The organism is Pandoraea sp. SD6-2 (assembly GCF_000389825.1).
Lineage (GTDB): Bacteria > Pseudomonadota > Gammaproteobacteria > Burkholderiales > Burkholderiaceae > Pandoraea > Pandoraea communis.
On the sequence record NZ_KB944429.1, the window covers coordinates 57,672 to 115,342 of the forward strand.

Annotated in this window: 48 protein-coding genes, 1 tRNA gene and 2 pseudogenes (2 of these 51 cut by a window edge); 25 read left to right on the forward strand and 26 right to left on the reverse strand. The window is 61.5% G+C overall.

The features are described from left to right. Both C266_RS06900 and C266_RS06905 read right to left on the reverse strand, forming a co-directional pair. Positions 1-789, reverse strand: the 5' portion of a protein-coding gene (locus C266_RS06900) for an LVIVD repeat-containing protein (RefSeq protein WP_010805388.1). Its footprint begins 342 nt before the window's first position; 789 of the gene's 1,131 nt are visible here — the first part of the coding sequence; it begins with the start codon at positions 787-789; its stop codon lies beyond the left edge, outside the window. A gap of 11 nt (positions 790-800) precedes the next feature. After that, positions 801-1,940 carry a cupin domain-containing protein gene (locus tag C266_RS06905; RefSeq protein ID WP_010805389.1) on the reverse strand — a complete coding sequence of 380 codons (1,140 nt, stop codon included), beginning with the start codon at positions 1,938-1,940 and terminating at the stop codon, positions 801-803. Between the two features lie 309 nt (positions 1,941-2,249). On the opposite strand from C266_RS06905, the gene C266_RS06910 reads away from it, so the two are divergent. After that, the gene (locus tag C266_RS06910; protein WP_010805390.1) at positions 2,250-2,882 is read left to right on the forward strand and encodes a FadR/GntR family transcriptional regulator; all 633 of its coding nucleotides are present in this window, start codon (positions 2,250-2,252) and stop codon (positions 2,880-2,882) included. A 147-nt stretch (positions 2,883-3,029) separates the two neighbouring features. Here C266_RS06910 and C266_RS06915 read toward each other — a convergent pair whose 3' ends face one another. The 10 genes from C266_RS06915 to C266_RS06960 all read right to left on the reverse strand — a co-directional run bounded on the left by C266_RS06915 (position 3,030) and on the right by C266_RS06960 (position 14,115). Further along, the gene (locus tag C266_RS06915) at positions 3,030-4,058 is read right to left on the reverse strand and encodes an NAD(P)-dependent sugar dehydrogenase (protein WP_010805391.1); all 1,029 of its coding nucleotides are present in this window, start codon (positions 4,056-4,058) and stop codon (positions 3,030-3,032) included. A 44-nt stretch (positions 4,059-4,102) separates the two neighbouring features. Further along, positions 4,103-4,783: a DUF4286 family protein gene (locus C266_RS26085; protein WP_010805392.1), complete on the reverse strand. Its 681-nt coding sequence runs from the start codon at positions 4,781-4,783 to the stop codon at positions 4,103-4,105. 33 nt (positions 4,784-4,816) lie between these two features. Continuing rightward, positions 4,817-6,214 (reverse strand): MFS transporter, encoded by a 1,398-nt coding sequence (locus C266_RS06925; protein ID WP_051126175.1) that lies wholly within the window; start codon positions 6,212-6,214, stop codon positions 4,817-4,819. A gap of 34 nt (positions 6,215-6,248) precedes the next feature. Next, on the reverse strand, positions 6,249-7,391 hold the full coding sequence (locus C266_RS06930; RefSeq protein WP_010805394.1) for a porin: 1,143 nt from the start codon (positions 7,389-7,391) through the stop codon (positions 6,249-6,251). Positions 7,392-7,649: 258 nt separating this feature from the next. After that, positions 7,650-8,561 (reverse strand): LysR family transcriptional regulator, encoded by a 912-nt coding sequence (locus C266_RS26090; RefSeq protein WP_010805395.1) that lies wholly within the window; start codon positions 8,559-8,561, stop codon positions 7,650-7,652. Between the two features lie 70 nt (positions 8,562-8,631). Next, positions 8,632-9,057: a cupin domain-containing protein gene (locus C266_RS06940; protein WP_010805396.1), complete on the reverse strand. Its 426-nt coding sequence runs from the start codon at positions 9,055-9,057 to the stop codon at positions 8,632-8,634. A gap of 76 nt (positions 9,058-9,133) precedes the next feature. Beyond that, on the reverse strand, positions 9,134-9,961 hold the full coding sequence (locus tag C266_RS06945) for an AraC family transcriptional regulator (RefSeq protein ID WP_010805397.1): 828 nt from the start codon (positions 9,959-9,961) through the stop codon (positions 9,134-9,136). Between the two features lie 48 nt (positions 9,962-10,009). Then, positions 10,010-10,288, reverse strand: coding sequence for a hypothetical protein (locus tag C266_RS06950; protein ID WP_144265737.1), 279 nt, complete (start codon positions 10,286-10,288; stop codon positions 10,010-10,012). Between the two features lie 777 nt (positions 10,289-11,065). Further along, a complete protein-coding gene (locus C266_RS06955; protein WP_010805399.1) occupies positions 11,066-12,445 on the reverse strand; it encodes an FAD-binding oxidoreductase in 1,380 nt (459 codons plus the stop codon). Positions 12,446-12,717: 272 nt separating this feature from the next. Next, positions 12,718-14,115: a GntP family permease gene (locus C266_RS06960; RefSeq protein WP_010805400.1), complete on the reverse strand. Its 1,398-nt coding sequence runs from the start codon at positions 14,113-14,115 to the stop codon at positions 12,718-12,720. A gap of 627 nt (positions 14,116-14,742) precedes the next feature. Between C266_RS06960 and C266_RS06965 the strand changes: the two genes are divergently transcribed. From C266_RS06965 to C266_RS06995, 7 genes are all read left to right on the forward strand, one after another. Beyond that, entirely contained in the window at positions 14,743-16,431 is a 1,689-nt protein-coding gene (locus C266_RS06965) for an acyl-CoA synthetase (RefSeq protein ID WP_010805401.1), read from the forward strand. A gap of 117 nt (positions 16,432-16,548) precedes the next feature. Then, positions 16,549-17,580: an AraC family transcriptional regulator gene (locus C266_RS06970; RefSeq protein ID WP_010805402.1), complete on the forward strand. Its 1,032-nt coding sequence runs from the start codon at positions 16,549-16,551 to the stop codon at positions 17,578-17,580. Between the two features lie 227 nt (positions 17,581-17,807). Continuing rightward, positions 17,808-19,613: an acyl-CoA dehydrogenase gene (locus tag C266_RS06975; RefSeq protein WP_010805403.1), complete on the forward strand. Its 1,806-nt coding sequence runs from the start codon at positions 17,808-17,810 to the stop codon at positions 19,611-19,613. 14 nt (positions 19,614-19,627) lie between these two features. Continuing rightward, a complete protein-coding gene (locus tag C266_RS06980; RefSeq protein ID WP_010805404.1) occupies positions 19,628-21,304 on the forward strand; it encodes an electron transfer flavoprotein-ubiquinone oxidoreductase in 1,677 nt (558 codons plus the stop codon). 62 nt (positions 21,305-21,366) lie between these two features. Further along, positions 21,367-22,554: a beta-ketothiolase BktB gene (bktB, locus tag C266_RS06985; protein WP_010805405.1), complete on the forward strand. Its 1,188-nt coding sequence runs from the start codon at positions 21,367-21,369 to the stop codon at positions 22,552-22,554. A 40-nt stretch (positions 22,555-22,594) separates the two neighbouring features. Then, a complete protein-coding gene (locus C266_RS06990) occupies positions 22,595-23,446 on the forward strand; it encodes a 3-hydroxybutyryl-CoA dehydrogenase (protein ID WP_010805406.1) in 852 nt (283 codons plus the stop codon). A gap of 146 nt (positions 23,447-23,592) precedes the next feature. Next, positions 23,593-25,239 (forward strand): fatty acid--CoA ligase, encoded by a 1,647-nt coding sequence (locus tag C266_RS06995; protein ID WP_036661909.1) that lies wholly within the window; start codon positions 23,593-23,595, stop codon positions 25,237-25,239. Positions 25,240-25,478: 239 nt separating this feature from the next. Here the strand turns inward: C266_RS06995 and C266_RS07000 are convergent, their stop codons facing one another. After that, a complete protein-coding gene (locus C266_RS07000) occupies positions 25,479-26,534 on the reverse strand; it encodes a DUF1254 domain-containing protein (protein ID WP_010805408.1) in 1,056 nt (351 codons plus the stop codon). Further along, positions 26,531-27,958 carry a DUF1254 domain-containing protein gene (locus C266_RS07005; protein WP_036661910.1) on the reverse strand — a complete coding sequence of 476 codons (1,428 nt, stop codon included), beginning with the start codon at positions 27,956-27,958 and terminating at the stop codon, positions 26,531-26,533. The genes C266_RS07000 and C266_RS07005 overlap by 4 nt, the downstream gene beginning before the upstream one ends. Positions 27,959-28,202: 244 nt before the next feature. On the opposite strand from C266_RS07005, the pseudogene C266_RS26705 reads away from it, so the two are divergent. The 12 genes and pseudogenes from C266_RS26705 to C266_RS07060 all read left to right on the forward strand — a co-directional run. Beyond that, positions 28,203-28,349, forward strand: a pseudogene (locus tag C266_RS26705) (integrase core domain-containing protein); the annotation flags it as partial. A gap of 187 nt (positions 28,350-28,536) precedes the next feature. After that, a complete protein-coding gene (locus C266_RS07010) occupies positions 28,537-30,273 on the forward strand; it encodes a fumarate reductase/succinate dehydrogenase flavoprotein subunit (RefSeq protein WP_010805411.1) in 1,737 nt (578 codons plus the stop codon). A 23-nt stretch (positions 30,274-30,296) separates the two neighbouring features. Continuing rightward, a complete protein-coding gene (locus tag C266_RS07015) occupies positions 30,297-30,542 on the forward strand; it encodes a ferredoxin family protein (protein ID WP_010805412.1) in 246 nt (81 codons plus the stop codon). Between the two features lie 95 nt (positions 30,543-30,637). After that, complete coding sequence (locus C266_RS07020; protein ID WP_010805413.1) at positions 30,638-32,056, forward strand: ABC transporter substrate-binding protein; 1,419 nt, start codon at positions 30,638-30,640, stop codon at positions 32,054-32,056. Positions 32,057-32,067: 11 nt separating this feature from the next. After that, positions 32,068-32,892, forward strand: a complete 825-nt coding sequence (locus C266_RS07025) for an ABC transporter permease (RefSeq protein WP_010805414.1) — start codon at positions 32,068-32,070, stop codon at positions 32,890-32,892. Next, positions 32,889-33,770, forward strand: a complete 882-nt coding sequence (locus C266_RS07030; RefSeq protein WP_036661913.1) for an ABC transporter ATP-binding protein — start codon at positions 32,889-32,891, stop codon at positions 33,768-33,770. The genes C266_RS07025 and C266_RS07030 overlap by 4 nt, the downstream gene beginning before the upstream one ends. Then, on the forward strand, positions 33,767-34,765 hold the full coding sequence (locus C266_RS07035; protein WP_010805416.1) for a HEAT repeat domain-containing protein: 999 nt from the start codon (positions 33,767-33,769) through the stop codon (positions 34,763-34,765). Before C266_RS07030 ends, C266_RS07035 begins: the two co-directional genes overlap by 4 nt. Before the next feature lie 69 nt (positions 34,766-34,834). Then, positions 34,835-36,274, forward strand: a complete 1,440-nt coding sequence (locus tag C266_RS07040) for an allophanate hydrolase (RefSeq protein WP_010805417.1) — start codon at positions 34,835-34,837, stop codon at positions 36,272-36,274. Positions 36,275-36,395: 121 nt separating this feature from the next. After that, on the forward strand, positions 36,396-37,889 hold the full coding sequence (locus tag C266_RS07045; protein ID WP_081636200.1) for an amidase: 1,494 nt from the start codon (positions 36,396-36,398) through the stop codon (positions 37,887-37,889). A 117-nt stretch (positions 37,890-38,006) separates the two neighbouring features. After that, positions 38,007-39,074: an ABC transporter substrate-binding protein gene (locus C266_RS07050; protein WP_210400001.1), complete on the forward strand. Its 1,068-nt coding sequence runs from the start codon at positions 38,007-38,009 to the stop codon at positions 39,072-39,074. Next, positions 39,071-39,910 carry an ABC transporter ATP-binding protein gene (locus C266_RS07055; RefSeq protein ID WP_010805420.1) on the forward strand — a complete coding sequence of 280 codons (840 nt, stop codon included), beginning with the start codon at positions 39,071-39,073 and terminating at the stop codon, positions 39,908-39,910. Before C266_RS07050 ends, C266_RS07055 begins: the two co-directional genes overlap by 4 nt. Further along, positions 39,907-40,704, forward strand: coding sequence for an ABC transporter permease (locus tag C266_RS07060; RefSeq protein ID WP_010805421.1), 798 nt, complete (start codon positions 39,907-39,909; stop codon positions 40,702-40,704). Before C266_RS07055 ends, C266_RS07060 begins: the two co-directional genes overlap by 4 nt. Before the next feature lie 24 nt (positions 40,705-40,728). Here the strand turns inward: C266_RS07060 and C266_RS07065 are convergent, their stop codons facing one another. The 7 genes and pseudogenes from C266_RS07065 to C266_RS07095 all read right to left on the reverse strand — a co-directional run bounded on the left by C266_RS07065 (position 40,729) and on the right by C266_RS07095 (position 48,416). Then, positions 40,729-41,493 (reverse strand): GntR family transcriptional regulator, encoded by a 765-nt coding sequence (locus C266_RS07065; protein WP_036661915.1) that lies wholly within the window; start codon positions 41,491-41,493, stop codon positions 40,729-40,731. Between the two features lie 274 nt (positions 41,494-41,767). Beyond that, positions 41,768-42,034 (reverse strand): annotated as a pseudogene (locus C266_RS27305) (transposase); the annotation flags it as partial. A gap of 212 nt (positions 42,035-42,246) precedes the next feature. Continuing rightward, a tRNA-Ser gene (locus tag C266_RS07075) sits at positions 42,247-42,337 on the reverse strand. Positions 42,338-42,439: 102 nt separating this feature from the next. Continuing rightward, complete coding sequence (gene serS, locus C266_RS07080) at positions 42,440-43,744, reverse strand: serine--tRNA ligase (protein WP_010805424.1); 1,305 nt, start codon at positions 43,742-43,744, stop codon at positions 42,440-42,442. A gap of 164 nt (positions 43,745-43,908) precedes the next feature. Further along, positions 43,909-45,315, reverse strand: coding sequence for a replication-associated recombination protein A (locus C266_RS07085; RefSeq protein ID WP_144265740.1), 1,407 nt, complete (start codon positions 45,313-45,315; stop codon positions 43,909-43,911). A 123-nt stretch (positions 45,316-45,438) separates the two neighbouring features. Next, entirely contained in the window at positions 45,439-46,089 is a 651-nt protein-coding gene (gene lolA, locus C266_RS07090) for an outer membrane lipoprotein chaperone LolA (protein WP_010805426.1), read from the reverse strand. Positions 46,090-46,094: 5 nt separating this feature from the next. Further along, positions 46,095-48,416: a DNA translocase FtsK gene (locus tag C266_RS07095; RefSeq protein ID WP_036661918.1), complete on the reverse strand. Its 2,322-nt coding sequence runs from the start codon at positions 48,414-48,416 to the stop codon at positions 46,095-46,097. Between the two features lie 395 nt (positions 48,417-48,811). Between C266_RS07095 and trxB the strand changes: the two genes are divergently transcribed. The 3 genes from trxB (at position 48,812) to C266_RS07110 (ending at position 51,274) form a co-directional block, all read left to right on the forward strand. Further along, complete coding sequence (trxB, locus tag C266_RS07100) at positions 48,812-49,768, forward strand: thioredoxin-disulfide reductase (RefSeq protein ID WP_010805428.1); 957 nt, start codon at positions 48,812-48,814, stop codon at positions 49,766-49,768. Between the two features lie 98 nt (positions 49,769-49,866). Continuing rightward, entirely contained in the window at positions 49,867-50,544 is a 678-nt protein-coding gene (locus tag C266_RS07105; protein WP_010805429.1) for a Smr/MutS family protein, read from the forward strand. A 109-nt stretch (positions 50,545-50,653) separates the two neighbouring features. Continuing rightward, the gene (locus tag C266_RS07110) at positions 50,654-51,274 is read left to right on the forward strand and encodes a trimeric intracellular cation channel family protein (RefSeq protein ID WP_036661994.1); all 621 of its coding nucleotides are present in this window, start codon (positions 50,654-50,656) and stop codon (positions 51,272-51,274) included. 105 nt (positions 51,275-51,379) lie between these two features. Here the strand turns inward: C266_RS07110 and C266_RS07115 are convergent, their stop codons facing one another. From C266_RS07115 to C266_RS07125, 3 genes are all read right to left on the reverse strand, one after another. Further along, positions 51,380-51,718, reverse strand: coding sequence for a P-II family nitrogen regulator (locus tag C266_RS07115; RefSeq protein WP_010805431.1), 339 nt, complete (start codon positions 51,716-51,718; stop codon positions 51,380-51,382). 112 nt (positions 51,719-51,830) lie between these two features. Further along, entirely contained in the window at positions 51,831-53,930 is a 2,100-nt protein-coding gene (locus C266_RS07120; protein WP_010805432.1) for an NAD(+) synthase, read from the reverse strand. Positions 53,931-54,094: 164 nt separating this feature from the next. Next, positions 54,095-55,231: a GNAT family N-acetyltransferase gene (locus C266_RS07125; protein ID WP_010805433.1), complete on the reverse strand. Its 1,137-nt coding sequence runs from the start codon at positions 55,229-55,231 to the stop codon at positions 54,095-54,097. Between the two features lie 176 nt (positions 55,232-55,407). Between C266_RS07125 and C266_RS07130 the strand changes: the two genes are divergently transcribed. Together C266_RS07130 and C266_RS07135 are read left to right on the forward strand one after the other, a co-directional pair. After that, positions 55,408-56,022 (forward strand): NAD(P)H-dependent oxidoreductase, encoded by a 615-nt coding sequence (locus C266_RS07130; RefSeq protein ID WP_010805434.1) that lies wholly within the window; start codon positions 55,408-55,410, stop codon positions 56,020-56,022. A gap of 23 nt (positions 56,023-56,045) precedes the next feature. Then, positions 56,046-56,648, forward strand: a complete 603-nt coding sequence (locus C266_RS07135) for a TetR/AcrR family transcriptional regulator (RefSeq protein WP_036661920.1) — start codon at positions 56,046-56,048, stop codon at positions 56,646-56,648. A 107-nt stretch (positions 56,649-56,755) separates the two neighbouring features. Here C266_RS07135 and C266_RS07140 read toward each other — a convergent pair whose 3' ends face one another. Both C266_RS07140 and C266_RS07145 read right to left on the reverse strand, forming a co-directional pair. Further along, complete coding sequence (locus C266_RS07140; RefSeq protein ID WP_010805436.1) at positions 56,756-57,571, reverse strand: YggS family pyridoxal phosphate-dependent enzyme; 816 nt, start codon at positions 57,569-57,571, stop codon at positions 56,756-56,758. Next, positions 57,571-57,671: the 3' portion of a benzoate/H(+) symporter BenE family transporter gene (locus tag C266_RS07145; RefSeq protein ID WP_010805437.1), read on the reverse strand. The gene runs 1,123 nt beyond the window's last position; only the last 101 of its 1,224 coding nucleotides appear in the window; its start codon lies off the right edge, out of view — the gene reads right to left on this strand; its stop codon occupies positions 57,571-57,573. Before C266_RS07145 ends, C266_RS07140 begins: the two co-directional genes overlap by 1 nt.

The following is a 57,671-nucleotide window of genomic DNA, read 5'->3' on the forward strand; positions in this document are numbered from 1 at the left end:
CCAGGCAAACGACGGCGGCGACGGCCGCAGTTTCGCGACATCTTCGTCGGCCACCACCATGACGCGACGCCCTTTGACAAGGCCGGGGATCGGCAAGGCGGTGTGCGTCGGGTGCGGATGCGCCGGACCGCTGTTGATACCCGAGATCAGCTTCGGCGACGACATGTCCGAGATATCGAGAATGAAAAAGCCGTGGTGCCAATAGGACACGTAAAGACGATCGCCCATGCGCAACGGGTGATGGCATCGCGGGCGGACATAGTCGTCCCACGGGTATTCCTCTCCCGCACCGACGTTCTGCCCGGGAATCCACCAGCGACCGACTTCCTCGGGCCGCTCGGGTTGCGCCAGATCGAGAATCTTGACGATGTTCCCGACGAAACCTTCAGCCGTTGGCGAGATGTACGCGAAGCGGCCGTCGAAGTCATAGCGGTGCACCCCACCGGCCTCGCCCCCGGAATACCAGCGCGAGATCAATCGCGGCTCGGACGGGCGAGTGATGTCGAATATGCCAAGACCGCCGCCAAAGTCCGGCGCGCCCTCACGAAATTTCTCGTAGTTCACCAGCATCACGCCGTCCTGCACGCGAACCTTGTGCGAATGCCAGCCCATCGGCACTTCGAGCGTCGCCAGCAAGCGCGGATGCTTGGGGTCGGAGACGTCGTAAATCGACGTGCCGGCCGGTGGACGCATGTGCGAGACATACAGGATGTTGCGATCGACCCACACCTGTCCGCCGCCGGGGCAGTCGATGTGGCTCACGAGCCGCGTATTCCATGCCTTGGCCATGGAGGCGCCCCTTAGTCGAGAAGCATGACGTCGCCGCCAGCGGTCTTGCCCCAGCGTTGCAGCAATCCGAACGCACGAAGTGCCGGCTCATCGCTCGCAATGAATACGATGGCCGGCTGCGTGGCGCTGGTGTTCTCGTATTCGGCCCACGTCCCGCCAGGTACGGCGAGCGTATCGAATTGCTTCGTCTCGAAGGTTTCGCCATCGAGAACGGCCCGCACCGCGCCCTCCAGCGGCGATACCAGCAGACTTGCCGTCTGCTTCATCGGCAGCGTGCGCTCGCCGGGGCGCAGCATCTGCATGAAGAACGTCATCGTCTTGTAGACCGGGCCGCCTCGCAGCGGATCGACGTACTCGATACGTAGTCCCTCGTACGGGTTTTCAGCCCACTCGCGGTGCTTTTCCAGCAGTTCGCGCACGGCTTCGTAGCGATAGATGAACATCGGCGACGAGCCGTTGGCGCCGCGTCGATGGTCGACAAAACGAGGCATCAGGCCACCTGCCCCGTAAGTGATCGCCGAGTAATCGGCAGGGAAGCGCGCGGATTGCTTGCGCATGACGGCGCCGCCTTCGCTGTAGTCGTGATCGAACGAGAGCGCGTTGAGCGTCTCGACCAGCGGGTAATCGAGCACCGAAAGGTTGATGGCCGGCTCGTTGCCCACATTGCCGTGGTTATGCCAGGTGTCGCGCGGCGTAAGCACCATGTCGCCCGGTCCGAACACGACGTCCTCGCCCTCCACGCCGGTGAAGTTCTGCGAGCCGGTCAAACCGAGCCGGATGGCACTCGCGGTATGACGATGCGGCGGCATGATCTCGTTTGGATCGTTGAGCCGGTACGCCGTATACATGGTGGTCACCGTGGCCCGCCTCGGCTTGAGTCCCGGGTTGGTCAGGATCAGTGAGCGACGATCGGAGTCGGCGGTGGAAATGAGGCGAGCGGACTGCTGCAACAGCGGCTCAAGCACTTCCTTGTAACGCCAGATATAGGGCACTGCGCGCTGGCCCTGCATCAGTTGCTTGATCTCATCGTGCTCGACATCCGAGCTTCTGGCCCAGAACGGGAACAGATGCGCGTTGCCGATCTCCTCATACATCTGCCGAGTCTCTTGTTCGCTGGAGCGAACTGCGGCGTCCTGCGTGGCTTGCATCATGCTGCGCTACCTCCGAGTGGGGTTTCACGAACCGCTGATGCAAATGAGTAGATCAAGACAAATTTTTCATGTCAACCAAAAATGTATTTGGTAGTTATGGTTGATATGTTTTGGTTGATTTTTTGGTTGAACCAAATTACAATTAAGAAAGGCACAGGGGTCTCAAATAATGCTGAATACAAAGCCTAATGAAGAATTAGCAAAGCATCCATCGAGTTAGCCGATGGTTGCAAATTCCGCTATCATGCTGCCTCGATGTGTTTTCGGCACGCAACCAAATACCTTGGTTGCGGCAGGGAGAGAGAAGTTATGGTCGACTTGGTTGAGAGTTTGCGAAGCCGTCTTGCCAACGGCGACGCTTTGCCGGCAGAGCGGCAATTGGCAGACGAACTGGGCGTGAAGCGCCATCAGTTGCGCAATGCATTGAAGGTGCTGCGCGACGAGGGCGAATTGGAGACCCCGCGCGGACGCAGCGAGGGGCAATCCAGGCGCAACGGTGAGATATTGGCCGGGCACACGAATGTGCTGGAGGTGATCGAACTTCGGCTGGCGCTGGAGCCGTTCCTTGCCCGTCTGGCAGCGGTCAGGGCAACACCGGTCGAGATTACGCGCATCGAGCGCGCAGCAACGACGTCGCCCGGTGCCGACCGAGGCTCGACCGACCTCGCCTTTCACCGTGCAGTCGCTGCCGCGTCGGGCAATGCACTTGCCGCCGATATCTATCAGATCATCCGGCGAGTCGGCTCGGACATCCGCTTACACGTGCCGCAACCCGTCCCCCACTGCCCGGAACGCATCCGGCAGCGTGATCAGGAACATCAGGCAATTGCGCAAGCCATCCGGCATCGCGCCCCCGACCTTGCGGAAACGGCGATGCGCGAGCATTTGATTCGTGTGCGAGAACAGATCATGGCGCGGATGGTGCCCGGTAGCCAGAACTGATCGGCAAAGTGCTTGGCCCCGCAAGGCCCGATCGACGCTCGTCTGTCCGAGGAATCGAACCGCGATCCGCCTGCCGCAGTTATCGTGACGTTCCTGAGCGCCGCCGCGACGACCGGTCTGCTGGTCGTCGGCTTCGGTCATGCGCTGTCACGGAACCAGCACGATCTTCGATCCGATCTTGTTGCGTGCCATCTCGAAGCCCTCGATGGCCTGTGCGAGCGGCAACCGGTGCGTGACCATCGGCCCGAGCGCCGCGTGATTCTCCACCAGAAAATCACGCACTTCCTGCCACGTCGCGCGTGTTGCGCGGTAGGTGCCGCGAATCTGGTGCCGCAAGCGCACGAGCTTCGCACCATCGAAACTGATGGGCTTGCCGTGAATGCCGCACACCACGAACACGCCTGAAGGACGCAGCACGTCGAGCCCGGCTTGAACCGCCGCGCCGACGCCCGTCGCTTCAATGACGATGTCGTATTCGTTCTCGCCCAGTAGCGTGCGCATGGCCCCTTCCGGAGCACCGTCGAGATCCAGCGTGGCTTCGATACCCAGTGCGCGCGCCGTCGCGAGACGCTCGGCATCGTCGTGCCCGACCAGCGCCACCCGGGCGCCGCGTGCCTTCGCCAGCACCGCAATGGCCTGACCGATCGTGCCCGGCCCCATCACCAGTACGCGATCTCCTGCGTGCACTTCTGCCGTCTTGACGGCGGACATACCGATGGACAGCGGCTCCGCCAGCGACGCGACACCCGCGTCCATGCCGGGCGGCAACGTCAGGCAATTGCGGGCAGGCACGCGCACACGGCTGGCAAATGCGCCGTCGCGCATCATGCCGATGCCCCGGCGCTCGCGGCACTCATCGACGCGCCCGGAAACGCAGTACTCGCACACACCGCACTCGACCGAGGGGATGACGACGACGGCGTCGCCGCGCTGGAGCGTGCTGACCTCAGCGCCAAGCGTTGCGACACGACCCGCAAATTCGTGGCCCAACGTCACCGGGAACGCCGCTCGCAAGAAGTCGTAGCCGCCCGACCAGTCGTAGATATGCACGTCGCTGCCACAAATGCCGGCGGCAGTCACTTCCACGATCACATCGTGCGCGCCGGGTTGTCCCGGTTCGGGGACATCGCGCCATTCGAGGCCGAAGGCAGCGGTGGTTTTCTGAAGCGCTTTCATCAGGGGGCTCCGGTAATCTTGTGTTGTTGCGTCGGGGTGCGCGGTTATTGTGTGCGGCGCAGCGAGATGTCGACGTCGTCGTGACGGATCGCGAAGATCAGTGAATACACGTCGACACCGGGTGGCGACGAGACCGGCAGGGCATCGACAACGAGCGATGCGATGCGCTCGCTCAGCGCCCCTGCTGCCGCAATGTCCTCCGTCTCGACGAGCAGCACATGCGTGGGCATATCCGATGCCTTCCAGCGCGCAAATGCGCTCGGCTGCGCCTCGAAGACTTCGCCCAAATGGGCAGCGACGGCCCCGTCAAGCGCAGCACACGCTTGAACTAACGGCAATGCCGCAACCGCTGCGGCAGCCGACGCATGGATTCGCACGCACGCGAGTGCACCGCCCGTGCCGCCTCCCGTCGACGCCAGCGTCCGGCACGGGGCGCGCAGCACATGGGTCAACGTCGAGCGCATATTGGCAGACCACGGCGTCGGCGCGTCGATCACGTTCAGATAGGCCAGCGAACGGAACACTTCGGGCGACACCGCGCCGTAAGCCGTGAAATACTCCCGCTGCCCCGGCCGGGCATGCCGATAGCGGCGCCCTTCAATGAAGCCGTCGATGCCGACGCGCTCCGGCACATGTTCGCGCGTATGCCAGCGGTTATATTCCTTCGCATGCTGCGGCGTGACGTCATTCCAGAGCGCGAGAAACGCCGGTCCGGGAAATGCCATGAGTCGTTTATCCAATAGTCGAGAAAGGATCGATCAGCGGGTACCGGGGTTTCCAGGCGTCAACGCCGGTGCCGATGCCACCGCCGATGCCGGTTCGCGCCGGGACGCGGGCATCGCGAACATGCACAAGGCAGCAAGCAACGCGGGCACGCCCACGATCAGAAACAGTACCGGATAGGCCATGCCCGAGCCGAGCAGTACACCACCGAGGCTGGAGCCAAGTATCGAGCCGAAGCGGCCGATGCCGGTCGCCCACGCCACGCCCGTGGCCCGATTCGCCGTGGGGTAGTAGGTCGCCGCCAGACCATTCAGACCGACCTGCGTGCCGCTGATGCATACACCGGCGATGTACACGAGCGGCGCCAGCACAGCGGCGTTGCCGAAGGCGCGGCCAATGCAGATCACAGTCACGAAGGCCACGGCGTATGCCGCGCCCAGCACCCATGCCGGTCGCGCGCTGTCCATCACGCGCCCCAGCAGCAGACCGCCCGTCGTGCCGCCAATGGACCATAGCGCAGTAATGAGTGCGGCGTTGCGCATCGAGCCGCCGGAATTCGTAATGATGGTCGGCAGCCAACTGGCCATCAGGTACAGCACCGAAAGCCCCATGAAGAAGGCCGCCCACAGCAGCAAGGTACCGCGTGCGTAGGGTGCCACCATCAACTCGCGTACGGGCGAGCGGCTTTGCTTCGTCTCACGTGCGACGAACGTGGTCTGCGATGTGACGACATCCGGGGCGATCTGGCGCCCCAGTGCGCGCAGGCGGTTCTGCTCATGAGGACGGCGTAGCGCAAGAAAACGCATCGACTCGGGCAACGCCATCCACAGGACAGGCAACAGCAGCAGTGGCAGCACCCCGCCCACGAGCACCATGGCGTGCCAGCCGTGCCGTTCGATGATCTGCGAGGCGACCACGCCACCGAAGGCGGAGCCCATCGAATTGCCGCACATCATCAGCGTGATGATGGACAGCTTGCGCTTGCCCGACGCGTACTCGGCCGTGAGTGTGACGGACGCCGGCGAAGCGCCGCCGATACCCGCACCGGCGATAAAGCGCAGGATGGAGAGTTCGGTGACGTTGGTCGCGAACAGGGTAGCGAGTGTCGCGAGACCGAACGTGGCAACCGACGCCAGCAACACGAAGCGGCGTCCGCGCCGGTCGGCCAGCGGTCCGAACAGGAGCGAGCCGGCCATCATGCCCAGCAGCGCAGAGACGAAAATCGGCGAGAGTTCCGCGACCGACAGGCCCCACTCGCGGCGTACGGCGGGCGCAATATATGCCGCCAGCCCGATGTCGATGCCGTCAATGGCAACGATCAGAAAGCACAGCACGACGACGCGCCACTGCAGGCCCGACATTCGGCGCCCGTCGAGAAAGGATTGCAGATCCAGCGACGCTGGAGCATTCGGAGATGCGAGGGTGTTTGGCATGCGAGTTCAGATTCCGTCGATGTGTCGATGAGGCTCAGAACACCTTGCGCAAACCCACGCGCACGGCCAACTGGTTGGGGGTAGTGGACGCCGTCAGGCCAAAGATGTCGGCCACGGCCACATTGCCCGTCGAGTCGCGCCCGCTCGCGTGTTGCCAGACGAGAATGCCGTAGAGGTACGTCGTCTTTGAGAAATTGTAGGCAGCCCCGCCTTCGACGGACTGATAGTGTCCGCCCGGCGCGAAGCTGTATTGGTAGCCGACACCCGCCATCGTGCGGGGGGAGAACGAGTATCCGTAGTTGATCTGGTAGTTGTTGAAGACGGCGTTGGGCGGCGCCAGCGGGTTGGCTGCCGTGCGCACGATATCGAGAAAACGCACGTTCTCATACATGGCCGATACCTGCGAGTTGCCCCACGTGTATTTCGCGCCGCCACCGACGACCTGCTGGCTCGTGGCCGTGACGTAGTTCTGGAAGATCGGGTTGGTGACCGGGTTCGAATAGGCTGCCCCCGGCTGCGCTGCGGTTGCTGCGCCGAAGATCGATGTGCCTGGGGTACGCATATTCATGTAGGCGCCGGCGATTTGCAGCCCGCCGCTCGTGTACGAGGCGCCAACGCCGTAAGTCCGGTCTTTCGCGAAGTTGCCTGCGACGTTGCCGAACGAGAACATCGTACTGAACTTCAACCCACCATAGGTCTGGCTCTCGTACTTGATGACGTTGTTGATCTTGTTGTAATTCCACGAACCGTCGATGTCGCCCAACGTCGCGCCGAGTCCCCCCGCAAACATGAACGAGGTCGACAGCGGCACGAAGTAGTCGTTGGTCATCGAATACTGATGGCCAATCGTAAGCGTGCCCAGCCGTTTGTCAGACAGGCCGACGAACGCCTGCCGGCCGAACAGCGTGTTCGCCGGTTGTGCAACGCCGTTCATGATGTTGAAGCCGGCTTCGAGCGTGAAGATCGCGGACACCCCGCCACCGAGATCCTCCACACCGCTAAACCCGAACTTGTCGCCTGCGCGCCCGCCGCTGGCAGCCTGCCAGGCCGACTTTCCGCCGCTGTTGTTCACGTAGGTCATGGCGGCGTCGACGGCGCCGTAGATAGTCACGTTGCTTTGCGCGAACGCGCTCAGCGAGCATGCCGCAAGCGGCAGGCAGGCGATCCAGTGCTTCACGGTTGTCTCCTGTATCTCTCTTGTTTTTTGTTCGTTCGCGCCCGGCGCGTCTGTCCTGTGCATTGACGCGGCGGGCGGTCTCTCCTTGGTGCCGGGCGTCTGGCATACCGCGCATCGGCTGGCGAGAATAATGGGCGAACGCGGCCCAGCGATATAGAGGCGAAGTGGAAGTTCAGAACACGCGATTCGGAAATAATCGCGAATTTTCGGCGCCTAACGTTGGCGACGGTTCGACAATCGAAACCGCCGACGTGCAAGTCACAGGTAAGTGCCCTGCTGTTCGAGTCTGGCGAGTCCGGTAACGAGGAAATCCAGCAGCGCGTGAAACAGCTTGGGGTTGTGATGGTTGGCCGGACGCAGCACCTTGATCCAGTAGTCAGGCAGTCCGAACCCGGGAAGTAGCTGCACGAGGCGTCCTGCCTGCACGCTGTCGTTGGCCCGATAGCGCGGGAGAATCGCCACGCCCATGCCGTCCAGGCAGGCGTTGTGCATGGCGTCGATATCGTTGGTCGCAAAGCCCCCGTCGACGCTCACCTGAATGTCGCCCGCACGGGCATCGGTAAACGTCCATGTGCGCACGGTGCTTTGATACGAATAGAGCAAACACCGATGCCCCGGCAAGTCTGACGGGTGCCCGGGCGTGCCGTGCTGCGCCAGATAGCCGGGTGACGCGTAGACATGGCGCTTGAACGGACACAACGGAAATTCCTCGACACCATCGTAGGTGACGGGCAGGCCGGTGATCACGAAGTCGAAGTTCTCCAGCACCGGGTCGACGGCACGGTTTGTCAGTTGAAGTTCGATGCTGGCCTTGGGATGGGAGAGGAAAAACTCGTTGAGGAGCTTGCCGAGGAAGTGGTTAGTGAACGATGCCGGAGCCTTGACGCGCAAACGGCCGCCGAGCGAGCGGTCATCGACCGCGGCGCGCTCGGCCAGGCGTTCGTAGGCGCTCAGGAAGTCGCGGGCGCTACCCAGCATGTCGCGTCCGGAGGACGTGAGCGTCAGGCTGCGCGTGGTGCGTTGGAAGAGCAGAACATCGAGTTCCTTTTCCAGCGCACTGACCCGCTTTGTCACCACCGGCGCCGAGACGTCGAGCCGGCGCGCCGCCGCCGTAAAGCTGCCCATCTCGACCACGGCGAGGAAGGCTCGCACGTTTTCTACACTATCCATCGCTCCCCACCTCTTTGCGCTGATGGAGGTGAATTGTATCGAGGGCGGCGCTCAGGCAACAAAACCTGCTTTAAATCCACTGGTCGTTCTCGACGGTACGCCCGCCCGTTGGACCGTCTCCCGTGTTCACCACACCTCGCGGTTCGACCAGCAGCAGCTTCGCTTCTGCGTCTGCACAAGTCCTGTGTTCGACATCTTTTGGCACCACCGCCATCTGACCGGCACGCAGCACGATGGAACTGTCGCCCGAAGGCCATGCGCGAAAATCGATGCGCAATTCGCCTTCGAGCACGATGAAGGTTTCGTCGGTGTCGGCGTGCCGGTGCCACAGAAAATCGCCCTCGACCTTCACGACCTTGAACTGATAGTCGTTCATTTCAGCGACAACGCGCGGTTGCCAGTGACCGTCGATCTGCGCAAGCTTGCCGATCAGGTCGATGGTCTGGCCTTGGCCTCGCTCGGCCGGCACGGTGGTGTGGTTCGGGGATTGGGACATCGTTCTCTCCGTTCAGGGGTTGATGCCCCGAACGATACGCATGCAAATTGCGGCCGTATTGAACGATCGTGGGTGTTCAGCGACGCTTGACGCCGCCCGCAATGTGGAGCCAGCGTCCCGGCGTCAGCCCGAATGTCCTCGCGAAATGCCGCGTCATGTGACTCTGATCGGCAAAACCCGCAGCCACAGCGGCATGAGCGAGCGAAGCGCCGCCGAGCAGCATGCGGCGCACCGCATCGAGGCGCCGCATCGTCAGATAACGGTATGGGCTCGTGCCGTAGAACGCGCGAAAATCGTGCGACAGGCTCCAGCGGTCGCGGCCCGTCGCCATTTCGAGTTCGTCGAGCGTGACGACGCGCGCGCAGTTCGTGTGCAGATAGTCGCGTGCGCGCCGCGCCGCAAGGAAGTCGCCTTTCGGGCGTCGTGCGGGCATGCCGGCAATAGCGACAAGCGCGTGCGCCAGTTCGGCGAGCGCATCGCTCTGTTCGAGCGGCTCGAGCGTAAAGCCGACGTGCTGCAGCAACGTTGCCGTCGCCGCCGCAAGGCGCGGATCGGTTGTCACGCCGCCCTCGACGAACGGCAGCGCACGTCCACCGAGCACGTCCTGAAAGAGCGCGGGTTCAACGTAGATCATCCGGTACCGGAACCCTTCGTCGGTGCCCGCCTGGCCATCGTGAGCCTCGTCGGGGTGCAATACCATCGTGTTGCCGGGCAAGCTGTTTCGCCCGCTGCGCCGGTAGCTGAAACTCTGGACACCCGCGAGCGTGCGGCCAATCGCATAGGTGTCATGGCGATGCATGGCGTACGCCTTGCCATGAAACCACGCCTCGATCCGCTCGACGCCTTCTATCGGCTCGGCACGCCTCACCCAGTCGGAGGATGAGCGCTGCGCTTGTCGGTTCATGATGTATTTCCCTGGTTGGCCGGAAATGTCGCGTTGCGGCACGCCCGCTCAGTCGCGGTCGCAATTCGTGATGATGATACCGCGCGTCACATCGTTGCCGATAGGGCGGATAGCGACTCGCTCGATACCGGCGTCGACGAGGGCGGCGAACGCGACGGCGAGCAGCTGCGCGACGATGAGTGGTACGCCTGCCGCAATGAGGCCGGCGGCGGCGAGCATCGCCGTCTCGCCTTGCGCGAAGTTGAATATGTGGGTCGCGTTGTAGACGGCGGTAAATCCAATCGCGACGAGGCCGTAGATGCAGCCCACGGCGAGGCCGGAAATCAGGTATTGGCCAGTTCCGTCATTCCAGGCCTGCCTGCGCGTGGTGTTCGCGCAAGGCCACGCGACCTATTGTGGGGAGCATGCGTATGGCCTGTCTTTGGAGTTTTTGATGTCGTCTCGGTAGCGCAGCGTTGGCGCATCCCGGTAAACCGACTGTAGAAGTCTAAAAATCCAGGAACAATTCAGAAGAGAATTCGGTTACTTCCGCTTTTCGGAAGCAACACGAAAGGGGTGCGCCCAGGCACCAGCGTGGACGAAATCGGCCTGACGATGCGCCGATATCGCTCGAAGCGATGTGTTTCGCGGCGTGGGGAAAGACGCGCATAGGTAGGGAACCGAACACCAAGTCCGACGTTTGTCGATACAGCGTCGATCTTCTCGGTCTCTGTAACGCGCTCCCGACTTCCGAATTTCTTGCTTGTCCGCCACCTATGCGCCAGGTGCGTATTTCGCGACGCCAGTGCCAATCCCCATCCCTGCACGTCCTTCGTACGCCACGCTATGTCGGTGTCGGTGTCGGTGTCGAAGATGATGTAAATGGCGTCGGAGGCAATATGGCGTACGTCACGAAATCGCTTGACTAAACCTCGTTGGGTGCACGAGGCAAAGCCAGCGGTTCGTGCTTGATCATTACGCCATGGCGCAGGCGACGCCGCCGCGCCGTCAGCCCGGTCTCCCGACGCTCACGACAAACGCGCTTGTGATCGCGCCCCCCCGATGTTCGAGCTGAAGCTGCCCAACCCACCGGCACAAGACGGACTCGCCCCCTGCTGAGTTCCTTTAGAGAATGCGCCCTGCATTGAGGACTTGCGCGGGGTCAAGCGTCGCTTTCAGTTTCGCCATTAACTCTCGTTCGATGCCGCTTCGACTAATGTGGAGAAAGGGCTTCTTTATGCGGCCGATGCCGTGCTCCGCAGAAATGCTGCCGCCCACCTCCTCGACAAGCCGGTACACGATCTCATCCGCCCGCAACTGATCAGCTTCGCTCACATGCGGTCCGGTCACGATATGCAGGTTGCCGTCGCCCAGATGACCGAAGAATAGATGGGAGGCTGCGGGAAAGGCCGTCTCTAACAGATTGCGTACACGCTCCACATACTCACCCGTCACCCGTAGAGGAATACCGACATCGAAGGACACGAATGGGGAGAGCGACTTGAGCAACTCTCCGATTCCGTCACGGATCTCCCACAGTGCATTGGACTGTGCCTGACTCTGTGCCACGATGACATCGGAAACAACGCTTTCCTCGATCATTTCACCAAAGAACCCCTCGAAGAGTTCCTGCATCTGAGGTGCCGTGCCACCTTCCGCCTCGACGAGCACGTAGACGTTGTGATCATCCGCGAACGGCATCGAGCGCCCAAGCTCCCGCGTTGAAGCCCGCAAAAAGTCGTCCCACATGACTTCGAAGGATGACAGCCCCGGCAAGCGTCCTCGCGCAGCCTTTAGAAGCGCCGTAACCTGCACAAATGACGATAGCGCACATAAGGCGCTGCGCCGCACCTCCGGCTTAGGGAAGAGGCGCAGAACCGCTCTAGTGACAATGCCAAACGTGCCTTCGGTGCCAATGAACAAGTGCTTCAGATCCGGCCCCGTATTGTTCTTAAGCAGACGGTTCATCATCGAAACAACCCTGCCGTCGGCCAACACAACCTCGACGCCGAGAACGAGGTCGCGCATCGGACCGTAGCGAAGCACACGATTGCCGCCCGCATTGGTCGCGATGTTGCCGCCGATCTGGCAGCTTCCCCTGGCGCCAATATCGAGCGGGAAGTACCAGTCCTGCGCCTCGACTGTCTCCGCGAGACGCGAGAGGACAACGCCAGCCTGAACCGTAACCGTACCGCCGATGGCGTCGAACTCCTCGATCTGATCCAAGCGCTCCATAGAGATGACGATATCCCCGTCGTCGGGCACAGCGCCCCCGGCCAGACCAGTAAGCCCGCCCTGAATCGTGATGCGCTGCAAGTCACCACTGTGGTGTTGCACGATACGCGCGACATCCAGACTGCTGCGCGGCCGGTACACGATTGCAGGGCGGCCGCCGCGCAGACCACTCCAGTCGGTGCAGTACTTTTCAATCTCGGCGGCATCGCTCAGCGTTCCCGGCAGATCGACCGGCGCAACACTTCCTGACTGATTTTCCAGTTTGTTCAAAATTTCCTCCTAAGTTTTGGCACGGCTAGCCACGCCCCCCAAGTTAAAACCGACTCCCATGTCGGCTGTGTTGGGTCGCATTCAAACGGGCTTATGGGCTCAAAGCAGGATAGGAATCGCGGTTCCCGTGGGCGAAGTGACGGCGAAAAGCAAGACGGGCCCGGGAACTGAAAAAGCTCCTGGGCGCCGCGTCGGCCCAAGCCTCACGAGACCCGGGCCAGCGAAGGCCTCCACTCAGGCGAACGTGAGAGCCCTCCACCAGGCTCACACGATCACACGAGCCCTGTCGTGTAGAAGATCAGAATCGCCGCGCAAGCTGCCATCGTCTTAATCAGAGTAATGGCAAAGATGTCCCGATACGACTGGCGATGCGAGAGTCCGCACACAGTGAGCAGCGTGATAACGGCACCGTTGTGCGGTAACGTATCCATTCCCCCGCTCGCCATGGATGCGATCCGATGGAACACTTCCAATGGAATCCCCGATGAGTGTGCCAACTGCACGAACGTATCCGCCATCGCGCCAAGCGCGATACTTAAGCCCGCGATAGCCGACCCGGTAAGCGCTGCGAGTACGGTCACCGAGATGCCCAGGTTAAAAAGCGGGCTGGGGATCGTCTGAAGTGCCTTCGCGGCAACAACGAAACCGGGTAACGCCGCCATGATTGCGCCGAAGCCGAACTCCGACGCACTGTTCATCGCGGCAAGCAGCGCCCCATTGATGGCCTGCTGCGAGCGCACCATGAACTGAGGAACAATCTTGCGCCAGCCAGTGGCTAGTACGGTGAGAATACCCACGACCAGAGCGCCCTCGACGGCCCACAGTGCGGACTCGGCACGCACGTCAATCGGAAGCGCCTGGGGCAGCCCGGCGAGGCTGAGCGAATAGTGCCCATCCGAGTACGCCAACGGAATCAGCTTCGAGAATGCGAAATTGAGGGTGCACACCAGCACAAGCGGCAATAACGCCAACCAGACGTTCGGCAGTTCTTCCCCGGTCTGGGTCGGTTCAGGCTCATTGATATGTCCAGCGCCATACCCTTCCCCGGCTTTGGCCGCCGCGCGTCGACGGTACTCGAGATAGAGCATGCCGGTGATGAAGATCAACACGCCGCCAAGCGTTCCCAGGCGCGGAGCGGCCCAAGTGGTCGTATGAAAAAACGAAATGGGAATGATGTTCTGCACCTGCGGACTACCAGGCAGGGAGTCCATCGTGAACGTAAATGCCCCCAACGCGATCGTGCCCGGCATCAGGCGCTTCGGGATTCCCCCTTGACGGAAAAGCTCGGCGGCGAATGGGTAAACAGCGAACACCACTACGTTCAGGGATACGCCGCCGTAAGTTAGGAGCGCGCAAACAAGAACGATCACGAGCATCGCCCGATGGCCACCCACGAGACGCACAATCGAGGCGCTGATGGCACGGGCGTTCCCCGAAAGCTCAATGACTTTGCCAAACAGGGCGCCTAGCAGGAATACAGGGAAAAATAGCTTGATGAATGTGGACACTTTCGCCAGAAATATGCCGGAGAAAGCCGGCCCAACCGCCTGGGGTTCTGTCAGCAAAACAGCGATGAGCGCCGCGATCGGCGCAAAAATAATGACGCTATGTCCACGGTAGGCCATGAAAACAAGAAAGGCCAGAACGGCGACAATGACAAGTACTGCCATTTGAATTGACTCCTGATTTTTTTGTATGAGCGCGCACAGAGTCTCTGAGCCAGGTTCGCCAGAATGCGTAGGCCACACAAAGGGAGACGGCGCGCTCAATTAATTCGGATTCCGTAGCGATTACCATAACCGCCGCCACATCCGATTTCTTTCTATTGTGTGCATCCTTGATCGTCGAGTCCGTACCGATGCTCTTTAACTCGACTGCCTAGGCACTGAACAACCTTGTTCCGCAACGTCTGCGCTCGCGGTCACAATTTTTCAGTGGACGCATAATAGAAGCCGCAAGGCGAAAATGTCAATATATGACTATATATCCCACATATTGGGATTGATGTTGGCAGGGAAACGAATGGCGATAGCCACGTTGGAAGACTGCTTGTTTCGAGGGTTGAGATGATCGCCGCACCGCAGACGGCTCCAAGTATCTCCAGCACTCGCTCCCCTCGTAACCAGCACATCTAGCCGTCGCCCAGGCAGAAATCGGGCAATCCCGAAAATCGCCAATCCATCGCGTGGCAACCCATATGTCTCATGTGCTACGCTCAAGCCCAGCGAATCCAGCACAAGAAAACGCAACGATCACGCCTGCCTAGCGGGCACTGATACCAGTGGAGAAGACACCGAATGGAAACGATGTACGACGCGGGCCTTGAGCGCCGGGAAGCAAACTACGTCCCCCTGACTCCGATTGATTTCATCGCCAGAGCCGCTGACGTGTACGGTGACAGGCTCGCCGTGGTGTATGGCGACACTCGTCGCACGTGGGCCGAAACGTATGCACGGACGCGACGCCTCGCCAGTGCACTGCGGCGCGCAGGGATCGGAACCGGCGATACGGTGGCGGTTCTCCTCCCCAATATTCCCGAGATGGTCGAAGCCCATTTCGGCGTGCCGATGGCAGGAGCGGTGCTGAATACGCTGAACACCCGGCTGGATGTGCAAACCATCCTGTTCATGTTGCGACACGGCGAGGCGAAGGTTCTGATCGTCGACACCGAATACTCGCAAGTCGCACGGGCCGCCGCAGCAGAGTTTCCGGCGCTGCGCATCGTCAGCGTTGCAGATGCCATGCCGGCGGACCCCTCGGCGTTCGCCTCTGCCGTCGACTACCCGACTTTCCTGGACGGGGGCGACCCGGATTTTGCCTGGTCTCCGCCTGCACACGAGTGGGACGCGATTGCGCTCAACTACACGTCCGGAACCACCGGAGATCCCAAAGGCGTCGTGTACCACCATCGCGGCGCGTATCTGAATGCCGTTTCGAACATCCTCGAATGGGATCTCCCGAAGCACGCTGTCTATCTGTGGACGCTGCCGATGTTCCACTGCAACGGCTGGTGCTTTCCCTGGACGGTCGCTGCACGTGCAGGTGTCAACGTTTGCTTGAGAAGATTTGATGCAAATCAGGTTTTCGAGTTGATACGTCGCGAGAAGGTGACCCACTATTGCGGTGCGCCGATCGTTCAGAGTTCGCTCGCAAACGCGCCGGCGGAACTTCGGCACGGTATCGGCCATCGCGTAGCGACGATGGTTGCCGGCGCGCCGCCGTCACCCGCGGTGATAGCAAAGCTGAACGACATCGGGGTCGATGTGACCCATGTCTACGGACTGACCGAGGTCTATGGTCCGGCGTCGGTATGCGCGAAGCAAGCGTCGTGGTCGGCACTGGATGACGATGCCCAAGCCGCGCTCAATGCCCGGCAAGGCGTACGGTATCACCTGCAGGCCGCGGTTACGGTACGCGACCCCGCTACGTTGGAAGCCGTCCCTCCGGACGGCGAGACCATTGGCGAAATCATGTTTCGCGGCAACATCTGTATGAAAGGGTATCTGAAGAACCCGAAAGCCACCGACGAAGCCTTTTTCGGCGGATGGTTTCATACAGGGGACCTCGGCGTCATGTCTCCGGATGGCTATATACGCATTAGAGACCGAAGCAAAGACATCATCATTTCCGGCGGGGAAAACATTTCCAGCATAGAAGTGGAGGACGTGCTTTACCGCCACCCTTCCGTTTCCGTTGCGGCAGTCGTTGCAATGCCCGATGCAAAGTGGGGCGAAGTTCCTTGCGCATTCGTCGAACTCAAAGCCGGCGCAACGGCGACTACCGAGGACATCATCAAGCACTGCAGAGAGCATCTCGCAGCGTTCAAGGTGCCGAAACGGGTGGAGTTTGGCGAACTGCCGAAAACGTCGACAGGGAAGATCCAGAAGTACGAATTGCGTGCACGCGTGCAATCTGCATCCGCGATCGATCTTGCCGGAGATAGTGCCGCCGGAATGCCGCGCACCTCCCCTGAGCGCAAGGTTTGACGCATCGGAGCTTCACAGCAAGAAAACCGGCCTGAGCCCCAGAAGACTCAGGCCGGCGTCCTTTGCGCCCGATTCAGGCGAGCGTCGCACGCACGCGACATCAACCCCATCACGGCAATGCATTCACTGAGCGCCACCGTACCCATCTCACTCGTTCGGGGTTTCCTCGACGGCGTCGGCGCGCCGCCGGATGTCGTCAGGCAATACCTCGAAGCGGCAGGTATCTCCGACGCCCTGCTGACCGAGCCCGGGGCGCGTGTCACGGAATCGCAATTCTCAACGCTTTACCGCGCACTTGCGATCGAGTTCGACGATGAAATGCCGGGTATCTTCGCGCGGCCTCTGCGTAATGGCACCCTGAAGTATCTGTGCCTCAGCCTGCTCGATGCGCCCAACCTCGAAACGGCAATGCACCGCTTCGGCCAGTTCATGCATCTGATTCTCGACGACTTTCGATTTGCGTCGTCTCGCGTCGGCCCCGTGGCCGAAATTGCGTTGCGCGCAGGGCCCGCCGGCGTCAGCGCCCTGGGCCAGCAGTTGATGCTGAAGCTCGCGCATGGTGTGGGTTCGTGGCTCATCGGTCAAAAGATCCCGCTTCTGCAGGTGGAATTCGCGTTTGAGCGGCCTCCTCACGCCGTCGATTACCTTTATCTCTTCCCGGGACCGGCGCAGTTCGACTGCAAGCAGACACGCATGCGCTTCAGCGCTTCCTATTTCGATATGCGCGTGCGTCAGCGCAAGGCCGACCTGCGCAAGTTTCTCGCGCGAGCGCCAGAGGATTGGATATTCGTGGCCTTCGACGAGCAACTCACGAGCCATCGGGTCAGGGATTGTCTTGCCTCGCGACTTCCCGATATGCCGTCCATCGATGACGTTGCCCAAGTCCTCAACTGCTCGGTGCGCACGCTTTGCCGGCGGCTGTCCGCCGAAGGCTCGGCGTTCCAGACGCTCAAGAACGAGTTGCGACGGGATATTGCAATCCGGCGTCTCACCGAAACCCAGGATGCGATTGCGGCGATCGCCGCCGATGTCGGCTTTGACGACCCCACTGCGTTCCATCGCGCGTTCCGCCAGTGGACCGGCAGCACGCCGGGCGAGTATCGGCACGCTGCACACAGGCCCGTTGCGGCCCGCCCGCCCAGGGCCTGATCGACGGCCACTGCCGGCGAGACGGCTGGCTACACCCCGTATTCCGGTCCTGCCGGGGAGCCCTCCCCGGTCGACTCGTGGCCGAAATTGTCAATAGATGGTCCGGTTTGGTTATCGGGATTCTCGACGATCGCCGCTACGATCTGCTCGATAGTTGCCGTGCAGGATCTCAGCGTTCCGGTGTCATGGCAGGCCTCTTCACTACCGTCCACTGGAAAAGCACCAGAATGAGCTATATCGCACCCGTCAAGGAAATGCTCTTTGCCATGCAGGAACTGGCCGATCTCGAGCGCGTAGCGGCGCTTCCCGGCTTCGAGGACGCCGGGCCAGATTGCGCCCAGGCCGTGCTCGACGAGGCGGCCCGCTTCAACGCCAACGTCATCGCGCCGCTGAACGTCGAGGGTGATATCAACCCCAGTCGTTTCAAGGACGGCGTTGTCACCGCGACGCCCGGCTTCAAGGAAGCCTTTTCTCAGTTCGTGAACGGCGGCTGGCAGGGCGTTGTCCACCCGGCCGAGTACGGCGGTCAGGGACTGCCCAAACTGATCGCGACCGCCTGCGTTGAAATGCTCAATGCCGCGAACCTGTCGCTGGCGTTGTGCCCGGTGCTGACCGACGGGGCCATCGAGGCGTTGCTCATTGCCGGCAGCCAGGCGCAGAAGGAACGCTACGTGCCGAAGCTGATTTCGGGCGAATGGACCGGCACGATGAACCTGACGGAGCCGCAGGCGGGTTCGGACCTCGCGCTGGTGCGCACGCGTGCCGAACCGATCGGCGACGGCAACTACCATATCTTCGGCACGAAGATCTTCATCTCGTGGGGCGAGCACGACATGGCCAGCAACATCGTGCATCTCGTACTCGCTCGCCTGCCCGGCGCCCCCGAGGGCGTAAAAGGCCTGTCGCTTTTCATCGTGCCGAAATTCGTCGTCAACGAAGACGGCTCGCTGGGTGCCCGTAACGACGTGCATTGCGTGTCCATCGAGCATAAGCTGGGCATCAAGGCGAGTCCGACGGCGGTGCTCCAGTTCGGCGATCACGGTGGGGCCCTCGGCTATCTGGTCGGGGAAGCCAACCGCGGCCTCGAATACATGTTCATCATGATGAATGCGGCACGTTTCGGTGTCGGCGTGCAAGGCATTGCCGTGGCCGACCGCGCATATCAGCGGGCCGTGGCCTATGCGAAAGACCGCGTGCAAGGGCGTGCCGTAGACGGCTCGTCGAAAGCGCCGCTGAGCATCATCAAACACCCTGACGTGCGCCGGATGCTCGCTACCATGCGTGCGCTCACGGAAGGTGCCCGGGCGCTCGCCTACGTCGCGGCAGCGCACAGCGACATCGGTCACCGTCATACCGATGCGTCGGTGCAGGCCGACCATCAGGCAATCTACGAATACCTCGTGCCCGTGGTGAAGGGATGGAGCACCGAGTTGGCAAACGAGGTCGCCAGCCTTGGTGTGCAAGTGCATGGCGGCATGGGCTATATCGAGGAAACGGGCGCCGCGCAGCATCTTCGCGACGCGCGAATCCTCGCCATTTATGAAGGCACAACGGCGATTCAGGCCAATGACCTCGTCGGCCGGAAGACGTTGCGTGACGGCGGTGCTGTCGTCAAGGTGCTGCTCGCAAAAATCGACGAGACCCTCGCGGCATTGTGGGAGCACAAGTCGTACGAATCGAGCGCGGCGTTCCAGACGCTCCACAAGCGGCTTGGGGCCGGGCGCGAATCGCTCGCAAACGTTGTCGACTACGTACTCACGCACGCCAAGGACGATCCCAACGCCGTATTTGCCGGCAGCGTGGCGTATCTGAAGCTGGCCGGCATCGTGCTGTCCGGATGGCAGTTTGCCCGGGCGTTGCTCGTCGCCACGGACAAGCGCAACGACGATCCCTCGTTCTATGACGCCAAGGCGGCAACCGCCCATTGCTTCGCGACGCAGATCCTGCCGCTCGCCACTGCACTGGAAGCCGCCATCGTTGGCGCCCACGACGGCAACGAAGGTGCGTTGGCGTTGACCGACGACCAGTTCTGACGCAGGGGTTGGACATGCTCAGCACAGCAAGCGCGATCGAACAGGCTGGCGCACGCGAGTCGATGGATTATGACGTCGTGATTGTCGGCGGTGGGCCGGCCGGACTATCCGCGGCGATCCGCCTCAAGCAGTTGTCTGCCGAGAACGGCGTCGAGTTGTCCGTGTGCGTTCTGGAGAAGGGCTCGGAGATCGGGGCTCACATCCTGTCTGGCGCCGTCATGGACCCACGCGCCATGACCGAACTCATCCCCGACTGGAAGGAGAAAGGGGCGCCGCTATCGGTGGAGGTCACCGAGGACAAGTTCCTGTTTCTCACCGAAGCCGGTTCGACGGGGGTGCCCGCCTGGGCACTTCCGGACAACTTCAGGAATCACGGCAACTATGTCGTTTCGTTGGCCAATGTGACGCGGTGGCTGGGGCAACAGGCCGAAGGGCTCGGTGTCGAGATCTTCGCCGGCTTTGCGGCCGCCGAAGTGCTGTTCGATGACGACGGGGCAGTCAAAGGCGTTGCGACCGGCAATCTGGGCATCGGCAAGGACGGCAAGCCGACGGAGAACTTCCAGCTCGGCATGGAGTTACACGCGAAATACACCCTCTTCTGTGAGGGCGCACGCGGGCAGTTGGGCCGTCAACTGAACGAGAAATTCAAGCTGAGCGATAACGCAGATCCTCAGGTCTATGGCATCGGCATCAAGGAAGTGTGGGAGATCGAACCGTCGAAGCATACGCCGGGCCTGGTCATGCACACGGCCGGCTGGCCACTCGAGAACGACACGTACGGCGGCTCGTTTCTCTACCACATGAACGATTGTCAGGTGGTAGTCGGCTTCGTCGTGGGCCTGGGGTATTCGAATCCGTATCTGTCGCCATTCGAGGAGTTCCAGCGGTACAAGACGCATCCGGAAATCCGCAAGGTGCTCGAAGGCGGTAAACGTCTGTCTTACGGCGCGCGCGCGATGACTGCGGGCGGCCTGATGTCCTTGCCGAAGCTGGTGTTCTCCGGGGGCGCACTCGTCGGTGACGACGCGGGCTTCCTGAACGCATCGCGTATCAAGGGATCACATGCAGCGATCAAGTCGGGCATGTTGGCTGCCGACGCGGCATTTGAGGCATTACAGGCAGGGCGTAAAGGCGATGAGCTTACGGCCTATCCCGAGGCGTTCAGGAATTCCTGGCTGTACGCCGAGCTGCACCGCGCCCGAAATTTCAAGCAATGGATGAGCAAAGGTCTGTACCTGGGCACGCTGATGGTCGGTATCGAGCAAAAGGTGTTGCGCGGCAACGTCCCGTGGACGCTGCACCACCAGCATTCGGATCACGAGACGCTGAAACCGGCCTCGCAGTGCAAGCCGATCGAATACCCGAAACCTGACGGCAAGCTCACCTTCGACAGATTGTCCTCGGTGTTCATCTCCAACACCAATCACGAAGAAAATCAGCCGGCGCATCTGACGCTTAAGGATCCGGCGGTGGCGCTGAACGTGAATTGGCGGACTTATGCGGGGCCCGAATCGCGCTACTGCCCTGCTGGCGTCTACGAGTATGTGAAGCAGGACAGCGGTGGCGAGCAACTCGTCATCAACGCGCAGAACTGCCTCCACTGCAAAACATGCGACATCAAGGATCCAAGCCAGAACATCGTTTGGGTCGCACCTGAGGGGGGCGGCGGCCCCAACTATTCCAACATGTAATTGAACCCCGAGCGTGCTTCATAGCGTGAGGCACGTCCGGCGTCCATTGGGAGACACAAGAAATGCAAAGAGAAGTCGTTGTCGTCGGTGGTGTTCGCACGGCTATCGGTAAGTTCGGCGGTAGTCTGAAAGACCTCCCACCGACCGAACTGGGTGCGATCGTGGTGCGCGAGGTACTCGCGCGATCGAAAGTGGCGGGCGCCGACGTCGGCCACGTCGTGTTCGGCAACGTTGTCGCCACCGAGCCGAGAGACCTGTATCTGGCGCGCGTCGCGGCACTCGATGGCGGCATCTCGGAAGCAACGCCTGCTTTCAATGTCAACCGCCTCTGCGGGTCCGGGCTGCAGGCAGTCGTCTGCGCTGCGCAGTCCATTCTGCTGGGTGACGCCGACATTGCAATCGGTGGCGGCGCCGAGAACATGAGCCGGGCGCCGTACATTACGCCCGACACTCGCTTCGGCGCGCGCATGGGCAACGTGCAACTGATCGACATGATGTTGGGCGCGTTGCACGACCCGTTCCAACGGGTGCATATGGGAGTCACCGCGGAGAACGTCGCGCGACAGTACAGCATCACGCGAGAGCAACAGGATGCCCTCGCGATCGAATCGCACCGCCGCGCCTCGCGTGCCATCGCCGAGGGCCGCTTCAAGGAGCAGATTGTTCCGGTGACCCGACGCGTGCGAGGCAAGGAAGTCGTATTCGATACCGATGAACATGTGCGCCAGGACGTCGAACAGACCGAGCTTGCGGAGCTGCGCCCGATATTCCAGAAGGAAAACGGGACAGTGACGGCTGGCAACGCCTCCGGCATCAACGACGCCGCTGCCGCCGTCCTGTTGATGGAGCGCAAGACGGCGGAGGCGCGAGGTCTGAAGCCGCTGGCGCGCCTGGTGTCCTACGCGCATGCCGGCGTCGACCCGCTCTACATGGGCATCGGCCCCGTACCCGCGACGCGCATCGCGCTCGAGCGTGCAGGACTCACCGTAGGCGATCTCGACGTGATCGAAGCCAACGAGGCCTTTGCAGCACAGGCCTGCGCGGTGGCGCAGGAGCTTGGGTTCGACCCGGCGAAAGTGAATCCGAACGGCTCGGGCATCTCGCTGGGCCATCCGATCGGCGCGACGGGCGCGCTGATTACTGTCAAGGCACTGCATGAACTCAGGCGCGTGAGCGGACGCTACGCACTCGTCACGATGTGTATTGGCGGAGGCCAGGGTATCGCCGCAATCTTTGAGAATCTTCAATAAGTTGCGCACGAAACCGCAACGCCAGCCACTGAGAGCGATTATGGAAATTGGGACGATAGGAATTGTCGGTGCGGGTACGATGGGCAATGGCATCGCGCAGACTGCCGCTACCGCCGGATGGAATGTCATCGTGATCGATGTCGCCGAGGCGGCCTTGACGAACGGGCTCGCACTGCTGAAAAGCAATCTCGATCGGCTCGTCTCGAAAGACAAACTCGACTCGGAAGCCCGGAGCGCTGCGCTCGCGCGAGTCAGGTTCTCGACGGACTATCAGCAACTGTCGGATGCCGATCTCGTCATCGAAGCCGCAACGGAAAATGTCGCCCTGAAGCACCGAATTCTGGGGCAGATCGAATCGGTGGCGCGTCCCGGCGCCATCATTGCGACGAATACCTCGTCGATCTCGGTCACGGCGTTGGCGGCGAGTCTGAGCGACGCTTCGCGTTTCATCGGAATGCACTTCTTCAACCCGGCGCCGCTGATGCCGCTCGTCGAGATCATTCGCGGGCTGCAGACGAGCGACGCCACTGCCGACGCGATTAGCGAGTTGACAAAGCGTCTCGGAAAGACGCCGATTGTCGTCAGGAATTCACCCGGGTTCGTGGTGAACCGTATCCTGGTGCCGATGATCAATGAGGCCTTCTTCGTACTTGCCGAAGGCATTGCGAGCGCCGATGAAATCGACGCGGGAATGAAGCTTGGCGCGAATCAGCCGATCGGCCCGCTCGCGCTCGCGGATCTGGTCGGACTCGACGTCTGCCTGTCCGTCATGGAAGTGTTTCTGAACGACTTCGGAGACCCGAAGTATCGGCCGGCGCCGCTGCTGCGCGAGTTCGTGGCGGCGGGACGGCTCGGGCGCAAGACAGGTCAGGGTGTCTATCGTTACGACTGAATATCGAGCGGGCATCAGGAGGGTGCCCGCTCGATGGCAGGTCTGACGCCTTTGCCAAATGGGCAGCCAGGCGCGAATCGATCATCGCTGGCTTGGTAGACTGGGACGAGATGGGATAAAACCAACATCAGATTCAGGAGACAATGATGCAGGACGAGTTGACGAACGGCACCCCCTCGGCATACGCCTATCCCTTGCTGATCAAGCAGCTTTTGCGTACGCCGCTGGCTCACGCCCCGGAGCAGGAGATTGTTTACCGGGGCCAACAGCGAATGACGTACCGGACGATGAACGAGCGCATCTCCAGACTCGCTAACGCCCTTGCCGAGCTAGGCGTCCGGCATGGCAGTACCGTCGGCGTAATGGACTGGGATAGCCATCGCTATCTGGAATGTTATTTTGCTATCCCGATGATGGGAGCGGTACTGCAGACGGTCAATGTACGACTGTCCAACGCGGAAATCGCGTTCACGATCAATCACGCCGGCGCCGAAGTGCTTCTGGTCCATACCGATTTCCTGCCGGTGATCGATGCGATCAAAGATCAACTGAAATCCGTCCACACCTTCGTTCTCATCGACGAAGACGACGACGCTCTCACGACACACACGATTCCGTTCACGACGGAGTACGAGCGCATGCTCGCGGCGAGCGATACGCATTATTCGTTCCCGGATTTCGACGAAAACACGCGCGCCACCACGTTTTACACGACCGGAACCACGGGGCAACCCAAGGGGGTGCATTTTTCTCATCGGCAACTGGTACTTCACACGATCAGCGTGATGGCCGGGTTGGCAAGTCCGGCCTCCGGTCAACGGCTTCATCGTGGTGATGTCTACATGCCGATCACCCCCATGTTCCATGTTCATGCGTGGGGCATGCCCTACGTCGCAACGGTCTTGGGGCTGAAGCAGATCTACCCGGGGCGCTATGCGCCCGACCGGCTTGTGGGGCTCATCCGTGACGAGGGCGTGACTTTTTCGCACTGCGTCGGCACGATCCTGCACATGCTGCTGAACTGCCCCGAAGCGAAGACAGTCGACTTCAGCCGGTGGAAAGTCATCGTTGGCGGAAGTGCATTGACACAGGGCCTGGCGAGGGCCGCGTTCGAGCGTGGCATCGATGTTTTTACGGGCTACGGCATGTCGGAAACCGGCCCGATCCTCACGCTGGCGCAGATCAAGCCCGACCTTGGCCCACTCGATGAGGACGAGGAGATTCGTCTGCGCTGCAAAACCGGCCTTCCCGTTCCTCTGGTCGATCTGCGGATTGTCGATGACGCGATGGCAGACCTCCCGCACGATGGCAAGGCCTTCGGCGAAGTGGTGGTGCGCGCGCCATGGCTCACGCAAAGTTACCTTCACAATCCGGAAGCATCGGAGCAGCTATGGGAGGGCGGGTATCTGCATACTCAGGATATCGCCAGCATCGACCCGGCTGGCTACGTGCAGATTACCGATCGACTCAAGGACGTAATCAAGTCGGGCGGTGAATGGGTGTCGTCGCTCGAAATCGAAAACCTGATCTCTCGGCACCCTGCGGTCTCCGAGGTGGCGGTGTTCGGCATCAAGGACGAGAAGTGGGGTGAGCGGCCGGTCGCGCTGGTCGTATTGAAGAAGGACGCGGGCCCCGTCGACGATGAAGAGATCAGGCGGCACCTGCTTGCGATTGTCGCGACTGGAGAAATCTCAAAATACGCGGTGCCGCAATTCATCAGGTTCGTCGACTCGCTGCAAAGGACCAGTGTCGGCAAGTTGAACAAGAAGGCGATGCGCGAACAGTTCGTCTGACCGATCAGTGTGAGGCCGACGACAGTCACAAAACGAAAAAGCCCTTGAATTTCAAGGGCTTTTTTCTTACTTGCTCAGTCACGACCGATAAGGATGAGCGTTACATCTACACTGTTTTACTCAGAACGATCATATCGCGGTTGCCATTCTGTGAAGCGAGCTCTTCCCAATGCGGCAAACACAAGAGCACAGTGAAGCGCCACGCTTCCGTACACAGGTGATATGCCTACCGGCTCAATTCACTGCGGCGAGGCTTCGGGAAACGTCCAAGCGCCGTTGAGGATCGCCGCGCGCGGCCGATAGAGGCGGACCATGTAGTTCCACCCCTTCATGATCGGAAGGCAGTTGGCGATCTTGCCGTTGCAACCACCGAATTGAATCGCGACGGTGCCGTCGCCGCCTTTCTTCGCCGTGATGCTGTTCAGTGAATAAGCATTGAGGTCGTTGGGCTCATAGTAGCCTTGCGCGTTGTAGACGCTGACCGACCAGAAACCGTCGACCGGCACGTCCCTGACATTGAGCTTGTAGATCGTGGTGCCATCGTTCTTGGATGGGGTGATGTTGAGATAGAGCGCCTCACTCGGCGGATTAGCGCCCCAGCCCATCGCAGTGCCGATGAGATAACGAACCGGATCGACCTCGTTCTTGCTGCCATACATGCGTTTTGTATCAGTCAGCGTCGTCGCAAGAACCAACAGTGCGTCGCGCACCTTTTTCTGGCTGGCCTGGTCCCAGTTAGGAATCTCGAACTGTCCCTGAGCCTTTTGCTCAACTTTGATCGCGTCCTGAAGCGCATGAACCTGTTTGACATCCTCAGGGTTGGAAGGGTCGACCAGAGTGCGCACCGCTACCGCCACGTAGCGTGTGCCGATCGCTTTTCTCGTCAGCGTGTATGAGCCGGCCTTGTAGTGGACGCCGTGGGTATATTGGTCTTCGTCAAACACCTGCATCGACATGAATCGATCACCGGCTTTGGGCAGCGTGACCGTCACTGGACCGGCGTCGAGATCGAACACGGCGGAAGAATAGAGCGTATCGCGATTGAGGCGGATGACAGTCTGCTTGTCGATCGGCGCTGGCTCACGCGTATGATCGAACTTGCCGAAACCACCGCTCTTGACGATGCCGGCGAAGTACAGATCCGATTCCGCACGAATGAAGTTGTCCGGCGAAACCTGAATGGCCCCTGAAGGCGATGATGGCCCAGTATCAGCCATGGCCGGGAAGCTAGCCGCGAGAGTCAGCATCAGCATCAACAAAGATTTTGTCATCATGAGTTCCTTGGTGTTTATCATTTCGCGAGTTCGAGCACAGGGGATTTCCACCGCCCGTCTAACGCCTCGGGCTTGGGCCAGTAGATGCGCATGACAGTCCAGAACGGCCCCTTCGGCGCGGGCAGCCAGTTCGCTTCCTTGTCCTTGCCGGGCGTTTCATGCTGCAAGTAAAGGGTTATGCCGCCGTCAGCATCTTTCTTGAGCTGAGGAAGCATCGGCGAGTTGATGAGATACCGGTTGAGAGGATTGGCGCTGAGCAGGCTCGACGGCAGCTCGTACATCGTCACCGACCAGAATGCGTTCGCGGGCGGCAACTCGCCCGGCGCCAGGCGCAGCGTATAGCGCTGACGAGTCGCATCGAGCAGTTGTCCATTGACGTCTGTGAAGTAGGCAGGATAGAGCGCCTCCTCTTTACTGTTTCCATAGATGCCGAGAACGGCTCCGGACATGCGGACCATGTAGTCGTTCTTCAAAAACTCACGAGTGCCGAAAGCGTCGCTGCTCGGTCTCTTGCCCGTGTCGATCTCGTTCTTCTTGAACTCGGCAAAGTCCCTCCAGGCATCGGCCATTCCCTCCAGGACAGCCTGACGGATGTCGGGGGAAAGCGCCTGCAAGTCAAACCTCTTGCCGCCGCCGATGCCGAGCTTGGCAAAACGGGCCATCAGATCGATTTCGCTCGCATGCGTCGGACAGAATTGAAGAACGAAGTTCAGAAGGTTGAAGAACTCGGGCGATGTGCGCTGCTCCTCGGCGGTGAGCGGCTTCAGGAAGGCAACGTCTGGGACAGTTTTGGATGGCTTGCCGAGGAACTGTGACAAGGTCTGCACTTTGTAGCCTGCCTGAACGGCTTTCACGGCCTCAACGTCGGCAGCGTTTTTGAGCTGCGTTCGATAGAGCACAAAATCGAAGTCGGTCTCGGAGCGGATCACCCCCTTGAGCCCCTTGGGAGCATCGCCCTTCCACCGTGGACCGGCGAGCAGAAAGCTTCCCGCCTCGTTTCCGGTCGCTCGACTGCCAACATAGGCAAAATTGTGCGTATACATGTCGATGAACTGCAGGGAGTAATAGCGGTCCTTCTCGACGGCGGGGACAGTGATAACGAGGGGCTCGGCCCTGAGATCGGCGCCAAGAAATGAATACGGTGTATCCGAGTTGGGCGTCTGGATCGCCTTGTCGTCGGGCGTAAAGACGCGCGCCACATTATTCAGCGTATTCCAAGGCGCCTTGTACTCTGGATTGCCGCGATCGACGAAGTACGAGTACTGGATGCGGTAGCTGTCGACGAGCGGGAAGCCGTAGATCGTCGCTTCCCTGGCAATTGCTCGCGCTTCATCGTGCGATAGGCTGCTAGCGGCATGTGCGCTACCCATCGCCTCCAATCCCAGAAAAGATATCCCTGCCAGAACGGCAAGCGCGGACAACGTGTGCCGGAGTCTATTGCTCATCGTGAATCTCCCTTTTCTTCAACACAATCATGGCGGCGGCTTTTCTTATGCTTTGAGTAAGGAACGGCGAAGAACGCCAGAAAAACGCCGATATTGAGACCGCAGGACCGGGCTGCAAGCTCAGTGGTGTGTTCTTCTGGCAGGTACATAGGAGATCATAACTTGCGATGCTGGTGTACCGCCTGCTTCTCCAATTCCGAGTCCCAGGCGGGTGAGCGGCAAGTTCCAGGGTAATGCCCCCACCTTCATGCCGAAGCCGGATGCGGCGACTGCCGCAAGCGACCTGACCATCGCGTTCGAGCATTACAACGAGAAGCATCCTCATAGCGCGCTGATGTATCGCTCACCACGCGAGTTCCGGCGCAGGACCGATTCATCAACCTTGGTGTGAGATTGTGTCTGGAGGGACAGGAGCAAATCCAGTCACCCCCACCGCCCACTTATCTCCTTCCCGCACAAGCAAATCGAAAACAATTCATTCCCTCGCGCAGTCCTGTTTCCTACAATCTAGTCCTTACTTGTTATAACAAGTTGGTGAGCTTACCGACAATCACGGTGCCGCCACGCCCCAGAGATCCATGCAAACTCACGAACTCGAATACGACATCGTCGTGATCGGCGGTGGCACTGCCGGCCCGATGGCCGCAGTGAAGGCAAAGCAGCGCGACCCGAATCTGCGCGTGTTATTGCTTGACAAGGCGCACGTCAAGCGCAGCGGTGCGATTTCCATGGGCATGGACGGTTTGAACAATGCCGTCATTCCGGGGCATGCCACACCGGAGCAATACACCAAGGAGATCACCGTTGCCAACGACGGCATCGTCAACCAGGCGACGGTTTATGCATACGCGAAGCACAGCTTCAGAACAATCGAGGAGTTGGATCGTTGGGGGGTGAAATTCGAAAAGGACGAAACCGGTGACTATGCCGTACGTAAAGTCCATCACATGGGCGCTTACGTATTGCCGATGCCCGAAGGGCACGATGTGAAGAAGGTTCTCTATCGTCAGCTCAAACGTGCCCGCGTGTCGATCACCAACCGTGTTGTCGCCACCCGCTTGTTGACGGGGCCGTCGGGTGAGATCGCCGGCGTCATGGGTTTCGACTGCCGCACGGCTGACTTTTACGTAATTCGCGCCAAGGCCGTGATCCTGTGCTGCGGAGCGGCTGGCCGACTCGGTCTGCCCTCCTCGGGTTATCTGATGGGCACCTACGAGAATCCCACAAACGCCGGCGATGGCTACGCGATGGCGTATCACGCCGGTGCGGAGCTTGCGAACCTGGAGTGCTTTCAGATCAATCCGCTCATCAAGGATTACAACGGCCCGGCCTGTGCGTACGTCACGGGACCACTTGGCGGGTACACCGCTAACGGGCAGGGCGAGCGTTTCATCGAATGTGATTACTGGAGCGGCCAGATGATGTGGGAGTTCTATCAGGAACTCCAGAGCGGCAACGGCCCTGTCTTCCTGAAGCTCGACCACCTCGCGGAAGAAACGATCCAAACCATCGAGACCATTCTGCACACCAACGAGCGACCGAGCCGTGGGCGTTTCCACGAGCGCCGCGGCAACGATTATCGTACGCGCATGATCGAGATGCACATCTCCGAAATCGGCTTTTGCAGCGGCCACAGCGCCTCTGGTGTCTGGGTCGACGACCACGCAGCGACGTCCGTGCGCGGTCTGTACTCGGCCGGTGACATGGCGGCTGTCCCTCACAACTACATGCTTGGCGCATTCACTTACGGATGGTTCGCCGGCGAGAGTGCCGCGCAATACTCTCAGGCCGCCAGACTGGCGGACATCAATGCGGCGCAGGTCGAGGCGGAACGCGCACGGGTCTTCGCTCCGCTCAACCGCTCACACGGCCTGCCGCCGTCGCAGGTCGAGTACAAGTTGCGACGCTTCGTCAACGACTATCTGCAACCGCCCAAAGTCACGCGGCGCATGGAAATCGGTCTGCAACGCTTCGAAGAGATTCGCGAGGATCTGTCTCAATTGCGAGCGACCAGCCCACACGAACTGATGCGTGCGGTCGAGGTAATGGCGATCCGCGATTGCGCCGAAATGGCCGCACGCGCCTCGTTATTCCGTAAGGAAAGTCGCTGGGGGCTATATCACCATCGCATCGATTTTCCCGAGCGCAACGATGCCGATTGGTTCTGCCATACGCATCTCAAGAAAGATGCCCATGGTGAGATGACGTCATTTACCAAGCCCGTCGAGCCCTATGTCGTGCCGATCGACGAGAGCGAGCGCGGCGCGTACTCACGTCTGCGCGTGGCCCGCACCGAACAACCCGAAGCTGCCTAAGAAAAATTAAGAGAGATAACACAATGGCATTGGTTCCCCGCGAGGCGCATCTGCGCACAAGCGCCCCTGTCACGATCGATGAAGACAAATGCATCGCCGACAAGGGCTGCACCGTTTGCATCGACGTTTGTCCGATGGACCTACTCGCCATCGATCCCGAGACCGGCAAAGCCTTTATGAAATTCGACGAATGCTGGTACTGCATGCCGTGTGAGAAGGATTGCCCGACCGGCGCAGTGCACGTCGCCATTCCATATTTGTTGCGATGATGAATAGCTTCGGCCTGGCTGCCATACGGCTGCGCACCTTTCGCCCCCCATTTGTTTGCGTTCTCCCCCACACAACCCAGACCGAGGAAAGCGTCATGAAACGCACGTTTCGCTTCGCCGCAGCTTTGACCGCCATCACCGCTCTGCTCTCCGGCAGCGCTTACGCCGAGACCATTCGTATCGCCATTGGCACGCAGGACACCACGATAAATACTGCAACCGGCGGCGCCTTGATCCGGGAACTGAAGTTGCTCGACAGGTACTTGCCACATGACGGCAGGTATAAGGATGCGGTCTACGACATCCAGTGGAAGAACTTCACTAGCGGAGCGCCGATCACCAACGAAATGATCGCAGGCAAGCTCGATTTCGGATCCATGGCCGATTTTCCCGGTGTGCTAAACGGTGTCGCCAACCAGAAAGCCGGCCGTGGGAGCATTTTCATCAACGTGCTTTCGGGTAGCGTGCAAGGCAGTGGTAACGGGATTGTGGTGCCGGCAGACTCCGTAGTGCAGTCCATTGCTGACCTTAAGGGCAAGACGATCTCGGTGCCCTTCGCTTCTACCGCACACGGGATGTTGCTGCGTGCTGTCGCCGCACAAGGATGGAGTCCCGATCGCGACGTCAATATCATTACCCAGGCACCTGAGGTCGCTGGCCCGGCGTTGCAAAGTCGCAAGATCGATGCGCATGCCGATTTCGTGCCTTTCGCCGAATTGTTCCCTTATCGCGGTTTTGCGCGCAAGATCTACGACGGTTCACAAGGCGGTTCGGCCACGTTCCACGGAACGCTGGTCGAGACAGCATATGCGCAGAAGTATCCCGAGATCGTCGTTGCCTATCTGCGAGCCGTGATCGAGGCGAATCGCCTCATCGCTGCGGAGCCAGAGAAGTACAGTGAACTGATTGCCAAGGTTACAGGCATCGAACCGGAGGTCGACTATCTTTTCCATGGCCCGCTAGGTCTGCAAACACGCGATCTCACCTGGAAGCCCGAATACCGCAAGGCCCTGCAGACCTCGTTTGATACGCTTAAGCTCCTGGGGCGCACCGATGGTGATCTTGACGTCGCCCATTTCATCGATGATCGCTATCTTCGCGCGGCGTTCAAAGCCGACAAGCTCGACTACGATGCAGCACTGAAGAACTACGCGCAAACGCCGCTCAAGGCCAATGACGCGATCACGGGCAAGCCGATCGTCAAGTTCGAGCGCGTAGCCCAGATCTGGGTGCGAGGCGAGCCGACGCTGCGCAGCTATGCCGCCCCCGAAGAGGCGCTTAGCGAACTCGTGAAGCTGCGCGAGCAAGGCAAGGAGATCCGTGTCTTCTATGCTCAGGATCGCGAAACGGGCATCAAGCTCCTCGGCAATCAGGCCTGGTTCGCCCGCGAACCCGATGGCCGGCTGAGCGCGTTTCTGCTCAAGCAGCGTGCACAGACGTGGGCACAGGCACATGGCGCCAAGGTCTTCGACTTTGCCAACGCCCTCCAACCCGCTGCGCTGGCGACTCGCTGAGGTCGACGACGATGGCGACGGTAAGCACAAGCGGCGGGCGGGCCACGCCCCTGCAAGCACGAGGCGTCCGATCGGGACTGCAATGGGCGTCGCTCGCGCTATGTGTGCTGCTATGGCACATCGCATCGACGCATCGACTTAATCTTGGCCTGATTTCATTCGAAAACTTGCCCACGCCTGCTCAGACGCTCACTGCGGGCTGGGATCTGCTGCAATCGCCCAAGCTCGTGAGTCACCTCACAAGTAGCATAAGACGGGTAGCGAGCGGTTACCTGAGTGCGGTGGCGAGTGGCGTGTTGATCGGTCTGGCGATCGGGCGCTCGCAATGGGCACGGTTTGGCCTGCTCACGCCGCTTGAAGTGCTGCGTCCGATCCCAGCGGTCTCGTGGATTCCACTGGCGATCCTGATGTTCCCATCGTCCGAACTCTCGATGATCTTCATCACATACATCGGCGCTTTCTTTCCGATTTTGCTTGGCACGATACACGGCGCGGAGAGTGTCGATCCACGGCTAGTGGCATCAGCACGCAGTCTCGGCGCCGGTCCGGGTGCGATCCTGCGCGAAGTGATTCTGCCCGGCGCCGCGCCGGGTATCGTGACCGGAATGACCATCGGGATGGGAACGTCGTGGTTCTGCCTCGTCACGGCCGAAATGATCTCAGGCCAGTTCGGCATCGGATATTACGCGTGGGAGTCCTATACCGTGCAGCGGTATCCCGACATTGTCGTGGGCATGTTGCTCATTGGTGCGCTGGGCATGGGCTGCAGCGGCCTCGTGCGAATGACCGGGCGTCGCCTGACGCCGTGGCTCGCCGCCATTGGGGGCCGGCAATGAGTGCTCGCGAACCTGTCGCCGCCCCGGCGACCAACACGGGGCGAGTCATGCTGGAGCAGTTGGGCATCACACTCGGTCGGGGCGAGCAGCGCATCGACGCAGTACGCACGGTCGATGTCGTCATCGAGCCGGGCGAATTTGTCTGCATTATCGGTCCATCGGGTTGCGGCAAATCGACTTTGCTCGGAGTGCTTGCCGGCCATATTGCACCCAGTGCCGGCCGGGCGACGCTCGACGGCGAGCATATCGACGGGCCGCATCCGGATCGGGGCATTGTGTTTCAGCACCACACACTACTGCCGTGGCGCACAACACTCGATAACGTTGCATTCGGCCTGAAGATGAAAGGTGTGAGCAAGCGCGAGCGCCACCGTCGTGCCCGCTTGCTGCTCGAACGCGTCGGTCTGGCCGGGGTTGCCGACCGGTATCCCGCACAATTGTCTGGCGGCATGCAGCAGCGTGCGGAAATTGCTCGTGCCATGATCAATCGTCCGCGCATCCTGCTTATGGACGAACCATTCGGTGCGCTCGACGCGCAAACACGAGGCATGATGCAGGCGCTGCTGCTCGATGTCTGGAGCGAGCATCGTCAGAGTGTCGTGTTCGTGACGCACGACATCGACGAGGCACTGTTTCTCGCCGACCGAATTCTTGTGATGAGTGCCGGGCCGGGCACAATCATCGAAGACATTCGTGTGCCGTTCGCCCGTCCGCGCGAGCGCGACGAAGCGCATGACCTTGTGACCGAGCCCGCGTTCGTCGCCTTGAAAAAGCACTGCCTGACACTGTTGCGCCACAACGCACCGATTCATCCCGTTGCCCGGCTCAACCCGCTGGGCGATATCAGAATCCCCACTTCCGCAGGTTCCGCATTATGACGTTTGCCCTTCCCCCCAAAGACGCTGTGCTGTTCGACACCCGGGACGACGAAGGCCTGCGCGAACGATTCCTGGCCTCGGACGCCGTGGTTCGGCGCCTGGCAGTTATCGATGCCGCTGACCTCGAAGACGAGGTCTATCTCCCGTTGCTCGTAGCGGTGCTGCAAGGCGATGTGGATGCCGACGTGCGGCGCACCGCTGCGGAACGCCTCAGCGCCTGGGAGACGCCGGAGGCGGTCGATGCCTTGTGCGCCGCGCTTCGCGACAGCGACGTCGGCACACGTGACGCTGCCGCCGAAAGTCTTTCGGCGCTCAAAGTTGCCGAAGTGGGATTGCGCCTGCTGGCTCACCTAGCTGACGCGGATGCATTTGGGCGCGCGGCCTTGCTGCGTGCGTTGCGCGAGCTGCGTCTGCCCCAATCCGCCGAGCCTGCGCGCACGGCGTTGGCCGACACCTCCGCACTGGTTCGCCGCGAAGCGGTGGGTGTCCTCGGCTGGCTGCGCCACGCACCGGCGATAGACGAGATTGCTGCACTGGCACGCAGCGACGACTCTCCCGATGTGCGACGGGCCGCGACCGGGGCACTGGGTTTTACGACCGGCGAGCACGTGCTGCCGACATTGACAGTAGCGCTTCGTGACAACGAATGGCAGGTTCGCGAGGAAGCCGCGTCCACATTGGGCAAGCTGCGCCTGACCAACGCGCGTGCTTCGTTGGAGGCCGCACTCGATGACTCGTATTGGCAAGTCGCGTTGCAAGCGGCCCGCGCGCTTGGGCGCCTGCAACAATCGGACAGTACGCACCCGCTTTGCGCGCTGCTTGCCTATCCCGTGAGCAACGTGCGCAAGGAGGCCGCACTGGCGCTTGGCGAAATCGGAGACCGCAGTGCCCTCGGCGTGCTTGACGTCGCGCTAAACGACGGCGATCCGGAAGTGCGTAAGGCCGCACGTATTGCCATCGCCCAGATCGGCACCCATCACGGCACTCGCTCGTGAGGCATACCGCCCGCCAGTGACTTCGTCGCCAACGTCCTCGCCTTACAGGCGACTATCGCATCTGTTTCCATGCCACGCCCTAACCTGCCTTCGCTCAGTCTCGACTTCGCCTCGCTTCGGCTTGCCTATTCGCGCGATGACGTCACCCCCCTACAAGTCGTTGACGAAGTCTATCGGCGGATTGCCGCCGACGATGACCCCTTCATCTGGCTGCACGTCGTGCCGCGAGAGACAGCCTATGCGCGCGCACGTAAGCTCATCGAGCGGCGGGCCGCGGGCGAAAGACTTCCGCTTTTCGGCGTGCCCTACGGCATCAAGGACAATATCGACGTAGCTGGCGTGCCAACCACTGCGGGCTGTGACGCGTTCGCCTATGTTCCCGAGCAGAGCGCCACGGTCATCGAACGGCTCGACGCGGCCGGTGCGCTGTTCATCGGCAAGCAGAATATGGATCAGTTCGCGACAGGACTGGTCGGCACGCGTAACCTCACCGGCCATTGCCGCAATGCTTTTAGTCGCGCCCATATTCCTGGCGGCTCGAGTTCTGGCTCAGCGGTGGCCGTGGCAAAAGGGCATGTCGCGTTTTCGATCGGCTCGGATACCGGCGGTTCGGGGCGAGTGCCGGCAGCCTGTAACAACATTGTCGGATTAAAGCCGACGCCGGGGCTGATCGGTATGGCCGGGTTTGTCTATTGCAATCGTACGTTTGACGTGGCCCCTGTATTCGCGTTGACGGTGGACGATGCCTATGCTGTGTTCGATATTCTGGTTGGCCACGACCTTCGCGACCCGTTCTCGAGTCGCGAAGCTGTGCTGGCTCCGGCGCAAGCCCTTCCCGATCGCTTCCGCTTCGGGGTTGTGGCCGACAATCAACTTGAGTTCTTTGGTGACAGACATGCGGAGCGTCAATACGCACGCGCCCTGGATACCCTCATTGCTGCGGGCGGCGAGCCTGTTGGCGTCGACTTTTCGCCGTATCTGGCTGCGGGCGATCTCGTTTTCAACAGCGCGTTGGTCGCCGAGCGTGGCATTGCTTACGGCCAATGCGCAGCGCAGCATCCGGAGCAGATTCATCCGATGGTACTCGACGCATTGTGCTCAGCTTCGCGTTACTCCGCTGCCGATGTGTTCGATGCGATATATCGTTTGCGCGAGTATCGCGCCGCCGTCGACGCGACCTTCGCGACGCTGCCACTGCTGGTCGTGCCGACATGCGGCACGCTACCAACCTGTGAGGCCGTCGCTGCCGACCCGATCGTTGCGAATGCGCGTATGGGGCGTTATACCTACTTCGCAAATCCGCTCCGGTTGTGCGCCATTAGCGTGCCTTCAGGCATGCGCGACGATGGGCTGCCTTTCGGGCTAAGTCTGATCGGCCCCGCTCTGTCCGACCGCCGACTGGCTTCGCTGGCCAATCTGCTACATGCACGGACTTCGACGCGTCTGGGTGCAACGGCGAACGGGCTGCCACAGTACATCACCGGCCACCATGCTGTGACAGATCGGTAATCTTCGCCGCCGATATTCAAATCGCGATTGATTGGTTGGATGACATCGAGTCAGACGCGACAATGCCATTAACTTGTTATGACATGGCAGATCACTCGCTTTCCATCATCCGGAGCCTTGCATGAGTTCATTCGCGACAACGTCCGCAGCCCCCCCTCACGCTGCCGAGTCAGGCGCATCGGTGCCATCAGCCCCGTCTACCGATGCACACGGCCGGCTTGCCCTGCTTACGGCAGCGCAGATGGTTGCGGGATACGCGAGCGGCGCATTCTCGCCAGTGGATGTCGTCACCGACGTCCTCGCTCATATCGAAGCTAACGAACCACTCATCAACGCTTTCGCGTGGCTTGACGGCGAGCAAGCCCTGGCGGCGGCGCGCGCGTCTGAGACGCGGTGGCGTGACGGGCATGCGATTGGCGGAGCGCATGGCGTCGATGGTGTGCCAGTCACTATCAAGGATCTGCTTCTCGTCAGGGGATGGCCGACGCTGCGCGGAAGTCGCCTGGTTGATCCAGATCAGGACTGGAACGAAGACTCGCCTGCGGCTGCGCGGCTGCATGAAGCGGGGGCGGTAATTCTTGGCAAAACCACGACGGCGGAGTATGGCTGGAAGGCCCTCGCGGACAGTCCTCTTACAGGCATCACGCGTAACCCTTGGCATTTGGATCACACTCCGGGCGGGAGTAGCGGCGGTGCGGCAGCCGCAGCCGCGATCGGCTACGGTCCGCTGCATGTTGCGACCGACGGCGGCGGATCGACCCGGTTACCCGCAGCGCACTCGGGTGTATTCGGCTTCAAGCCCAGTTTCGGGCGCGCCCCCGGATACCCCGCAGCGCACACCGGTACGCTGTTCCACATAGCTCCGATGACGCGCACGGTGGCCGATGCCGCACGTCTGCTGCGCGTCATTGCGCGTCCAGACGCACGTGACTGGTACGCACCGCCTTACGTCGAGCGCGATTGGTTGATTGGTCTGGACGACGGCATACAAGGGCTACGCATTGCGTTCAGTCCGACGTTGGGCTTCGCTCGCGTGGATCCCGAGGTTGCCGACCGCGTCGATAAGGCTGCGGCCTTGTTTCAGACGCTTGGGGCGAGAGTGCAACGCGCCGACCCCGATATCGGCGACCCGCTGACGTTCCTTCGCGTTCTGGTTGACGCTGGCGTGGCGCGTCTGTTCGAGTCGATTCCTGCCGAGCGGCACGCGCTGGCCGAAACGGGCTTCAGAGCTGCGGCGGAGCGTGGTATGGGCATCACAGCGGTGCAATATCTTGCTGCCGTGCAGACGCGCGAGCATCTGGCGCAGCGTCTCACGGCGTTTGTCGGCAACGAATGGGATCTGTTGATTACACCGACCACCACCACGGTAGCGCCGGTAGCAGACCCTGCCGCCGAGGGGTATGCCACAGGCGCGGCCATTTCACCGTTCACATATCCGTTCAATCTGTCCCAACAACCTGCTGCCTCCGTGCCAATCGGGCTGAGTGCACATGGCTTGCCAATTGGGTTGCAGATTGTTGGCCCTCGGCATCGTGACGATCTCGTGTTGCGCGCGGCTCGCGCTTTCGAACGGATTTCTCCGTTCCCTGTGCTTTCAAGAATTCGGGACGTCTGACCTGAGGTCGTACGCCATGCCGCTTCACCGCCTCCCCATTGCCGAACAAGGCTTTCGATTCGACGCGCCTCATAGCGCTCCCGGTCACCTCTGACGATGCTCTCGGACCTTACCCACATGCGCCGCTCTGCGTTCCTGAATTTCCCGCTGCCCCGTTTGCTTTCCCGCACGCTGCCTGGCCCGGATCGTGGCTTGCGCCCTCGCCGGCGCATGCGACTTGCAGGATTACCCGGCATAGCGGCCGCGGCGGCCTTTTCCATTCTTGCAACGGTAGATACACCCTCGGCAGCGGCACCGGCCGTGACCATTGGCGAAGGGCTTTCGCTTGGCTGGGCTCAATTCTTCGTGGCGGACGCCGACAAGCTTTGGCAAAAGGAAGGGCTGTCTCCGAACTCAATCACTTTTGCAAGCGGCCGCCTCGTGCTCGACGCCGTTGCTGGCGATCGCGTGCTAATTGGCACCGCCGCGGAAACGCCTGTCGTATTCGCTGCGCTCAACGGTGTGCCAGTGCGGATCGTCGCCACCACGAACAACGGCAACGGAGCCCCCTACGAGCCGTTCGAGTTGGTCGCGAATCAGTCGATCAGGACGGCCGCCGATATCAAAGGTAAGCGCATCGGTTATTCACAGGGCACCAATGCCCATTATTACCTTTCGAAATTGCTCGAAAAGCAGGGTCTGAAGTGGTCTGACATCACGGCTGTCAGCCTCTCCCCGGGGGATTTCGTCAGCAGTCTGGTGAACGGGTCGCTCGATGCATTCGTCTGGACCGAGCCGGCAATATCCCAGGCGGTGACACAGGGCCGGGGCAAGTTCCATACGATTGCGGCACCGGGCCTGTATCACGCCATCTCGGCGGTCATCACGTTGCAGTCGACCATCGACAAACACCCGGATCTGCTGCGACGGGCGCTACTCGCGGTTCGTGCTGCTGACGCGGCTAATGCGGCGGATCCCTCGCGCGCGTCCGCTCTCGTCGCGCAACGCGTGAACTTCGATCCCGCGCTGGCCGCCCGGTACTGGCCGAAGCTCAATCTCGGCCTAGGGATCGACAAGGCCTCCGTTGTGCGTGAGCTCGAGAGTCAGGCGCGTTGGGCAATCGACAATAAGCTGGTACGGCCCGGCGCCCGTATTCCCGACTTCAATCAGGTCGTGGTGACCGGCATTCTGGACAGCATTCGATGAATGCCAGTGTACCCGTACATGTAAGTGCCGCGTTCGCGGAGGTCGCGTCGTTCGCGCCAGATGAGGCGCGGGCAACGGCCCTGATCGAATGCGTTGGCCTGGGACACCAATATGAGGCACGCGACGGGACGATCAGCATGGCGTTGGCCAATGTCGATCTGCGCATCGAGGCTGGCGAATTCCTCTGCCTGCTCGGCCCCAGCGGTTGCGGAAAGACGACGTTGCTCAACATGATCGCCGGTTTCGTTCGCCCTACCCAGGGATATCTGCGTGTGGCAGGCTTGCCAGTGAGGGGTCCGTCGCCAGAGCGTGGCGTCGTTTTCCAGGAGTATTCGTTGTTCCCCTGGCTTACGCTTGCCGGCAATGTTGCGTTTGGGCTAAGGATGGCCGGGGTTCGAGCAGCGGAGCGCCAGACGCGGGTCGAGAAGCATCTGGCCGCCGTTGGGCTGAACGAGGCAGCACGCCGCTATCCATTCGAATTGTCCGGCGGCATGAAGCAACGCGCGGCGATTGCCCGGGCGCTCGCGACCGACCCTAGCATCCTCCTGATGGACGAACCCTTTGCCGCACTCGACGCCATGACGCGTCGCGACCTTCAGGTGCAATTGCTTGAGATCCACCGGAACACACGTAAGACAGTCGTCTTCGTCACGCATAACATTGCCGAGGCCGTCTACCTAGCATCTCGCGTCATCGTGATGTCGCCCCACCCCGGGCGCATCGTGGACGATATCTCGTTAGCGGATTTCGAACACCCACGCCGTCGCACGTCTGCGCGCTTCAACTCACTCTATGAGCGACTTTCGCGTGCCATCGGAGCCGAGGTGTCGGAATGAGCCGTATCCCCGTTTCGGTGCGCCGCGCGCGCGTTCGCGACACATGGCTCGGAGCGCTTGGGCTGATCCTGTTTTTCGGCATCTGGGAATGGGTTAGCGATAGCGCCCTGGTAGACCCAGTGATGGTGCCGGCACCGTCGGCGGTTTTACGTGCAATGTGGCAACTGGCGGGCACCGGCGAACTGCAACGTCACGTGCTGGACAGTCTGTGGCGCGCCGGCGTCGGATTTCTGATCGGCGGCAGCGCGGGCGTTGTGCTCGGCGTGGCAATGGCCCGTACGCCTTGGTTCAATGCCCTTATCAATCCGCTCGTGCAAATGCTGCGTGCAATCCCATCGCTTGCGTTCGTGCCCCTAGCTATCTTCTGGTTCGGTATCGGCGAAGGCTCGAAGGTCTTTCTCATAGCTTGGGGCGTGTTCTTCCCGATCTGGGTCAACACTTATCTCGGCGTGAGCAACGCCAATCCGCTGCTCGAGCGAGCGGCTGCCAGTCTCGGCGCATCGCACTGGCGAATGCTGATCTTTCTTATCCTGCCGGCGGCGTTGCCGTTCATCATCGCCGGCGTGCGAGTGAGTCTTTCTCTCTCGCTAGTGGTGCTTGTCGCAGCCGAGTTGACGGGAGCCAATTACGGTATTGGGTATCTCATCCAGATGTCGCAACAGATATTTCGCGTCGACAACATGTTCGTCGGACTGACGTTGCTTGGAATAATGGGGTTCGCCGCCGATCACCTGTTCGATTTGGGAGTTCGGCGCTTACTCCCTTGGTACGGCGAGCAGAGGCGCGCGAAATGACGACGCGAAAATGAAGTAACGCTATCACTTCCGTGCGGACGGAAGTTCTCGGTCAACGCGCAAACGGTACTGGAAGGTGTCGCCCCGGAAGAACAGGTATTCGAAATCGATCGGGCGTGCTTCCTTATCGTGTGTGAGCCGCACAATCCGGAGCAATGGAGCGCCGTCCTGGATGTCCAACGCTTGCGCGATGGGCGCATCGGCCGCAACGGCATCGATGCTCAGGTCGGCGGCGCCAAGCGGCACCGCACAATCGTTCTCGAGGATCAGAAAGATGTCTCGGGTGACCAGATCGGCGCGCTGGAGTTGCCGGCCGAGCGATTCGGGCAGATAAGTGATTTCGTAGGAAACGGGGGCTCGGTTGAGAAAACGTACCCGGCGGATCTCAGTGACCGTCGAATGTTCTGCGAGACCGAGGCGCTCGGCGACCTCCGATGGCGCCGGTACGAAGCGAAAGTGCACGACACGATTGACGATCTCGTGTCCCAGACGCGACATGGCCTCGGCGAACCCCTGGAGTGACGTGACGTTCTGGAAGGCTTTTGGTTGGGATACGAACGCCCCCTTGCCGTGTACCTTGAATATCAGGCCTTCCTTTTGCAGATCACCGAGTGCCTGACGGATGGTAATGCGGCTGACGTCGAACATCGCCTGCAACTCGCTCTCCGAGGGCATCCGGCTGTGAGGTGCGTATGTGCCGTCAAGAACGCCTGTGCGCAGCATGTCCTTGATTTGGATGTAGAGGGGAACAGGAGAGCCGTGCGCGAGTTTGAGGCGACGAGTGGGCATCAATGAGCAGACCGATGGAAAGGGGACTGGCGATCTGCCAGCCCTGATCGAGCAATGCGATGCGCCCTATTATAGCGACGTTCGGCGAATCTCCCGTCCGCCATCGTCGTGCTTTCTCCCTACCCAGTAGTCAAGGGAGGGTCAGAATTTCCGTATTCGAGGCGGGTTGAGCGTCACGGGGACGGTCGAACGAATCGATCCGCGTAAAGGATTGCGAATTGGTTCATTGCTGTCTTCCAGTCCTTGGCTGCGCGGCCCCAATCAGCCGTGATGTATTACGCCAGGCTGCCATCAAAAACTTGGCGCCTTCGGCGTTTTCAATCCTCAGTCCAAGAATGTCGCGCGTACCGTCGGGCAGAATGCCCTGCGCCAGATATACCGCCTTGTTGCGTACAACAGCATCCTCGCGAATCTTCACACGCAGCGCGTCGAAGAACACGACCGGATACATCGGTTCGAGTGGCCGGGACTGCTAGGCGGGGACTTCACTCATCACCTCATCGGTGACCGAGCTGATGAACTCGGTCGAGACGTCCGTGCCGCTGCTCAAGCAGCTCGGCGGGGATCGTCGGCAGCTCCGCCGGTGGGGTTTTCGGTTTGCGAGGCATAGTCACTCCTTGGCGACATGTTATGCCTCAAACACGAAATTAATGACAGGCCCGAAAATATTAGACGAATGTCTAATATTCGAAGCGTACAGACGAAAAAAATGCCCGCTACGTTAGCGGGCACTTCTTTGCAAAGCTAGATGCTTGGCGGAGAGGGTGGGATTCGAACCCACGATACGGTATAACCGTATACCGGATTTCGAGTCCGGCGCATTCGACCACTCTGCCACCTCTCCAAGCGTTCTTTCTGCTTTGGTTCGCTGCCTGAGTGGCCTCAAGCAGCGAGAAAGAGATTATAGCCGAATTTCTTCCGCTGCCAACCCCTTTTTCCAGATTTTTTACGCAGCAGGTTTGAGGCACTCGATGCCGCCCATGTACGGACGCAGCACGTCAGGAATCGTCACCGAACCATCGGCGTTCTGATAATTTTCCAGCACCGCAACAAGGGTGCGCCCCACGGCCAGTCCCGAGCCGTTGAGCGTGTGCACCAGTTCCGGCTTGCCCTGCGCATTACGGAAACGTGCCTGCATCCGGCGCGCCTGGAAGTTCTCCATGTTCGAACACGACGAAATCTCGCGATACGTGTTCTGCGCCGGAATCCACACTTCCATGTCATACGTCTTCGCACTCCCGAAGCCCATGTCCCCCGTGCACAGCACAATCGTGCGGTACGGCAGATTCAGCTTCTGCAGAATCGCTTCCGCATGCCCCACCAACATCTCCAGCGTGGCGTACGACTCCTCCGGACGTACCACATGCACCAACTCGACCTTATCGAACTGATGCTGACGAATCATGCCGCGCGTGTCCTTGCCATAGCTGCCCGCCTCCGAACGGAAGCACGGCGTATGCGCCACCATGTGCATCGGCACCGCGTCAGCCGCCAGCAACTCGTCACGCACGATGTTCGTGAGCGACACCTCGGCCGTCGGGATCAGATAGAAGTTCTCGATGCGCTCGCCCTCTTCACCGCCCACCTTGCGCGGCACCTTGAACAAATCGTCCTCGAACTTCGGAAGCTGGCCCGTACCCCGCATCGACGCCGCATTCACGATATACGGCACGTACATTTCCGTATAGCCATGCTCCGACGTGTGCGTGTCGATCATGAACTGCGCCAACGCACGATGCAGTCGTGCAATGCCACCCTTCATCACCGAGAAACGCGCCCCCGCGAGCTTCGTGGCTGCATCGAAGTCCAACCCCAACGCCGCACCGAGATCAACGTGGTCACGCACCGCGAAGTCGAATTCACGCGGCGTGCCCCAACGGCGCACTTCCACGTTCTGCGTTTCGTCCGAACCGACCGGCACACTCTCATGCGGCAAATTCGGCACACCCAGCAACAGATCCGACAGGCGCGCCTGCACCTCCTCCAGTCGCACCTCCGACGCCTTGAGCGAGTCAGCAATGCCGCCAACCTCGGCGATCTCGGCAGAGGCGTCCTCCCCCTTGCCCTTCTTCATGCCGACCTGCTTCGAGAGCGCATTGCGGCGTGCCTGAAGCTCCTCGGTTTGCGTCTGGATCTGCTTGCGCTCCGCCTCGAGTGCAGCAAACGTCGCTACATCCAGCGTGTAGCCGCGCGCCTTGAGTCGCGCCGCAACGCCATCGAGATCCTTGCGAAGAAGTTGAATGTCGAGCATGGTGGGATGTCTATCGTTAGTGGCCCATTGTCGTGGACCATGGAATTCGTTCTGGCCGCCCCGCGCCCTCATGGCGCCGGATACAGCATCAAACCGTGGATTTTACCAAACGCGCACCGCGATTTCGCCATTTGACGCGTTTGTGATGTCGGCAACGTCCGCGCTCAGGCAGTCTCGTCGTCGGAAGGCTCAGCCGGCGGATTCTCCCCGGAGGACGTCGCGCCGCCCCCGGACGGCTTCGCCAGCGCATCGGACTTACGCCCCTTCGCATTCGCGCGCCGCCACTCGGCATCGAGCGACTTCAGCCAGTTCAGCTTTTCCCCAATCTTGCCTTCCAGGCCGCGCGGCACAGGACGATACCAGCTCTGGGCCCGCATATCGTCGGGGAAATACGTCTCGCCCGCCGCGTAAGCATCGGGCTCGTCATGCGCATAGCGATACGCGTGCCCGTAGCCGAGTTCCTTCATCAGCTTGGTCGGCGCATTGCGCAGATGAATCGGCACCGCCCTAGACTTGTCCTTGCCAATAAACGCGCGCGCCTGGTTGTAAGCGTTGTAACCCGCGTTCGACTTGGGCGCCGCCGCGAGATACAGAATGGCCTGCGCCAGTGCAAGTTCGCCTTCCGGGGTGCCCAGCCGCTCGTACGTCTCCGCCGCATCAAGTGCGATGCGCGCCGCACGCGGGTCGGCCAGGCCGATATCCTCCCACGCCATCCGGACAATCCGGCGCGCGAGATATCGCGGATCGGCACCGCCGTCGAGCATGCGACAGAACCAATAAAGCGCACCGTCCGGCGAACTGCCGCGTACCGACTTGTGAAGCGCACTGATCTGGTCGTAGAACGCATCGCCCCCCTTGTCGAAACGACGCAGGTTCTCGGCAAGCACACTGGCAAGCAACGCGCCGTCAATCGTGTCGAGATCTTGCGACATGGCCGCCTGCGCGACGATCTCCACGTTATTGAGCAACTTACGCCCGTCGCCATCGGCCGAGTCGATGAGGCCCTGTCGCGCCTCGTCGGTGAATGCAATATCGCCCAGCTCGCGCGACGCGCGCGTGATCATCTCGCCGAGTTCTTCGTCGTTCAGGCTCTTGAGCACGTAGACAGCCGCGCGCGAAAGCAATGCGCCGTTCACCTCGAACGACGGATTTTCCGTCGTCGCCCCCACGAAAATGAAAAGCCCCGACTCGACGTGCGGCAGAAATGCATCCTGCTGTGCCTTGTTGAAACGATGCACCTCGTCGACGAACACGAGCGTCTGCTTGCCCTGCGCTCGCTGAATCTGCGCAGCCTCGACGGCATCGCGAATATCCTTCACGCCCGAGAGCACCGCCGACAGGGAGATGAAGTACGCCTTGAATGCATCCGCCATCAGGCGCGCCAGCGTCGTCTTGCCCACCCCCGGCGGCCCCCACAGGATCATCGAGTGCGGACGTCCCGCCTCAAACGCCACGCGCAAAGGTTTCCCCTTGCCCAGCAAGTGGCGCTGGCCAATCACGTCATCGATGGTATGGGGGCGCAGGCGCTCGGCTAAAGGCACCGAAGCCGACAGAGGGGCGTCGTCTGGCATGTTCTCAAGCAGCGCGGCCGGGGAATCCCCGGCCGCATTCGGATAATCAGATGTCCCCATTATGCCAGCCCGACGGCCGGCTCGTCCGCAACGCACATGCGCAGCAACGGGGACAAGTCGCGCTCAACCCTTGATCAGGTCTGCCCCCTTGGGCATCGTGAACTTGAAATGGTCCGCCGGCATGGGCGGATTCTTCTGGATCTTGTCGAACGTCAGCAATGTGACATTGCCGAACGCGTCGTACAACTCCATCGCCGCCAGATTGCCATCGCGAAAGCCGATGCCCACGCGTTGGAACTGTGTGTCCTGCGACTTCGGCTTCAACTCCACCCAGTCGATACCGTTCTTCACCCCGGCATCCTTGAGCGTGAAATTCTTCTCGATATCGTTGCTGCCGAACAGGATCGCCGCCGGACTCGCGCCCAGCGAGGTGCCCAGCTTGCGCTCAGTCACCTGATTCAGGTCCTTGTCGTAGATATACAGCGTCTCGCCATCCGCCTGCAGCAACTGGTCGTAAGGCTTGACGTAGCGCCAGATAAAGCGGCCTGGACGCGAAAACTCGAACGTGCCCGATGCCGAGTTCGTCACCTTCATCCCGCCGTCCTGCTGCCCCTTGACCTGCTTCTGCTCAAACTCGCCGCGCGCCGACTTCACCTGCGCCGCGAAAGCCTTGAGCTGCGCCGTGCCACTTGCGTAAGCAGGTGCGGCCAGCGCCGCCAGCGTCACGCCGACGGCACCCGCGATAAGCGGCAAGCCGCGCTTGAATCCCAGCATGTTCCTTATTCTCCTTCGCGATTCGGCACCAGAATTTCCCGGTTACCGTTGCTCGCCATCGCCGACACTACGCCGGATTGTTCCATCTGCTCAAGCAGGCGCGCCGCCCGGTTGTAGCCGATGCGCAAATGCCGCTGCACAAGCGAGATCGACGCGCGGCGCTGCTTGAGCACCACAGCCACCGCCTGATCGTACAGAGGATCGGACTCTGCGCCGCCCTCGCCAGTTCCACCGGCCGCACCGTCGACGCCACCGTCTTCACCTTCAGTCACACCGTCCAGAATCCCTTCGACATAATTCGCCTCGCCCTGCTCTCTGAGCCGCTCGACCACGCGATGCACTTCGTCATCGGCCACGAACGCCCCGTGAACACGCAGCGGCAACCCGGTGCCCGGCGGCATATAAAGCATGTCGCCCATGCCCAGCAGCGTTTCGGCACCTTGCTGGTCGAGAATGGTGCGCGAATCGATCTTCGACGACACCTGGAACGCCACACGCGTCGGCACGTTCGCCTTGATAAGCCCGGTGATGACGTCGACCGACGGGCGCTGCGTCGCCAGAATCAGGTGAATGCCCGCCGCGCGCGCCTTCTGCGCAATACGGGCGATCAACTCTTCAACCTTCTTGCCGACCACCATCATCAGGTCGGCCAACTCGTCGATCACCACCACGATGTACGGCAGACGCTGCAACGGCTCCGGTTCCTCGGGCGTCAGCGAGAACGGATTCGGGATGTGCTCTTCGCGCTTCGCGGCGTCGTCGATCTTGTTGTTGTAGCCGGCGAGATTACGCACACCGAGCTTGCTCATCAGCTTGTAGCGGCGCTCCATCTCGGCCACCACCCAGTTCAGCGCATGGCCCGCCTGACGCATGTCCGTCACCACCGGGCACAGCAGATGCTGGATGCCTTCGTACATGCTCATTTCGAGCATCTTCGGATCGATCAGGATCAGCCGGACCTGCTCGGCCGTCGCCTTGTAGAGCAACGACAGGATCATCGCGTTGATCCCGACCGACTTACCGGAGCCGGTCGTACCGGCCACCAGCAAGTGGGGCATCTTCGCCAGATCGGCCACGACCGGCTTGCCGCCAATGTCCTTACCCAGCGCCAACGTCAGCAACGACGACGAGTCGTTGTAGATCTCAGAGCCCAGAATCTCCGTCAGGCGCACGGTCTGACGGCGCGGATTCGGTAGCTCCAGCCCCATGAAATTCTTGCCGGGAATGGTCTCGACCACACGGATCGACACGAGCGAGAGCGACCGCGCCAGATCCTTCGCCAGATTGACGATCTGGCTACCCTTCACGCCCGTCGCCGGTTCGATTTCATAACGGGTAATGACCGGCCCCGGATAGGCGGCCACGACATTCACTTCGACGCCGAAGTCCTTGAGCTTCTTTTCGATGAGGCGCGACGTGAACTCGAGCGTTTCGCCCGAGACCGTCTCCACTACCGCCGGCGCAGGATCGAGCAGCGCCAGCGGCGGAAGGATGGAATCCGGCAGATCGGCAAAGAGCGGCGCCTGCTTTTCCTTCTCCACACGCTCGCTCTTGGGCACCACCTTGACCGGCGGCACGATCTGCACCGGCTCGTGAACCTCCGTGCGCACGCGGTTCTGCACTACCGCACCTTCGCGCGCGATGGCCGCCTCCTCGCCCAGCCGGCGGTCCTGACGCGCCTCACGGCGGCGGCGGATCACGGTGCCGGTATCCAGAATCAATGTGCCAAGCTTTTCGGCGGCGGACAGCCACGAGAAATGGAACAGCAGCGACAGCCCGAAGGCAAAGATGAGCAACAACGCCAACGTGCCGCCCGTAAAGCCGAGCGCGTGCTGGAAGAAACCGCCGACGGTCTCGCCGATCACGCCGCCCGAAGCACGCGGCAATTGGGTTTTGAAGCGGTAAAGACGCAGGGATTCGATGCCGGCGCTCGAGAGCAGCACCATCAGGGACGAGACGATCTCCACCCATCCGCCGCTCGCGAGCCGTTCGCGCAGCGGGGGCGCTTCACGCCTGGCCGAGATCCGGCGGTAACCCGAAATCACGCGCCGGCCGATGAAGACCACCAGCCAGTAGGCGGACACGCCGAGCATGAGCAGCAACATATCGGCAACCCACGCGCCGACACGCCCCGCCCAGTTGGCGATGCGCTCCACGTGCGCCGCATGTGTCCAGCTGGGGTCCAGACGGCTGTAGGAGAACAACGCCATCAACAGGAACACCATCAGCGCAACCTGCGCCATCCAGCGGATTTCATGGAAAAGGTGCGTCACCCGGTTGGGCAACGACGATCCGGCACCTGCAGAGTAGGAAGATTTCGTCGTCATCAAGCCATACGGTTGGGCGGGCAGGCGGGCGGCCTGCCGCGCAGCAAGGCTCCATTGTAAACAACTATTACATTGCTCAATGCACGAAAAGGTGACAAGCAGTAACGCCGGGCCTCCCCGCCTCGCTCAGGCACGTTTGGCGACGCTGCGCGGCCAGCATGCCCACCTTGCATCCGGCGCGTGCGCCTCCGGATTTAGGAGACGTCCCGGCGTCGCTGTCAGCGGCCTGCCCGGCAGGGCCGCACGGCCCACAGACTATCGCGCCGATTGCGAGGCTCGATCAACGAAACGACGTCGGCCCCTTATAATGTCGGTTTGCGCCATGCGCCCCCTGCTGCGTTCTCGCGGTGCGGGCCCCGGCGCCAGCCCCCATCCCCTTTCCGGTGAGTCCGTCCATGTCCGTTGCCAAGCATGCCAAAGTCCTGATTCTCGGTTCCGGCCCCGCCGGCTATAGCGCCGCCGTCTATGCCGCGCGCGCCAACCTCAAGCCCGTGCTGATCACGGGCATCGCCCAAGGCGGTCAGTTGATGACCACCACGGACGTCGAGAACTGGCCTGGCGACCCCACCGGCGTGCAAGGCCCCGAGTTGATGGCCCGTATGCAAGCCCACGCCGAGCACTTCAATACCGAGATCGTCTTCGATCATATTCATACGGTGCGTCTGAACGAGCGCCCGCTGCGCCTGATCGGCGACTCCGGCGAATACACGGCCGACGCCCTGATCATTGCCACCGGCGCCTCGGCCCAGTACCTCGGCCTGCCGACCGAAGAAGCGTTCTCCGGGCGCGGCGTGTCCGCCTGCGCCACCTGCGATGGCTTCTTCTACAAGGGCAAGGAAGTCTGCGTGGTCGGCGGCGGTAACACTGCCGTCGAAGAAGCGCTGTACCTCGCCAACATCGCCAGCAAGGTCACGGTGATCCACCGTCGCGACAAGTTCCGCGCCGAGCCGATCCTGATCGACCGTCTGTTGGAGAAGGCCAAGCAAGGCGTAGTCGAACTCAAGTACGACAGCGTGCTCGACGAAGTGACCGGCGACAACTCGGGCGTAACCGGCGTGCGCATCAAGAATGTGAAGAGCGGCGCGCACGAAGACATCGCGTTGCATGGCGTGTTCATCGCCATCGGCCACAAGCCGAACACCGATATCTTCGACGGTCAGCTCGAAATGAAGAACGGCTACATCGTCACGCACAGCGGCCTGAACGGCAACGCCACCGCCACCAGCGTGCCGGGCGTGTTCGCTGCGGGCGACGTGCAGGATCATGTCTACCGTCAGGCCATTACCAGCGCCGGCACGGGCTGCATGGCCGCGCTCGATGCTCAGCGTTACCTCGAAAATCTCGATCAGTAATCGCTGAGCCCCCTGCCGCGGCGCCCTCGCTGTGTGAGCTTTCATACAGCCAGGGCGCCGCTGTCGTCTGCCCCTCCACCGTCCTTGTTCGCACGACCATGAGCAAGAAGCCCCCCAAACTCAGCCTCGGCGATCTCGCCAGCCTGCGAGATTCGCTCGCCAAGGAAACCGCTGCGCGCGAAGCCGAACGCGCGGCCGCCGCCAAACGCGCCGCGCAAGCCAAGCGCGATGCGAACGTATTCCGCGACAGCATCGGCGACATCGCCCCGCTATCCAGCAAGAGCGCGGTCAATCGCGTCGAGCATCCGCGCCAGCCCCCCGAGCCTGTCGCACGTCAAACGCAGGAAGACGAAGCCGCCGTACTCTTCGAATCGCTCTCCGACGAATTCGACCCCGAGGCGTTGCTCGACACCGACGATCGCCTGTCCTATCGCCGCCCCGGCATCAGTCACGACGCCGTGCTCAAGCTGCAACGCGGCGAATGGGTGGTTCAGGCGCAGATCGACCTGCACGGCATGCGCCGCGACGAAGCCCGCGAAGCGCTCTCCGCCTTCTTGCACGACGCCGTGAAGCGCGGCCTGCGCTGCGTGCGGGTGATTCATGGCAAGGGTCTTGGCTCGGTGAATCGCGAACCCGTGCTCAAGGACAAGGTGCGGGGCTGGCTGGCACAGAAGAACGAAGTGCTGGCATGGGCCCAGGCACAAGGGCGCGACGGCGGGGGTGGCGCGCTGGTAGTATTGCTCCAAGCGGCGCAAACGAGAGCGCCGCGCGGATAATCGACACCTGCATCAGGGGCGCCATCGCGTCGACGAGCGCACCCTCACATCGCCAATTTCGCCACAGATCACGACGTTTCACTGACAGGATTCGCCGATGATTCACGAGATGAGCGCCCAACTGCATACGATACTGGCCGTCATGGAGGCCATCGCCGTATTGTCGTGCGCCATCTCCGGTTTCGCCGAAGCCCGCAAGCAACACCTCGACCCGGTCGGCGCGTTCGTGCTGGCCTTCGCAACCGCCTTCGGCGGCGGCACGCTGCGTGATGTGCTGCTCGACCATCGCCCGTTCTATTGGGTGCAGCACCAGTGGTACACGGTCATCATTCTCGTGCTCTCGCTATCGACGTCCGGCGTGCTGCGGCTCGTCTCGCGCGTGGCCACCGAGCGCGTGTTGCTCATTACGGATGCGATCGGTTTGGGGTTCTTCAGCGCGTCGGGTACATCGCTGGCGTTGCAAACCGAGATGTCGGCGTTCATGTCCGTGATGATGGGCGTAATCACCGGCGTGGGCGGCGGCGTGATGCGCGACATCCTCTGCAATGAGGTGCCGTTGGTGTTGCGAGACACGCGTCCCTATGCGGTGTGCGCCTTCATCGGGGGGTGGATCTACATCGCGCTCACCTACGCCGACCTCGATCCCGTCTATACATTGTCGATCAGCGCGTTATCCGTCATTTTCGTACGCCTGATCACCGTCGCGTTCGACGTCCGGCTCAAAACCTGACGCCCCGGTAAACGCCGAAGGGCGACGCCGCTTGCGCAGCCGTCGCCCCCCTCGATCCTGCCTCCCGTTCGTCGCGCCACCTTCGCAGCGACGCCCGAACCGGCCTCAGACCGCCTGCTCGCCTTCTTCGCCCGTGCGAATACGGATCACGCGCTCAACGTCGGTCACGAAAATTTTGCCGTCGCCGATCTTGCCGGTGCGCGCCGCACCCAGCACCGCGTCGATGACCTGCTCGGCCTGCGCCGCGCTCACCACGACTTCGATCTTGATCTTCGGCAGGAAGTCGACAACATACTCCGCGCCGCGGTACAGCTCGGTGTGCCCCTTCTGACGGCCGAAGCCCTTCACTTCCGTGACGGTCAGGCCGGTCACGCCGACTTCGGCCAGCGCTTCGCGGACTTCGTCGAGCTTGAAGGGTTTGATGATGGCAGTTACGCGTTTCATTGTCGCCTCGATATCTTGGTTGGTTTGTTCTGAAAATTCGCCGAGCTATTGTACCGGGCCGGGGGTCGGCACGCCGATGACAACGTGCCTCCCCCTCCTTGCCCCGATGCGCTCAGGCGCGCGGGTCGTCGGGCACCTTGTCCAGATCCGCGAGCCACACCACCGACTCCGAATCGCTTGGCGCACGCCAGTCGCCACGCGGTGAGAGCGAGCCGCCCGTGCCGACCTTCGGGGCATTCGGAATACACGACCGCTTGAACTGGCTCGTGCGGAAGAACCGGTCCAGGAAAATCCGCAGGTTGCGTTTGATCGCGACCAGATCGTAAGCGTTGCGGGCGAGTTGCCCTTCGTCGGGCCAGCGTCCTGCCGAGGCATCGTGCCACGCGCTCCACGAAAGGAATGCCACCTTGCGCGGGGCATAGCCGAAGCGCAGCGTGTAATAGAGGTTGAAGTCCTGCAACTCGTACGGTCCGATGAAATGCTCGGTCCGCTGCTCGGGCGCACCGTTGGCCTTGCCCGGCACCAACTCGGGGCTGATTTCCGTCTCGAGAATATCGATGAGGACGTTGCGACGCGACCCGGCCTCTTTGCCCGTTCTGACGGCTTTCGACGACGCCGCGCCTCCCAACTGTCCCGTCTCCGCCACCCATCGCACGAGGTGCATGATGAGTGTCTTGGGCACACTGGCGTTCACGTTGTAGTGAGACATGTGGTCGCCCACGCCGTAGGTGCACCAGCCCAGCGCCAGTTCGCTCAGGTCACCTGTGCCGATCACGATCGCGCCCAGATGATTCGCCAGACGGAACAGATGATTGGTGCGCTCGCCCGCCTGCACGTTCTCGAATGTGACGTCGTAGACTGCCTCGCCCTTCGCGAACGGGTGATCGAGGTCCTTCAACATCTGCATGCAACTCGGGCGAATGTCGATCTCACGCGCCGTACATCCGACCGCCTCCATCAACTCACGCGCCTGACGCAGCGTGCGCTCGCTCGTGGCGAAGCCCGGCATCGTGTACGCCAGGATATTGGTGCGCGGCAGACCGAGCCGGTCCATGACTTTCGCACACACGAGCAACGCATGTGTCGAATCGAGACCGCCAGACACGCCGATCACGACCTTCTGAATCTTCGACGACGCCAGACGCTGCATCAGCGCCTGCACCTGAATGTTGTAGACCTCGTGGCAGCGCTCGTCGCGCCGGCGCGGGTCGGACGGCACATACGGGAAGCGCTCGATGGCGCGCGCAAGCGGCAGCTCGGCATCGCGCGGTACGGCGACATCGACCTTGATCGTGCGAAACCGAGCGGCCTCGCCGGCATGGCGGCGCGCCGAGACGCCGAACGTCGTCTGATGCATGCGCTCGCGCGTGAGCCGCTCGAGATCGACGTCCGCATAAATCAGATGCGACTCGCTGGCGAAGCGTGCCGACTCGGCCAGCATGTCGCCGTTCTCATAGATGAGCGCCTGCCCATCCCAGGCGAGGTCGGTGGTCGACTCCCCTTGCCCCGCCGACGTGTACAGATATGCCGCGAGGCATCGCGCCGACTGCTGCCCGACCAGTTGATGCCGATAGGCCGACTTGCCGACCACCACGTTCGATGCCGACAGGTTGACCAGCACCGTCGCCCCGGCCAGCGCCGCAAACGACGATGGCGGCACGGGCACCCAGACGTCTTCGCAAATCTCGCAATGAAAGCGCAGTAACGGCTGATCGGCCGCTTCGAAGATGAGCGAGCCGAACGGCACGTCCTCGCCGAGCAACGTCACGGTATCGACGCCTGCGTCATCGGCGGCGTTGAACTGACGGGCTTCGTAGAACTCGCTGTAGTTCGGCAGGTACGTCTTGGGAACAACACCATGAATGCGTCCGCGGGCGACGACCACGGCACAATTGAACAGACGCTGTTGCACACGCACCGGCATGCCGACGATCAGCGCGGCGCCCAGTTCGCGGCTCGCGGCCACAACGTCGGCCAGCGCCATGTCGCAGGCGTCGAGCAGGGCGCGCTGCTGGAACAGGTCTTCGCAGCTATAGGCGGGGATGCCCAGTTCGGGGAAGGCAACGAGTACCGCGCCCGCCGCATCGGCCTGCTTCGCGAGGGCGATAGTCTGCGCGGCGTTGTAGACGGGATCGGCCACGCGGCATTGCGGCACCCCGACGGCTACACGCGCGAAATCGTGATTGTAGAGATTGAGAAATCGGTTGGTCATGTCGGCGGCTACCATGCATCGCCCTTGTGCCGTTACGCCGGCAGGCGAAGCAGCCGTTGGCTGGTGCCCGCCCGGCGCGAGCGGCGGACGTTAGATTCGCCAGTATATTACGCACGGCCCCGCCGTGCCGGGGCCGTGCGTGAAGGTGCACATCTGCCGCAACGTCAGGACGCCGGGCGTTTGAACGGGGTATGCGCTTCCAGCTCGCCAATGTGCTCATCCATCGCCGAGGCCTCCGAATCGAGAAACTCGGCAATGGCGTCGGCAAAACGCTGGTCCGCAATCCAGTGAGCGGACCACGTCGGGGTAGGCAACAGACCGCGCGACATCTTGTGCACGCCCTGCGCCCCGCCCTCGAAGCTGCGCAGCCCATGCGCGATGCAATACTCGATGCCCTGCGCGTAGCAGGTCTCGAAGTGCATGCCGGAGACGAAATCCGTGGTGCCCCAATACCGGCCATACATCGTGTCGCCACTCACCACGTTCAGCGCGCACGCCAACGGCGCTCCATCGCGCTCGGCCATGACGAGCACCAACGCGTCAGGCATTGACGCGTGCACCTGCCCGAAGAAGGCTCGGCTCAGGTACGGCGCATTCCAGTGCTCGCGGTAGGTGTTGTCGTAGCACTGATAGAAGAAGTCGAGCGCTGCTTCGTCAATGTCGGCACCGCGAAGCCATCGGTATGTCACCCCGGCGTCGCGCACACGCCGACGATCCTGCCTGAGCTTCTTGCGCTTTTCCTGATTCATCTGCGCGAGGAAATCGTCGAACGTGGCAAAGCCCGGATTCTCCCAATGGAACTGCACGCCTTCGCGCAGCAGGTAGCCCGCTTCGGTAAGCGCCGCCAGATCGTCGTCGTGCGTGAAGAGCACATGGATCGACGACAGCTCAAGTTGCTTCGCGAAGGCAATCGCACCTCGGGCGAGCGCGACCCGGTCGGCGTGCGTGCGCGCCAGCAGGCGCGGCCCCGTCACCGGCGAGAACGGCACGGCGCACAACAGCTTCGGGTAATAGTTCAGGCCGTGGCGCGCAAAGGCGTCGGCCCATGCGTGATCGAAAACGTACTCGCCACGCGAATGCGATTTGACATAGAGCGGCATGGCGCCCACGAGCGTGTCGCCGGCATGCATGAGCAGATACGCCGGCTGCCAGCCAGTGCGCTTCGACGCGCATCCGCTCGTATGCATCGCATGCAGGAATGCGTGTTGTACAAATGGGTTGGCACCCGCGAGCGCGTCCCACGCGTCTGCCGGCACGTCTTCAATCGATTGCACCACACGGATGACCACGTCGCTGCTCACATCACACCTCGTCTGCGAACCGGCGGCTACCGCACAGCACCCGCCAGCATAGAACCCTGCCACTGGCCGACATTGTCGCCGAACTCCCCATCGGCGTCAGGCAGGCGATGTGACATAGCGCAACCTACCAAACGTAGGTTACCGTTGGTAACTTATTTTTCATGGAGTGATCCGTCATGCACGCGCTCGTCGTCGTCGCACATCCCGACCCACATTCGCTGACCCATGCTATCGCCTCGCGCGTTGTCGAGGCGATTACCTCAACGGTGCCGCAACAACATCAACACGTCCTGCACTCCGCAGAGATTGCCGATCTGGCGGCGGAAGGTTTCGACCCCAGATTCGCTGCGGCCGATCTTGCGCTGTTCCGGAAGACGCAAACGGCACCGGCCGACGTTGCCGCCGAGCACGCCAGAATCGACCGGGCCGACGCGCTGGTTCTTGTCTACCCGATCTATTGGTGGTCGTTCCCTGCCTTGCTCAAAGGATGGATTGATCGCGTATTCACGCAGGGCTGGGCTTATGAAGGCGTGGAAGGCGGCAAGGTGATGAAAAAGCTGCAACGTCTGCGCGTGCATCTCGTGGCCGTTGGCGGTGCCGACCAACGCACCATCGCCCGGCATGGCTACTTCGGCGCGATGAAAACCCAGATCGATCATGGGATTTTCGACTACTGCGGCGCGCAGGTCGTCACGTCCGAGTTGCTCTTGACCTCCGACACCGGCTACCCTGAGGCGCATCTCGAGACGGCGCGGGCCATCGGCCAGAAGGTCTTCGCCCGCGCCTGCTGAACCGAAACGTATGCCCGTTGACCATGAGCCCAGCCACCGATTCCTCACCACGCCGCCGCATGCCACGCGAAGCCCGCACACGACAGTTGCTCGACGTGGCGTGGGCACTCATCGGTGACGAGGGCACCGACGCCCTGACCCTGGGACGTCTGGCCGACGAAGCGGGTGTCACGAAGCCGGTCGTGTACGACCACTTCGGCACGCGCAATGGACTTCTGGCAGCGTTGTATCAAGACTACGACGAGCGCCAGACGGTGATCTTCGACCGCGCGGTGGCGGCGGCGAAACCGACCTTGCAGGACAAGGCACGCGTCATCGCGTCGAGTTATGTCACGTGCGTGTTGACACAAGGCCGCGAGATCCCGGGCGTTCTGGCCGCACTCGGCGGCTCGGCGGAGCTTGCCGCCGTGAAGCGGCAATACCAGCAAACGTTTATCGAAAAATGTGCGGCCATTCTCGCCCCGTTCGCCGGGCCGCAAGGGATCTCCGCGCCCGCCATGTGGGGCATGCTGGGGGCCGCCGATTCGCTCTCGGACGCCGCCGTGGCAGGCGATATCACGCCCGACGAAGCCCGGGCGGAACTGTTGCAGACGATTCTGGCAATGGTCAAACGTCACAAGCCGTAGGCGCATCGACCGAGCACGGGCGGACGGACGATCAGTTCACTGTCATGCCGGACGCGGGCGTTCCCGTCGCCGGCGAATCACTTCGCCAGTTCGTGGAATAGCGGCGTTCACGAATGTGATCCGTCTGTGCTGGATTCGCCGGGCCAGTAATGGCTGTCCGGCAATAGCCGCGCGCCGAAGATGGTCTGGCCGACGCGCACCACCGTGGCCCCTTCCTCGATGGCGATCTCGAAGTCACCCGACATGCCCATCGATAGTTCGTCCAGCGCGATACCGGCGGGGGCGCTCTGACGCAGTTGAGCGCGCAGACCGCGCAGCAGGATGAAGCACCGCCGCACGCGTTCAGCCTCACTGGAGAAGAGCGCCAGCGTCATCAGCCCGCGCACGCGCAGCGCGGAGAATGCCGGCAGCGCCCGAACGAAGGCCGGTACGTCCTCGGGGGACAGGCCGTATTTGCTGGCCTCTCCGGAGGTGTTGACCTGCACGAACACATCCAGCGAACGCCCTTCGCTTTGCAGGCGGCGATCCAGCGCCTCAGCCAGCCGCAGACTGTCCAGTGCCTGAAACTCCGTCGCAAAGCGCGCCACCAGTTTCGCCTTGTTGGTTTGCAGGTGGCCGATGACCGACCAGCGAAGATCGGTCAGATCCTGCAACGTCTCCCATTTGCGATAGGCCTCCTGCACCTTGTTCTCGCCCAGCATGCGGCACCCGGCGGCGTGGGCCAAACGCAGACTCACCTCGGGCTTGGTCTTGCTGACCGGCAACAACCGGACTTCCGCAGGATCACGTCCGGTGCGATAGCAAGCGTCTGCGATACGCGCCTGCACGCAGGCCAGATTGCGCCGGAAGTCCTCGATCGTGGTGGCCTCGGGATAGCGGCCGTGCTTGTCGTGACGGGTTTGTGTGTCGGTAACGGTGGACATCAGTTCCCCTCCTTTCGGACGGATTCCGGCGCCCTCTGCGGCAACCGGCCGTCGAGTACCGCATGTGCCACCAGCCCGACGACCAGCCCCCAGAACGCGC

Bases quoted from the DNA above. Each gene is read 5' to 3' on its own strand.
- C266_RS06905 (WP_010805389.1), bottom strand. From the start codon at position 1,940: ATGATGCAAGCCACGCAGGACGCCGCAGTTCGCTCCAGCGAACAAGAG.
- C266_RS06910 (WP_010805390.1), top strand. From the start codon at position 2,250: ATGGTCGACTTGGTTGAGAGTTTGCGAAGCCGTCTTGCCAACGGCGAC.
- C266_RS06915 (WP_010805391.1), bottom strand. From the start codon at position 4,058: ATGAAAGCGCTTCAGAAAACCACCGCTGCCTTCGGCCTCGAATGGCGC.
- C266_RS26085 (WP_010805392.1), bottom strand. From the start codon at position 4,783: ATGGCATTTCCCGGACCGGCGTTTCTCGCGCTCTGGAATGACGTCACG.
- C266_RS06925 (WP_051126175.1), bottom strand. From the start codon at position 6,214: ATGCCAAACACCCTCGCATCTCCGAATGCTCCAGCGTCGCTGGATCTG.
- C266_RS26090 (WP_010805395.1), bottom strand. From the start codon at position 8,561: ATGGATAGTGTAGAAAACGTGCGAGCCTTCCTCGCCGTGGTCGAGATG.
- C266_RS06940 (WP_010805396.1), bottom strand. From the start codon at position 9,057: ATGTCCCAATCCCCGAACCACACCACCGTGCCGGCCGAGCGAGGCCAA.
- C266_RS06945 (WP_010805397.1), bottom strand. From the start codon at position 9,961: ATGAACCGACAAGCGCAGCGCTCATCCTCCGACTGGGTGAGGCGTGCC.
- C266_RS06960 (WP_010805400.1), bottom strand. From the start codon at position 14,115: ATGGCAGTACTTGTCATTGTCGCCGTTCTGGCCTTTCTTGTTTTCATG.
- C266_RS06965 (WP_010805401.1), top strand. From the start codon at position 14,743: ATGGAAACGATGTACGACGCGGGCCTTGAGCGCCGGGAAGCAAACTAC.
- C266_RS06970 (WP_010805402.1), top strand. From the start codon at position 16,549: ATGCATTCACTGAGCGCCACCGTACCCATCTCACTCGTTCGGGGTTTC.
- C266_RS06975 (WP_010805403.1), top strand. From the start codon at position 17,808: ATGAGCTATATCGCACCCGTCAAGGAAATGCTCTTTGCCATGCAGGAA.
- C266_RS06980 (WP_010805404.1), top strand. From the start codon at position 19,628: ATGCTCAGCACAGCAAGCGCGATCGAACAGGCTGGCGCACGCGAGTCG.
- bktB (WP_010805405.1), top strand. From the start codon at position 21,367: ATGCAAAGAGAAGTCGTTGTCGTCGGTGGTGTTCGCACGGCTATCGGT.
- C266_RS06990 (WP_010805406.1), top strand. From the start codon at position 22,595: ATGGAAATTGGGACGATAGGAATTGTCGGTGCGGGTACGATGGGCAAT.
- C266_RS06995 (WP_036661909.1), top strand. From the start codon at position 23,593: ATGCAGGACGAGTTGACGAACGGCACCCCCTCGGCATACGCCTATCCC.
- C266_RS07000 (WP_010805408.1), bottom strand. From the start codon at position 26,534: ATGATAAACACCAAGGAACTCATGATGACAAAATCTTTGTTGATGCTG.
- C266_RS07005 (WP_036661910.1), bottom strand. From the start codon at position 27,958: ATGAGCAATAGACTCCGGCACACGTTGTCCGCGCTTGCCGTTCTGGCA.
- C266_RS07010 (WP_010805411.1), top strand. From the start codon at position 28,537: ATGCAAACTCACGAACTCGAATACGACATCGTCGTGATCGGCGGTGGC.
- C266_RS07015 (WP_010805412.1), top strand. From the start codon at position 30,297: ATGGCATTGGTTCCCCGCGAGGCGCATCTGCGCACAAGCGCCCCTGTC.
- C266_RS07020 (WP_010805413.1), top strand. From the start codon at position 30,638: ATGAAACGCACGTTTCGCTTCGCCGCAGCTTTGACCGCCATCACCGCT.
- C266_RS07025 (WP_010805414.1), top strand. From the start codon at position 32,068: ATGGCGACGGTAAGCACAAGCGGCGGGCGGGCCACGCCCCTGCAAGCA.
- C266_RS07030 (WP_036661913.1), top strand. From the start codon at position 32,889: ATGAGTGCTCGCGAACCTGTCGCCGCCCCGGCGACCAACACGGGGCGA.
- C266_RS07035 (WP_010805416.1), top strand. From the start codon at position 33,767: ATGACGTTTGCCCTTCCCCCCAAAGACGCTGTGCTGTTCGACACCCGG.
- C266_RS07040 (WP_010805417.1), top strand. From the start codon at position 34,835: ATGCCACGCCCTAACCTGCCTTCGCTCAGTCTCGACTTCGCCTCGCTT.
- C266_RS07045 (WP_081636200.1), top strand. From the start codon at position 36,396: ATGAGTTCATTCGCGACAACGTCCGCAGCCCCCCCTCACGCTGCCGAG.
- C266_RS07050 (WP_210400001.1), top strand. From the start codon at position 38,007: ATGCGCCGCTCTGCGTTCCTGAATTTCCCGCTGCCCCGTTTGCTTTCC.
- C266_RS07055 (WP_010805420.1), top strand. From the start codon at position 39,071: ATGAATGCCAGTGTACCCGTACATGTAAGTGCCGCGTTCGCGGAGGTC.
- C266_RS07060 (WP_010805421.1), top strand. From the start codon at position 39,907: ATGAGCCGTATCCCCGTTTCGGTGCGCCGCGCGCGCGTTCGCGACACA.
- C266_RS07065 (WP_036661915.1), bottom strand. From the start codon at position 41,493: ATGCCCACTCGTCGCCTCAAACTCGCGCACGGCTCTCCTGTTCCCCTC.
- serS (WP_010805424.1), bottom strand. From the start codon at position 43,744: ATGCTCGACATTCAACTTCTTCGCAAGGATCTCGATGGCGTTGCGGCG.
- C266_RS07085 (WP_144265740.1), bottom strand. From the start codon at position 45,315: ATGCCAGACGACGCCCCTCTGTCGGCTTCGGTGCCTTTAGCCGAGCGC.
- lolA (WP_010805426.1), bottom strand. From the start codon at position 46,089: ATGCTGGGATTCAAGCGCGGCTTGCCGCTTATCGCGGGTGCCGTCGGC.
- C266_RS07095 (WP_036661918.1), bottom strand. From the start codon at position 48,416: ATGACGACGAAATCTTCCTACTCTGCAGGTGCCGGATCGTCGTTGCCC.
- trxB (WP_010805428.1), top strand. From the start codon at position 48,812: ATGTCCGTTGCCAAGCATGCCAAAGTCCTGATTCTCGGTTCCGGCCCC.
- C266_RS07105 (WP_010805429.1), top strand. From the start codon at position 49,867: ATGAGCAAGAAGCCCCCCAAACTCAGCCTCGGCGATCTCGCCAGCCTG.
- C266_RS07110 (WP_036661994.1), top strand. From the start codon at position 50,654: ATGAGCGCCCAACTGCATACGATACTGGCCGTCATGGAGGCCATCGCC.
- C266_RS07115 (WP_010805431.1), bottom strand. From the start codon at position 51,718: ATGAAACGCGTAACTGCCATCATCAAACCCTTCAAGCTCGACGAAGTC.
- C266_RS07120 (WP_010805432.1), bottom strand. From the start codon at position 53,930: ATGACCAACCGATTTCTCAATCTCTACAATCACGATTTCGCGCGTGTA.
- C266_RS07130 (WP_010805434.1), top strand. From the start codon at position 55,408: ATGCACGCGCTCGTCGTCGTCGCACATCCCGACCCACATTCGCTGACC.
- C266_RS07135 (WP_036661920.1), top strand. From the start codon at position 56,046: ATGAGCCCAGCCACCGATTCCTCACCACGCCGCCGCATGCCACGCGAA.
- C266_RS07140 (WP_010805436.1), bottom strand. From the start codon at position 57,571: ATGTCCACCGTTACCGACACACAAACCCGTCACGACAAGCACGGCCGC.